This window comes from Flavobacterium sp. F52, from assembly GCF_000278705.1.
GTDB classification, from domain to species: Bacteria; Bacteroidota; Bacteroidia; order Flavobacteriales; family Flavobacteriaceae; genus Flavobacterium; species Flavobacterium anhuiense.
The window spans coordinates 115,343-173,013 of sequence record NZ_AKZQ01000034.1 but is presented as its reverse complement, the minus strand read 5'-3'; the positions used below and the strand labels follow the sequence as shown (position 1 = coordinate 173,013).

Annotated in this window: 43 protein-coding genes (1 of these 43 cut by a window edge); 24 read left to right on the top strand and 19 right to left on the bottom strand. The window is 35.7% G+C overall.

Annotation, left to right across the window (positions count from 1 at the left end):
• Both FF52_RS17405 and FF52_RS23200 read left to right on the top strand, forming a co-directional pair.
• A protein-coding gene (locus FF52_RS17405) for a beta-1,3-glucanase family protein (RefSeq protein WP_008467576.1) crosses the window boundary here: on the top strand, positions 1 to 2,536 show its 3' portion. Its footprint begins 113 nt before the window's first position; the window shows 2,536 of its 2,649 coding nt (coding positions 114–2,649); its start codon lies off the left edge, out of view; its stop codon occupies positions 2,534 to 2,536.
• 174 nt (positions 2,537 to 2,710) lie between these two features.
• A complete protein-coding gene (locus FF52_RS23200; protein ID WP_008467574.1) occupies positions 2,711 to 4,336 on the top strand; it encodes a glycosyl hydrolase family 18 protein in 1,626 nt (541 codons plus the stop codon).
• Positions 4,337 to 4,595: 259 nt separating this feature from the next.
• Here FF52_RS23200 and FF52_RS17395 read toward each other — a convergent pair whose 3' ends face one another.
• Entirely contained in the window at positions 4,596 to 6,527 is a 1,932-nt protein-coding gene (locus FF52_RS17395; RefSeq protein ID WP_008467571.1) for a metallophosphoesterase family protein, read from the bottom strand.
• A gap of 338 nt (positions 6,528 to 6,865) precedes the next feature.
• Entirely contained in the window at positions 6,866 to 7,930 is a 1,065-nt protein-coding gene (locus tag FF52_RS17390) for a phosphatidylinositol-specific phospholipase C1-like protein (RefSeq protein WP_008467568.1), read from the bottom strand.
• Between the two features lie 265 nt (positions 7,931 to 8,195).
• On the opposite strand from FF52_RS17390, the gene FF52_RS17385 reads away from it, so the two are divergent.
• The 5 genes from FF52_RS17385 (at position 8,196) to FF52_RS17365 (ending at position 15,713) form a co-directional block, all read left to right on the top strand.
• Positions 8,196 to 8,720, top strand: a complete 525-nt coding sequence (locus FF52_RS17385) for an RNA polymerase sigma-70 factor (RefSeq protein WP_008467566.1) — start codon at positions 8,196 to 8,198, stop codon at positions 8,718 to 8,720.
• An 83-nt stretch (positions 8,721 to 8,803) separates the two neighbouring features.
• The gene (locus FF52_RS17380; RefSeq protein ID WP_008467564.1) at positions 8,804 to 9,727 is read left to right on the top strand and encodes a FecR family protein; all 924 of its coding nucleotides are present in this window, start codon (positions 8,804 to 8,806) and stop codon (positions 9,725 to 9,727) included.
• Positions 9,728 to 9,796: 69 nt separating this feature from the next.
• A complete protein-coding gene (locus FF52_RS17375) occupies positions 9,797 to 13,081 on the top strand; it encodes a SusC/RagA family TonB-linked outer membrane protein (protein ID WP_008467562.1) in 3,285 nt (1,094 codons plus the stop codon).
• A gap of 5 nt (positions 13,082 to 13,086) precedes the next feature.
• A complete protein-coding gene (locus FF52_RS17370; protein WP_008467561.1) occupies positions 13,087 to 14,856 on the top strand; it encodes a RagB/SusD family nutrient uptake outer membrane protein in 1,770 nt (589 codons plus the stop codon).
• 488 nt (positions 14,857 to 15,344) lie between these two features.
• On the top strand, positions 15,345 to 15,713 hold the full coding sequence (locus FF52_RS17365) for an STAS/SEC14 domain-containing protein (RefSeq protein WP_008467560.1): 369 nt from the start codon (positions 15,345 to 15,347) through the stop codon (positions 15,711 to 15,713).
• Between the two features lie 73 nt (positions 15,714 to 15,786).
• On the opposite strand, the gene FF52_RS17360 is transcribed toward FF52_RS17365, so the two are convergent.
• From FF52_RS17360 to FF52_RS17350, 3 genes are read right to left on the bottom strand one after another with little or no spacing between them, the layout of a single operon-like run.
• Positions 15,787 to 16,059: a PrgI family protein gene (locus tag FF52_RS17360; protein ID WP_008467559.1), complete on the bottom strand. Its 273-nt coding sequence runs from the start codon at positions 16,057 to 16,059 to the stop codon at positions 15,787 to 15,789.
• A gap of 37 nt (positions 16,060 to 16,096) precedes the next feature.
• Positions 16,097 to 16,495 (bottom strand): hypothetical protein, encoded by a 399-nt coding sequence (locus FF52_RS17355; RefSeq protein WP_008467558.1) that lies wholly within the window; start codon positions 16,493 to 16,495, stop codon positions 16,097 to 16,099.
• A 33-nt stretch (positions 16,496 to 16,528) separates the two neighbouring features.
• A complete protein-coding gene (locus FF52_RS17350) occupies positions 16,529 to 17,017 on the bottom strand; it encodes a hypothetical protein (protein WP_008467557.1) in 489 nt (162 codons plus the stop codon).
• A gap of 330 nt (positions 17,018 to 17,347) precedes the next feature.
• On the opposite strand from FF52_RS17350, the gene FF52_RS17345 reads away from it, so the two are divergent.
• Entirely contained in the window at positions 17,348 to 17,821 is a 474-nt protein-coding gene (locus FF52_RS17345) for a CinA family protein (RefSeq protein ID WP_008467556.1), read from the top strand.
• Between the two features lie 433 nt (positions 17,822 to 18,254).
• A complete protein-coding gene (tnpA, locus tag FF52_RS17340) occupies positions 18,255 to 18,716 on the top strand; it encodes an IS200/IS605 family transposase (RefSeq protein ID WP_008467555.1) in 462 nt (153 codons plus the stop codon).
• A 68-nt stretch (positions 18,717 to 18,784) separates the two neighbouring features.
• Here the strand turns inward: tnpA and FF52_RS17335 are convergent, their stop codons facing one another.
• Positions 18,785 to 19,702 (bottom strand): DsbA family protein, encoded by a 918-nt coding sequence (locus FF52_RS17335; protein ID WP_008467554.1) that lies wholly within the window; start codon positions 19,700 to 19,702, stop codon positions 18,785 to 18,787.
• A 328-nt stretch (positions 19,703 to 20,030) separates the two neighbouring features.
• Here FF52_RS17335 and FF52_RS17330 point away from each other — a divergent pair, with 328 nt between their 5' ends.
• Complete coding sequence (locus FF52_RS17330; protein WP_035691815.1) at positions 20,031 to 20,507, top strand: TlpA disulfide reductase family protein; 477 nt, start codon at positions 20,031 to 20,033, stop codon at positions 20,505 to 20,507.
• A 6-nt stretch (positions 20,508 to 20,513) separates the two neighbouring features.
• The gene (locus FF52_RS17325) at positions 20,514 to 21,128 is read left to right on the top strand and encodes a thioredoxin family protein (protein ID WP_008467550.1); all 615 of its coding nucleotides are present in this window, start codon (positions 20,514 to 20,516) and stop codon (positions 21,126 to 21,128) included.
• A 175-nt stretch (positions 21,129 to 21,303) separates the two neighbouring features.
• On the opposite strand, the gene FF52_RS17320 is transcribed toward FF52_RS17325, so the two are convergent.
• The 4 genes from FF52_RS17320 to FF52_RS17305 form a co-directional block, all read right to left on the bottom strand.
• On the bottom strand, positions 21,304 to 22,533 hold the full coding sequence (locus FF52_RS17320; RefSeq protein ID WP_008467548.1) for a PQQ-dependent sugar dehydrogenase: 1,230 nt from the start codon (positions 22,531 to 22,533) through the stop codon (positions 21,304 to 21,306).
• A 346-nt stretch (positions 22,534 to 22,879) separates the two neighbouring features.
• A complete protein-coding gene (locus FF52_RS17315; protein WP_008467546.1) occupies positions 22,880 to 23,173 on the bottom strand; it encodes a DUF3861 domain-containing protein in 294 nt (97 codons plus the stop codon).
• Positions 23,174 to 23,191: 18 nt separating this feature from the next.
• Complete coding sequence (locus tag FF52_RS17310) at positions 23,192 to 23,923, bottom strand: LytR/AlgR family response regulator transcription factor (protein WP_008467544.1); 732 nt, start codon at positions 23,921 to 23,923, stop codon at positions 23,192 to 23,194.
• On the bottom strand, positions 23,920 to 24,966 hold the full coding sequence (locus FF52_RS17305; RefSeq protein ID WP_008467541.1) for a sensor histidine kinase: 1,047 nt from the start codon (positions 24,964 to 24,966) through the stop codon (positions 23,920 to 23,922). Before FF52_RS17305 ends, FF52_RS17310 begins: the two co-directional genes overlap by 4 nt.
• 266 nt (positions 24,967 to 25,232) lie before the next feature.
• On the opposite strand from FF52_RS17305, the gene FF52_RS17300 reads away from it, so the two are divergent.
• The 4 genes from FF52_RS17300 to FF52_RS17285 all read left to right on the top strand — a co-directional run bounded on the left by FF52_RS17300 (position 25,233) and on the right by FF52_RS17285 (position 31,853).
• On the top strand, positions 25,233 to 26,387 hold the full coding sequence (locus FF52_RS17300) for an efflux RND transporter periplasmic adaptor subunit (protein ID WP_008467540.1): 1,155 nt from the start codon (positions 25,233 to 25,235) through the stop codon (positions 26,385 to 26,387).
• 5 nt (positions 26,388 to 26,392) lie between these two features.
• Positions 26,393 to 29,563 carry an efflux RND transporter permease subunit gene (locus FF52_RS17295; protein WP_008467537.1) on the top strand — a complete coding sequence of 1,057 codons (3,171 nt, stop codon included), beginning with the start codon at positions 26,393 to 26,395 and terminating at the stop codon, positions 29,561 to 29,563.
• 18 nt (positions 29,564 to 29,581) lie between these two features.
• Positions 29,582 to 30,988, top strand: a complete 1,407-nt coding sequence (locus FF52_RS17290) for an efflux transporter outer membrane subunit (RefSeq protein ID WP_008467535.1) — start codon at positions 29,582 to 29,584, stop codon at positions 30,986 to 30,988.
• Positions 30,989 to 31,391: 403 nt separating this feature from the next.
• Positions 31,392 to 31,853, top strand: a complete 462-nt coding sequence (locus FF52_RS17285; protein ID WP_008467533.1) for a hypothetical protein — start codon at positions 31,392 to 31,394, stop codon at positions 31,851 to 31,853.
• A gap of 174 nt (positions 31,854 to 32,027) precedes the next feature.
• Here FF52_RS17285 and fucP read toward each other — a convergent pair whose 3' ends face one another.
• The 7 genes from fucP to FF52_RS17250 all read right to left on the bottom strand — a co-directional run bounded on the left by fucP (position 32,028) and on the right by FF52_RS17250 (position 39,898).
• The gene (gene fucP, locus FF52_RS17280) at positions 32,028 to 33,332 is read right to left on the bottom strand and encodes an L-fucose:H+ symporter permease (RefSeq protein ID WP_008467532.1); all 1,305 of its coding nucleotides are present in this window, start codon (positions 33,330 to 33,332) and stop codon (positions 32,028 to 32,030) included.
• 124 nt (positions 33,333 to 33,456) lie between these two features.
• Positions 33,457 to 33,900 (bottom strand): MaoC/PaaZ C-terminal domain-containing protein, encoded by a 444-nt coding sequence (locus FF52_RS17275; RefSeq protein ID WP_008467530.1) that lies wholly within the window; start codon positions 33,898 to 33,900, stop codon positions 33,457 to 33,459.
• A 97-nt stretch (positions 33,901 to 33,997) separates the two neighbouring features.
• Entirely contained in the window at positions 33,998 to 35,071 is a 1,074-nt protein-coding gene (locus FF52_RS17270) for a Gfo/Idh/MocA family protein (RefSeq protein WP_008467528.1), read from the bottom strand.
• 33 nt (positions 35,072 to 35,104) lie between these two features.
• Positions 35,105 to 36,361, bottom strand: a complete 1,257-nt coding sequence (locus tag FF52_RS17265) for an extracellular solute-binding protein (RefSeq protein WP_008467526.1) — start codon at positions 36,359 to 36,361, stop codon at positions 35,105 to 35,107.
• Entirely contained in the window at positions 36,361 to 37,500 is a 1,140-nt protein-coding gene (locus FF52_RS17260; protein ID WP_008467524.1) for a CaiB/BaiF CoA transferase family protein, read from the bottom strand. Before FF52_RS17260 ends, FF52_RS17265 begins: the two co-directional genes overlap by 1 nt.
• 110 nt (positions 37,501 to 37,610) lie before the next feature.
• Positions 37,611 to 38,753, bottom strand: coding sequence for a CaiB/BaiF CoA transferase family protein (locus FF52_RS17255; protein WP_008467523.1), 1,143 nt, complete (start codon positions 38,751 to 38,753; stop codon positions 37,611 to 37,613).
• Entirely contained in the window at positions 38,750 to 39,898 is a 1,149-nt protein-coding gene (locus tag FF52_RS17250; protein WP_008467520.1) for an ABC transporter substrate-binding protein, read from the bottom strand. Before FF52_RS17250 ends, FF52_RS17255 begins: the two co-directional genes overlap by 4 nt.
• Positions 39,899 to 40,290: 392 nt before the next feature.
• Between FF52_RS17250 and FF52_RS17245 the strand changes: the two genes are divergently transcribed.
• The 3 genes from FF52_RS17245 (at position 40,291) to FF52_RS17235 (ending at position 43,004) form a co-directional block, all read left to right on the top strand.
• The gene (locus FF52_RS17245; protein WP_008467519.1) at positions 40,291 to 41,304 is read left to right on the top strand and encodes a zinc-binding alcohol dehydrogenase family protein; all 1,014 of its coding nucleotides are present in this window, start codon (positions 40,291 to 40,293) and stop codon (positions 41,302 to 41,304) included.
• Positions 41,305 to 41,369: 65 nt separating this feature from the next.
• Complete coding sequence (locus tag FF52_RS17240) at positions 41,370 to 42,167, top strand: SDR family oxidoreductase (RefSeq protein ID WP_008467517.1); 798 nt, start codon at positions 41,370 to 41,372, stop codon at positions 42,165 to 42,167.
• Positions 42,168 to 42,173: 6 nt separating this feature from the next.
• Entirely contained in the window at positions 42,174 to 43,004 is an 831-nt protein-coding gene (locus FF52_RS17235; RefSeq protein WP_008467514.1) for an amidohydrolase family protein, read from the top strand.
• A gap of 271 nt (positions 43,005 to 43,275) precedes the next feature.
• On the opposite strand, the gene FF52_RS17230 is transcribed toward FF52_RS17235, so the two are convergent.
• The gene (locus tag FF52_RS17230; RefSeq protein WP_008467512.1) at positions 43,276 to 44,937 is read right to left on the bottom strand and encodes a glycoside hydrolase family 28 protein; all 1,662 of its coding nucleotides are present in this window, start codon (positions 44,935 to 44,937) and stop codon (positions 43,276 to 43,278) included.
• 424 nt (positions 44,938 to 45,361) lie between these two features.
• Between FF52_RS17230 and FF52_RS17225 the strand changes: the two genes are divergently transcribed.
• The 3 genes from FF52_RS17225 to FF52_RS17215 all read left to right on the top strand — a co-directional run bounded on the left by FF52_RS17225 (position 45,362) and on the right by FF52_RS17215 (position 50,678).
• Positions 45,362 to 47,878, top strand: coding sequence for an L-rhamnose mutarotase (locus FF52_RS17225; protein WP_008467511.1), 2,517 nt, complete (start codon positions 45,362 to 45,364; stop codon positions 47,876 to 47,878).
• A gap of 158 nt (positions 47,879 to 48,036) precedes the next feature.
• Complete coding sequence (locus tag FF52_RS17220; protein ID WP_008467509.1) at positions 48,037 to 49,101, top strand: Gfo/Idh/MocA family protein; 1,065 nt, start codon at positions 48,037 to 48,039, stop codon at positions 49,099 to 49,101.
• Entirely contained in the window at positions 49,098 to 50,678 is a 1,581-nt protein-coding gene (locus FF52_RS17215; protein WP_008467507.1) for a sodium:solute symporter, read from the top strand. Before FF52_RS17220 ends, FF52_RS17215 begins: the two co-directional genes overlap by 4 nt.
• Before the next feature lie 215 nt (positions 50,679 to 50,893).
• On the opposite strand, the gene FF52_RS17210 is transcribed toward FF52_RS17215, so the two are convergent.
• Entirely contained in the window at positions 50,894 to 52,105 is a 1,212-nt protein-coding gene (locus FF52_RS17210; protein ID WP_008467505.1) for an MFS transporter, read from the bottom strand.
• 127 nt (positions 52,106 to 52,232) lie between these two features.
• Between FF52_RS17210 and FF52_RS17205 the strand changes: the two genes are divergently transcribed.
• The 3 genes from FF52_RS17205 (at position 52,233) to FF52_RS17195 (ending at position 57,534) form a co-directional block, all read left to right on the top strand.
• Positions 52,233 to 53,018: an AraC family transcriptional regulator gene (locus FF52_RS17205; RefSeq protein ID WP_008467504.1), complete on the top strand. Its 786-nt coding sequence runs from the start codon at positions 52,233 to 52,235 to the stop codon at positions 53,016 to 53,018.
• 373 nt (positions 53,019 to 53,391) lie between these two features.
• A complete protein-coding gene (locus FF52_RS17200; protein ID WP_008467502.1) occupies positions 53,392 to 55,578 on the top strand; it encodes a family 78 glycoside hydrolase catalytic domain in 2,187 nt (728 codons plus the stop codon).
• Positions 55,579 to 55,854: 276 nt separating this feature from the next.
• Complete coding sequence (locus tag FF52_RS17195; protein WP_008467500.1) at positions 55,855 to 57,534, top strand: hypothetical protein; 1,680 nt, start codon at positions 55,855 to 55,857, stop codon at positions 57,532 to 57,534.
• Positions 57,535 to 57,671 lie beyond the last annotated feature (137 nt).

Below are 57,671 nucleotides of genomic sequence, written 5' to 3'. Positions count from 1 at the left end.
TTTTGCAGACAGCGATCTTTATGTTGCCATTGTCGGAATCGATTATACCACAGGAAACCATGTTTGGGTAAATGCCAAAACAAGTCAGGTTTTGCCAATGAGCGCGTCATACAACACGGTTACAGGGCCAACTTATGGAGGAAATACTGGGCCTGGGCAAAACTCAAAATATGCTGCATGTTTTACAAAACTGAGTGAAATTCCAAATAAAACTTTTACACTTCCTTTAATTGCTGGATGTCGAGTTTTTATTTCTAAAGGATCACAATTGTACTTTTACTTTTTTGGAGCTAGCGGAGCGCCTTCGGGATATGCTTCGCCAAATCCGCAGAATGCTACAGATCCAAATCAGGGTATTTTGTATGAAATGATTGAATTGACGAACAATCAATATGGTTTCTTCGGAAATCCAACCCGTGTAGATTCATACAAATATCCAATGGGATTGGAACTGTTTGGAGCAAACGGTTACCAAAAGAAAGTGGGAGATTTGAAAAAGCATGCAGATATCGTTGCCGCTTTTAAAGCGAATGTTCCAGCAGAATTTCAAGGATGTGTAAATGATGCGACAGGCGAAATTACAGCACCATCAAAAACTCCAGCTTATGCACAAGGAGGACCATACGAAAACTATTTAAAATCTTATATTGATGCCATTTGGAACAAATACAAAAATGAAGATTTAATTTTCTATGCAGGAGATGCAGGAGTTTTTAAAGGAAGAGTGATTGGAGAACAATTGGAAATGGTTGGGCAATCTGGCGCTTTTGTGGGAAGAACAGGACGTGTTCAAAACCGACCAACGACTCAAGAAGCGCTTGAAGGAAAAGGCGTCTTGGACAGAAGATTGGTCGACGGAGATCTGGATTTAGTAATTCAAGCTCAATTAACGGCTGCAATTAACCGTCATGTGGTAAACACTACAACGGCAAATCCAGGGCAACAGAATTGGTACGATGCATCAAAATATTATCAAGTAAACCCAACCAATCATTATTCTAAATTTTGGCATTTGCCAGGAATTAATATCGATAATTTAGCTTACGGTTTTGCTTATGATGATGTTGCCGATCAGTCGCCATCGCTTCATTCGCCACAACCAACAAAGGTTATTGCAACATTTGGCGGTTATTACGGACTTACAACGCCTTCGGTTCCAGCTACGACAGATGTAATCACAGTTTATAAAGATTGCAATTATACAGGATTCTCAGGCGGGTTAACAATTGGAGATTATAATCTGGCTCGTTTAAATTCGTTAGGAGTTTTAAATGATGATATTTCTTCACTTAAAATCACTCAAGGTTATCAAGCGATTTTATATCAAGACGATAATTTTGGAGGCGCTTCAACCGTAATCAATTCTGATAATTCTTGTTTGAATACCACTTGGAATGATAAAGTGAGTTCGATCAGAGTGATTGCAAACGGAACGGCAACTTTAGGAAATCAGACTTTCTTTCTTCAAAACAGAAACAGTGGTTTATACATGGATGTTTGGAATTCTAGCATGTCAAACGGAGCAGGAATCAATCAAGGCGCTTTGAATTCTGGAAACAATCAGAAATTTACTTTTACGCATTTAGGAGACGGAATGTATAAAATCATTGCGAACCATAGCGGTATGTCAATGGATATCAATAATTTTAATAAGGCCAATGGTGCAAGAGTAGAGCAGTATCCATATAACGCCACAACAAATCAGCAGTTTATTTTAGTTTCTACTGGAGATGGCTATTATAAAATTGTTGCCCGTCATAGCGGAAGAATTGTTGAGGTTGCAGGAGCAAGTACAGCTTCTGGCGCAATTGTTCAGCAGTGGGATAATAACAACCAAACTTGCGGACAATGGAAATTAGTTCCCGCAACAAGCTCACAAACTTCTGTTTTAATTCAAGCAGAAGATTATTCAGCAATGAGTGGCATTCAAGTCGAGGCCACTACAGATACAGGTGGCGGTTCAAATGTTGGTTATACGGAAACTGGAGACTGGTTAGCGTATAACAATATCAATTTTCCGACTACAGGCTCTTATTTAATTGAATACCGAGTGGCAAGCGCTGTGACTGGCGGAAGATTATCTTCTGATTTGAATGCTGGAGCGATCGTTTTAGGAAATGTTGATATTCCGAATACTGGAGGTTGGCAGAATTGGCAAACTGTTTCGCAGACTGTAAATGTAAATGCAGGAACGTATAATTTCGGAATCTACATTCAGAATACGGGAATGAATATTAACTGGATTAAAATCACAAAAGTGGCAGGAACAGCAAGAATGGCAGCAGCTGAAACAGTAGAAGAACCAGAAGAAACGGTTTTAAATGTTTACCCAAGTCCAGTAGAAAATACTCTTTTTGTTACCACAGATCTTTCTGGAGGAACTGCAAAAATTGTGGATTCTCAAACTGGAACTACTTTGGCTTCACAAAAAATAACCAACAATAGTTTTGATGTTTCGCATCTTAGAAAAGGAATCTATTTTATAGTTTTTGAAAAAGAGGGCAAACAAACCATCAAGCGATTCATAAAGAAATAGTTTTAAAGTGATTTCAGGCTTTAAATTTAGATTATAATTTACGTAGTGTTAGTTCTACGGTATTAGATTATAAATCAAATCAAAAAATCTAAAGTCTGAAATCTTAAATCAAAATATATAACTCAAATAACCGTCCCATGTTTACGAGTTTATTAATCTATTAAAACAATTATTATGAAAAACAATTACCGAAGAATGCTGCAGAAATGCATGATTATTTTAGTGTTGGGGGCTTTTAATTTAGTTTCGGCCCAAAAGAAAGTAATAGCTTATGTTCCGAACTGGATTGATTTGAATGCCTTTTCAAGTACGATTCAGTACAGTAAATTGACGCATATTAATATTGCGTTCGAAAATCCTGATGCTAATGGTTATTTAAGCTTTAATTCAGGAAGTAATGCCATTATCAATGCGGCGCATGCCCAAAACGTTAAAGTTTTTGTATCGCTAGGAGGAGGTTCTGTTTCAGAAGGCGGACCGATTCGCGATAATTATTTTAATTTAATAACGCCAGCCAACAGAACGGCTTTTATCCAGAAAATCTACGATTATGTAGTGGCTCACAATTTTGATGGAGTAGACGTTGATTTGGAAGGTCCAGCAATTAACGGAGATTACGGCGGATTTGTGATTGCTCTAGCCAATAAATTGCATGCCAATGGCAAATTGATTTCAGCAGCGCTTTCAGAAGGATATGGTGGTGCAAATGTACCTTCATCTACTTTTGCGGCTTATGACTGGATCAACATTATGGCTTATGATGCAACCGGGCCTTGGGCACCAAACAATCCGGGTCAGCATTCTCCTTACAGCATGGCGGTAAACCAATTTAATTATTGGACAGGAAGAGGATTGCCAGCAAGTAAAGCTATTATTGGACTTCCGTTTTATGGCTACGGTTTTGGAGCTTCTGCCAATCAGGGAATTTCTTATGCGAATATCGTGGCTCAATATCCAGGAGCTGAAAATCTGGATCAAGTGGGAAATACGATTTATTATAACGGAATTCCAACCATCAAACAAAAAACGACTTTTGCTATTCAGAATGCGGGAGGAGTTATGATTTGGGAATTATCTCAAGATGCAACAGGAACAAAATCTTTGTTGAATGCCATTAATCAGGTAATTACTGGAGGTACTTCTCCAGGAACAGGAACTTTAATTCAAGCTGAAAATTACAATACGATGAGTGGGGTTCAAACCGAAGCAACAACTGATACAGGTGGAGGTTTAAACGTTGGATATTGCGATACAGGAGACTGGATGGCGTATTACAATATTAATTTTCCAACTTCTGGTTCATATCAAATAGAATATCGCGTTTCAAGTGCGGTTACAGGGGGTAGATTATCATCAGATTTAAATGCAGGAACGATTCAGCTTGGCGCCATAAATGTTCCAAATACAGGAGGATGGCAAAATTGGCAGACGATTACGCAAACCGTAAACGTAAATGCAGGAACGTACAATTTTGGAATCTATGTTCAAAATACTGGCTTTAATATCAACTGGTTTAGAATAACAAAATCGGGTTCAACGGCAAGAACAGCTGCACCAACTACAGAACAGTCCATTGCAAGTTTGGAAGTTTATCCAAATCCAACAGAAAGTCAGCTTTTCTTTAGCACGGAGGTTTCTGGCGGAAATGTAAATGTCATCAATACAGAAGGCGGTGCAACTGTTTTCTCTCAAACTGTAAACAATAACAGTATTGATGTTTCTACTTTAAAAACAGGAATTTATCTAATTTCAGTTGAGAAAAACGGAATCAAAACGGTAAGACGTTTTATTAAAAAATAATACTAACCCATTTGCCATAATGGTTTTAGATACATTAAATTTTAGGTTTTAATGTGATAAAGGCTGTCAGAAATGATGGCTTTTTTTTTACCGCAAAGAGCGCTAAGATTTACGCAAAGCACGCTAAGTTTTTTTTGAGCTAAATTTTTATAAAATGAAAAGTTCGCAAAGTTTTATCCATATAGCTTTGCGAACTTTGCGTTTTTAAGCGTATTCAAATAATAAAAAACTTTGCGCTCTTTGCGGTTAAATTACAAAGTTATTTCAAACTTTTAATTTCCCCATTTTTCAAGTCAACTGTAAAATGATCTGCTGGAACTTCGTGCATAAATTTATTGAAGATAATAAGAAATAATTTCATCTGTTTTTGCAGAGGATTATCTTTTGAAAGATCAGCTTTAGAACCTTCTAAAAATAAATGAGACAAGACTTTATATTCTTTTGCTCTTTGAATTCCAACATCGGCTAAAGCTAATTCGTCGGCGCTTCTAAAACGGTAAAAATCTACTAGAAGATCATAACCCGTCCAATTAAAATTTTCTTTTTTGAGATTGTTCTGAGTTAAAACTTTTTCTGATTTTGCTTCAGCCTCATTCCATTGTTTTTGAAATAGATCTATATTTTTAAGAATAAAATCAAAATCTTTATCTGATTGCATATTGGCTAAAACCAGTAAATCTTTCGCAGAAACATTCATAATAAAATCTTTGAAGGCAGAAGGCCAATCGTCTTTTAAGAATCGAAGGCGAACCAATTCTTTTAAATGAAAATCGGTAAAATCGTGATAGTTTTTCGTTTTTAAAATATCAATATTCCAAATGTCTTGTGCGTTCTGACTTTCCAAAAACTGATACTCCATTTTATACAAATCAAAAAGTTCGTTGTATCTCGGAACATCATCGATAGTAATGGTTTGAATATCTACAAGATTATCTTTTTTGAAAGTCAATAATTTATAAGCTGGAATATAAGCCGCAAGCGATGGAGTTTGAATATTAACTAAAGTATTTCCTTTTGCAGAAGTTCGAACTCCTGTATCATTAATATGCATATGTCCGCCAAAATGAATTTTTAGTCCCGCATCAGCAAAAACTTGTGCCACTTCTTCAACAGGAACACGATTTAACTGCCATTTGTTTGGACCGAGCAATTCTTTTATTTCTGCGGAAGCGTCATCGTTAAAATCAATCATAGGAAAATGGCTGAAAGCAATTAAAGTTTTTCCTTGTTTTTGGGCTTCCGCCGAAATCGTTTCAACCCATTTTATAAGGTGTTTTTTGTTAGAAAGTACATTATTGTAACCTGTACTGGCTTCGCTGTAATTCTTAGAATCTTTTTCTGCAGAAGCATTTTTCTTCGGAATATAAACATTTCCATCAATCGCCATTAGCCAAAGTCCGTCGATAGGTTCTACGACATAACTAACATCTGGAACTTCATAACCTGGCGCTACTTCATACACACGATTTGTCAATTTAGCGCTTTCTAAAGCTTTTTCAAATGTATAGTTTTCGCTTGTATAAGAAGAAAATGGAGTAGACCAGAATTTGTATTTTTTATTCGGATGAAAACCAAAATCATGAAGCTGATCTGTAATTCCTAAATAACCCATTTTAGCAATATCGGCGCTAACAACTACTGGCTGTTCGATGTTTAAATTGGGCTTATAAAGGCCGTCTTTGCTAAAAATGGGCTGACTTTTACCATCATTTCCTAAGAAATCTTCTTTTCCAGATTCTTGAGCAAAAGGCCCAACTGGATCGTGATTTCCTGTGGTGATGAAGAATTCTATTCCGTATTTTTTGGTGTATTGGTCTAATATTGTGGCTAATCCGCGAACGTGAATTGGTTGTCCGTCATCAGTATAATCTCCGGGAAGCGCCACGTATTTGATTTTTCGCTTTGCGATATCTTCTAAAGCGGCTATAAATGCAAAATAGTTTTCATTGAAAATTCGAGTAGAATGTAGCTGAGATGACATGGTTCGCAATAAGGTATATTGCCCCGTTTTCGGATTCAAAACGCCTTTGTAATCAGAGTCTGAAAAACTGCCGAATAAATCCTGTAGATGTACATCTGAAAGAAATGCGATTTGCGTTCTGTTGAGGTTTTTTACTTTTTGTGCTGATGCATTATTATTGAAGAAAACTAGGAGCAATATTATGTATACTATTGTAAATTTTGAATTCATAGGTTTTTGTTTTTTTTACCGCAAAGAGCGCAAAGGTTTCTCGCAGAGACCGCAAAGATTTTAAGTATGATTTATAAAATAAATAAGTTCACAAAGCTTTGTGGATTTTACGATTTAAAAAAGATAATTATCGAATCTAATTTTGACATAGCCCGCGGTTTCAACCGCGGGTACACAATGTATATCGTCTCTATGTATGTCATCTCTCTGAGCGTTCCCGCGGTTGAAACCGCGGGCTATGTTTGAAAAAAAATCTGCATATAGCTTTGCGTACTTTACGTTTATAAACGTAATCTTAAATAAAGAAATCTTTGCGAACTTTGCGGTTAAGAAAAAAATTAAGGCACATTTACAGGATTATTTCTAACATAACTTCCATCATCATATTTAATCTGATAAGGAGAATTAAAGAAAGTGCTTGGCAGATAATAATCGGTTGTGATAATTTGCGCGCCTGATTTTTTAGCAGCTTCAAAATGGGAATAATCATTGGCGCGCGCTTCTTTGGTATCAGAATCGGCTCTAGTTCTTATTAAATAGCCTTTTTTAACTAATTCTTCGATTTGCGGATCTTCAGAATTGTTTCTGAACAAAGCAGCAGCTTCAGGTTTTCCTGGTTCGGCGTTAATAAAAACGGCGCGCCCCTTAAGGGACGGGTGATTCAATGCGTACAAATCTCTTTTTGCGCCGTTGTTATCTAATAAGAATAAAAATCTTCCTTTTGCTTCTTTTAGGGTTGGCCAATTGTTGTTCAATACTGCTTCTTCGAGTGTTTTATATTTTCCGCGAACCATGTCTGGCGTAATCAGTTTGTCTTTTCCCAATTCTTTACGGATTACTTTATCCATTTCGTCAAAAACTGCAGTCGTGAAATCTTCTGGTTTTGTTCCGAAGAAATTAGCATCGCCGTCTTTTGGTTCTAAAGTGATGAAAACAGGAACATGATTTGGATTGGCATCTGACCATTTTTTTAATTCCTGAAGACAGATTTCGAAAGTATAGCAAGAAGTTCTAAAATCGATATCTGGCATATGAAAAACCTTAAAACCTGGTTTTTTCATCAGTCCGTTTGGGTCGTAAGCTTCTTCAGATTTAGCAATATCCAAACCTTTCGGGTGTGCATATTTTCCGCCTTTCGCGTCAGCAAAAATATCAATTTCCAGATTTCGCAAACCTTTGTTTAATTGATCGGTAATGCTGATGTGAGTGTATTGCAAACCTTTAAGCGAACGAGAAGTATCTCTAGCTTGAATAAGATTGTACAAGTCAGTTTCAATCGCGTGACGATAGCTGTTATGTGATCCGATAACCTGAAGCTGGTTAATTTTCAGATTGTCGTTTTGCATTTGGGCACTTAAATTTAAAGCACTGGCAAATAATAAAGTGAACAAGAATGATTTCATAATTCTAAAATGTAATTAAAGCTGTTTGACTGGGACGCATCAAAAGAAAATTCCATTTTTTGAAAGTGACTAAATTAAGTGTCATGCTCGATTTTGATGTTAGTTTAATAAAAAGAAATCGCAAAGGCATTCCTATTTCTGCTTGAAAAAAGTAGTATTTCTACATCAAATGTGTTTATTTTTTAATTTAAACATAACATTGACACAAAAAAGATTGGAGTTTCATTTCCTTATTTTACGATAGTATAAAGCCTCTAATTGCCGTATGAATAATCCTGAAATTTTTGAACAGACGTATAACCAATATTGGAAAAAGCTCAACGCTTTTTCTTATACGATGACTCAGGATAAAGACTTGGCACAGAACATTGTTCAGGATGTTTTTGTGGATTTATGGGAGAGAAAAGAAGAACTGAATATTAATGCAATTGAACCGTTTTTGTTTCGTGCGGTTAAGAATCAGGTTTTCAAACATTACCAGAATAATCGTTTTGATAAGACTATTTTAGAAGAAAAATTTGAAGACTACATTATAGATAATTTTTCGACAATTGATCCAGAAATTATGGATCTGCTTTATTCTCTATTGGATAAACTTCCAGAAAAAAGGAAGGAAGTTTTGCTGATGTATAAATTTCAAGATATGACAATCGATCAGATTGCAGAAGAACTTGGGATTTCTAAACAAACCGTAAAAAATCAGATTTCATCTGCGGTGAAACAACTTCGCGAAGGCTTAAAAGACTTGGCTTGGCTGGCTCCATTCATTCTTTTCAATCAAAAATTTTAAAATAACTTTCGCTTGATGTTTTCATAATATTTGGCGATAGTACGATTTCGTGATTCTGGTACTTATTCATAACAATAAGTATCATGATAAAAAGAATAAAACATAGTTTAGAATATTTGCTGGATAAAAGTTCGCGAGGAAAAACTTCGTCGGCAGAAGAAAATTTATTACATGATTTTGCTTTTAGCGAATATCAGAATTCAAAATGGGATAATGATTTTATGGGAAACCCAGAAATCGAATCTCAAAACATATATGAAGAAATTCAGTTAAGAATTGGAAGAAAGAGATCTTTCCGTCCTTATTTAAAATATATAGCTGCTGCCAGCATTCTTTTTCTGCTTGGTTTAGGATTTTTCTTGAGACCAAATGTTTTAAACCAAAAACAAATCACATTTAAAACGTCATCGATTCCCAAATCTATCCAATTAAGTGACGGTTCGAAAATTTATCTGGCAGCAAACTCATCATTTCAGTATCCTGAAAAATTTGAAGGCAATCAAAGAACGGTTTCTTTACTAAAAGGAAATGCGTTTTTTGAGATTGCCAAAGACAAGCAGCATCCTTTTATTATTCATTCTGGCGAAATAAAAACCAGAGTTGTGGGAACTTCATTTCACATTCAATTATCAAAATTAAACTGTAAGGTAATCGTAGTAACCGGAAAAGTAAATGTTTCTGGAAAAGGGCAGAGTGTAGATTTAGTGCCGAATCAGGAAGCTTTATTTGAGTCTCAAAAGTTAACCAAACAAATGGCTGATAAAGCTTTTTTGGTGAATTGGTATAATGAAGATGTGACGTTGGAGCAAACTACTTTAAAACAAGTAATCACCATTTTACAATACAAATACGGAGTTTCATTTGAGTATGATGACAAACACGTATTAGCAACGCCGTTAACGGTATTCATCAAGAAGGACGCGACATTAGAAAATGTTTTGGAACAAATAAATTATATCACAAACCTAAAATTTAAAGTTTATGGCGAAATAGTAAAAGTGGATTAAAAACAAAAAAGCAGTTGCGGGAACAACTGCTATTAATAATTAAGCATCGTAAAAACAATTACTTAAATCATGTATTTTAAACCTTCTTATTTAAATCTAAAGAGTTTTGTCTTTTTAGTTCTGGCTTTACTTGCCTTTCAGAGCGGTTATAGTAAAACTAATTTGCTAAAAGAGCCAAAAGTAACAAATAAAATAGAAAAAGCTACCCTTGTTTCTATTTTTTCAAAATTAACACAACAAACCGATTACAAATTCAGCTATGGACAAGCTGTAATCGCAGATAATACAACTTATACAGTAAATTATAACAATGAGTCTATTACAGCGATTTTGAATGATCTTTCACAAAAAGCAAATTTCAATTATAACATTAATGGAAAACTAGTTTTAATTCAAAAAACAGCCGTGCCAAAAGCAGTTAATACTAAAGCGGTTGACAGAATTAAAGTAAAGGGAAAAGTGGTTGATGAAAATAAACTGCCGATTCCTGGAGCGACAATTACAGAAACAAGTTCGTCAAATTCAACGGTAACTAATTTCGATGGAGAATTTGAAATTACAGTTGGAGAAGGAAAAACGATTGACATTTCTTATATGGGTTATAAAACTAAAACAGTTGCCGCACAAACTGGTTTTATGACCATTCAATTAGAGCCAAATACAGCGGAATTAAACGAGGTTTTGGTTGTAGGTTACGGAAAACAATCTAAAAAAGACGTTACTGGTGCGGTTACACAATTGGAAGCAGCAAACTTCAAACAAGGTGTAAACGTTTCTGTAGACAATTTAATACAAGGAAAAGTGGCTGGTGTGCGTGTTGTAAATACAAGTGGTGAGCCAGGAGCGGGAGTAAATGTAACCATTCGTGGGGTTGGATCTATTAGAAGCGGAAGTACGCCTTTGTTTGTTGTAGACGGTGTGCCTTTGTCTAATGACGATGTGAGTCCGTCGGGAAGTAATGTTGGATTTGGAACTTCTTCGGCTAAAAATCCATTGAACTTTTTAAATACAAGTGATATCGAATCGATTACGGTTTTGAAAGATGCGTCGGCTTCTGCCATTTATGGAGCAAGAGGATCTAACGGAGTGGTTTTGGTAACCACTAAAAAAGGATCTAAAGGTGAAGGAACATTAACTTTTGATACTTATACTGGAGTTGCAACTGTGGCTAACAAACTTGATGTTTTAAGCGCTGGCGAATATAGAAATGCCATTAAAGATAAAGCGTTTGATCACGGTGGAAGTACAGATTGGCAAGATGTAATTTACAGAACAGCTATTACAACAAACAATTCGCTATCTTTTTCTAAACAGACAGATTCTGGAAACTATTACGCTTCGATTGCTCAAATGGATCAGGAAGGTGTGGTTCGCAACAGTAATTTCAAACGTCTTTCTGGAAGAATTAATGCAGCTGAATCATTTTTGGATAACAAACGTTTGAAAGTAAAAATGAATCTTACGGCGAGTGAAACTAAAGATGACGGTGTTCCAACAAGTGATGACGGTGGTTCAAACGGACAATTGATTGTGCATACTTTAATGGCAAACCCGACCCGTTCTGTTTTTGATGCGAATGGAAATTATACCAATTTCAATATGAATGCGCATTACAACCCAGCGTATTTGTTGAGCATTTATCAAGATCAAACTAGAACGTTGAGAGTTTTAGGAAACTTAGAAGCGTCTCTTAGAATTATTGACGGATTAGAATATAAATTGAACATAGGTGTGGATCGTTCGATGGCAGAGAGAAACACCACTATTTTTCCAAACTTAACCGATTTGAATCCGAAAGGGAAATATGTTCAGAATAATTTAGATTCTAAAAACTCTTTAGTTGAGCATTATCTAACGTACAATTTGAATTTGGATAAACATAAAATTGAAGCTTTGGGTGGTTTTTCATACCAAAAATTTGAAAGATCGGGTACAAGTTTCAGCATTGACGGAATCGCAAATCAAGGTGAGGGAGTTCCGCCTTCAATCAATCCTGGTTTTAAAGGCACGCAATCTGGAACAACAGGTTACGCGCAAGAAAACGAATTGCAGTCTTATTTTGGAAGATTGAATTACAGTTTTGATAACAGATATCTTTTAACAGCTTCTATGAGAGGTGATGGTTCTACTCGTTTTGGTAAAAACAACAAATACGGTTATTTCCCATCATTTGCCTTAGGATGGAATATTGCTAACGAAAGTTTCTTAAGAGATTCTTCTACTTTGAACAATTTAAAACTAAGAGCAAGCTGGGGACAGACAGGAAACCAAGAAGTTGAAAACAAAATTACGCAAGCAAGCTACTCTTTATCTGGAGCTGATGGATATTATTTATACGACGATTTGAATCTAGTGAATGGAGTTTCTGTAAACAGAACACCAAATCCTGATTTGAAATGGGAAGTTGTAACGCAATACAACGTAGGTTTAGATTTCAATTTATGGAATGATAAATTGTACGGAACATTAGATTATTTCAATAAAACGACTACCGATGCGATTTTAAATGTTCCATCTCAAGCTTTGAGCCCAACAACTACAATCTGGACGAATATTGATGGTAAAATCATCAATAAAGGAATCGAGTTTATGTTAGGTTCAAAAATAGTGGACACTAAAAACTTCTCTTGGAATATTGATATGAATGGAGCAACGCTTCATAATAAAATTGAAGATCTTCCGGTTTCAGAAATTTTGACAGGAACAATTTCTGGTCCTGGGCAATCGGGTGTAAATGCGAATATCTACAAAAGCGGATACGCAGCAGGATCATTCTATTTGTTGGAACATATTGGTTTTGATGCCAACGGAGCAAATATCTTTAAAGATCAAAATGGAGACGGTAAAATTGACAATAGCGACAGAATCATTATCGAAGGAGCTTTACCAACTTTCTATTACGGATTTAATAGTGATATGAGATACAAAAACTTTACATTCTCATTTTCTATCATCGGGCAAACGGGAGGCTATTTGTTGAACAACACAGGTTTAAATGCATTAAATATCAATAACCTTGCATCTGACCGTAACGTGGCTATAAATTATTATGAGTCTGGGGCAAATCCTGCAAACTCACCAATTTTGTCCACTTTATTCTTAGAAAAATCAGACTTTATCCGATTGAATACAGCTCGTATTGGTTACAATTTTGATTTAAAAGGATTGAACTGGATCAACGGATTAACACTTTATATTACAGGTCAAAACTTAATTACGATTACGAATTACACAGGTTACGATCCGTTAATCAACAGTCCGAAATCTAACGGAGGAAACCAATCTATCGGTATTGATTATGCGAGTTATCCAACTTCTAGAACATTCAGTTTTGGAGCAACTTTAAAACTATAATTATTATGAAGACAAATACAATTTTTAATATTAAAACATTAGCGATATTCTCTTTTATATGGCTTTTTGCAAGCTGTACCAATCTTGACGAAGTTGTTCTGGATGAGGTTTTGGGAGAAGATGCATCAAATCCTGCCGGAGCTCTTGCAGCAGCTTATGACCGTTTGGGAGATGGAACTTTTGTAGATCACGGCGGTGTTTTCTCTTTACAGGAATATACGACAGATGAGGCCATCCTGCCGACTCGTGGAAGTGACTGGGGAGACGGAGGAAAATGGAGAGACATGCATGAGTTTACTTGGAAATCGGATAATGCAATTGTGGTAGATAACTGGAATAAATTGACAAACGGAATTACACGTTCATTAACAGCTATTCAATCGGTTGAAGAAAGCTCAATTCCAGAGAAGAAATTGTTTTTAGCGGAAGCGAAAGGACTTTTAGCATATTATTTATACACAACTTTAGATTTGTACGGTCAAGCGCCTTATAGAGACCCGATGAATCCAAATGCGCCTTTACAGATTTTAAAAGCCGATACGCAAATCGATCAATTGATAAAAGATGTCGAAGCTTTATTGCCAGATTTGGCAGAAATGGGAACACAGCAGACGCATCATGGAAGATTTACAAAAGAAGCGGCGTATGGATTTTTAGCGCAGATGTATTTGAATCGTGCTGTTTTTAAAGATCGTTATAATGCATCTTCAAGCTTTAATTTTACTGAAGCGGCAGCAACGGGTACAGGAACAGATATGGATCGTGTAATTTATTATACTTCATTATTGATTGATTCTGGAAAATATTCTTTAGAAAGTGATTATTTCAAAAACTTTGCAAGAGACAATGACAAAGGAAAAGAATTGATTTTTGCGATTTCTCAGAAGATTGATTACATCAGAAATGGTTCTAACAGTTTTGCTTATGTGTGTATGGAGCGTAACCAGAGAACTTCTGCTGCAAATAGAGGAACCAACGCGGCTTGTACAACACCTGAGTTTTTTGCAACATGGGACGGCAATCATGACGATCCGAGATTTCAGCAAAAATACCAATATACTGACGGAACGTGGTTTATGAATGATGGAACAGATATTAGTGTTCCAGCAACAGACATTGTACCGAAAAGTGCTAATTTGCCTTGGTTCCATTTTAATAGAGGAATTCAGTATGGACCACAATATGGACCAATCTTATTGTCATCTGGTTCATTGGAAATGGTTAACGGACGTATAAAAGTCTCTCCATTATACATGGAAAAAAGCACAACAACGAGAATGGATTTTACGCCTTCTTTAACCTTTAAGAATCCAGCTCAGGCAGTTTTTGCTCAAAACGAAATCAATCAAGGAGCACGTGTGTTTAAATATGAATTTGATCCAGAAGGAGGAAACGGAAACAGTAATGTTGATATTCCATTATACCGTCTAGGTGGAATTTACACGATGAGAGCCGAAGCGTATTTCAGAAAAGGAAATACGGCTCAGGCAATGGAAGATTTGAACAAATTGCGCACCAGCAGAAAAAGAGAATCTTTATATGGAAGTACACCAGGAAAAGCTTTAACAGCAATCGACCAAAACGTTTTATATAACGAGATTGGTTTTGAATTATATTGGGAGTTATACAGAAGACCGCAAATGATCCGTTTCGGAAAATTTGATCTTCCTGGAACCGCAAAAGCTGCTTCACAACCTTACAGAAGAGTATTCCCAATTCCACAGTCAACAATTGATGTGACTAAGGAATTCAAACAAAACCAAGGATACAATTAAGTTTGTTTTTTAGAGTAACAAAGTAACAAAGTGACAAAGGTGCAAAGGCACAAAGTAAAGCACTAAATCTAACATTAATATTTACAATGAATTTTTTAGCAATTAAAAAACTTTGTCACTTAAAATCTTTAAAGTTTGTGTGTTAGTTTATTTTTTATTTTTTTCCAAAAAGCCTGTTTTCAAAAAAAGCAGGCTTTTTTTTGAGGTTAATAGTTGCAAAGTGACAAAGGTTAAAAGGTTTTTTGGAATGACATCCAGTATAGAATTGTAGAGATGCACTGCAGTGCATCTAACGCAAAGAATTTTCCGCAATCAAAGAAACCTTTGTCTCTTAGGGATTTTGTCACTTTCAGCCTTAAAAAAATATAATAAATGAATAGTTAAATATAATCCGTATCTGATTGATAATAAGTAAATTTGAGTTGAAATTTACATTTTCAAATGTCTCAAATAAAAACATCATTAATAACTCAAAAAGTATAAAAATCATGATACATCAAATTGATACTACAGATAATATTGTTGCCTTTAGAGCATTGGCAGAAGTGACAAAAGAAGATTTTGTGACAACAGTAACTCCAGCCGTTGAACATTTGGTAAAACAGACAAATGAGATTAATTTCTTATTGGTTCTGGATACCGATATTGAGAATTTTACAGCGGGAGCGTGGCTGCAAGATGCTCTTCTTGGTTTGAAAAATCTTGGAAAATGGAATAGGGCAGCAATTGTTACTGATACAGACGAAATCATTTCTTTCACCAATGGGTTCAGCTATATTGTTCCGGGAGAGTTTCGCGGATATAAAAAAGTTGATTTCAATAAAGCATTAAATTGGGTTGAAGGAAATATTTCTTAACTAATCTTCTCGAAAAAACAAAAAGAGCGCTTATTCTAAATAAGCGCTCTTTTTTATGATAGTTTATAAACGATTAGTGATTGTATTCGATACCGCTGCTTGATTTAGCATCAATTTTGTCTTTAGATACTTGACTATATTTTTTATAACATGCCGATGCCAAAATTGGTAATGCAAGACTTCCTACAACAGCACTTGCTTTTGGATGTCCGGTTTTCTTCAAAACTGCCGATGCTAAAAGAGCACCAACTCCAGCACATACCATTTGTTTTACTGACAGATTTAACGGTTTGCTTTCAGGTTTAATTCCGTGTAATAATGGGTCTATAAAATTTAAATTCTCCATAATGCCAATTAATTTTAATTATACTTTTTTGTTATTTTTAATTTTTACTGTTTTCAGTGTCAGTTTCACTCTCAATTTTCTCAATTTCGACCTTTTCCTTTTTTATGGCCTGGCGCAAAAGAGCAAAAAGACTCATGTAGACATTTGCCATAAAAACTAGAGAAAACCCTGCCAAAATATATCCTCTCCAGTCATTTAACAAAAGTTTATAACCGCAGATAATCAGAAATGCAATTGTAACGTAATGACTAAAGCAATATTCACACGTAAGGAGATAAAAAAACTTCCTTGACAGTATGTATTTGTCATTTTTAGAATGTCTGACACACCATTCATGCGGTTCTCTAAAAATCTCTTCGTGTGTGACAGTCCAGCTGATGCAAGCAATTGGAATTGCTAGTACAAAAAGCCAGACAATTTGAGTGGCTAAAGTCATATCGCCTAATGCTTTACAATTTACGAAATTTTGTTATTCTCTTGGGTGATTTTCAGGATAATGTTCTGCATCAAAATCATCCAATTCTTCATCCTTATCCAGATCGACGTCTTTTTCCAGATCATTTTCATAATCCAAATCAGGATCATATTCATCATTTAAATCATCTTGTGTACCATCGTTTGTAATGGCATCATCTTCATTAACAATTCTTTCCTGATTCGGAATATTTTCTGAACGGATATTTGTATTCGGCTCAAAATCTCCCTTAGGATGCGATGGATCTTCAATAAACTCTTCCTGATACTGATACGGATCTTCATCTCGTGCATAATTGTCATTGTCAATCAGCGTATTTTGTTCATAATAATCAGGATCGCTTTCGCCAAATTCTCGATTGTCATGTTTATGTAAAACTTGTTTAAACTCGTCTTCATTAGAGTAAGTACCGTCGAGAAGAGTATTTTGTTCGATATAATCAGGATCAAATTGACCATAATCATGGTTGTGTTGCTTTTCCATAATAGTGTTTTTTGATTATTAATTTTTCAAAGATTGAATCTTCATACGAAAACCTGCAAATCTTTACAGTTTACTGTAATTGTCTTGTCCTGCTTTTAAAAGTCATGGCATTTAGGCTTTTACATTTTTTTCGGATTATAAATGACTTTAAAAGCTGTTTTTACAAATTTAGTGCGTTAAGAGAAGGAAGTTCTTATAAAAAAATAAGCCATAGTTGCATAATTAACAGTTACTTATAATGTAAATATTGTAAGAAATTATGTAAGTTTACTATATCATAACAATCTACATTTGGGTTGAAATTAACGTGTAATTAAATTTAAAATCAATATGGCGTCAGATAAGGTAACCGCATGCTGTCAGACTTTAATAGAAAAGAACCTCACAATATCATTTGCGGAAAGCGCTTCGGCTGGAAAAATGTGTTACGAATTTTCGACAGTTCTTAATTCGGGAAAAATTCTCATAGGAGGAATAGTATGTTATCATTCTTCAATGAAAGAAGATTTGCTTCATATCCCGTGGGGAACCATTGAACAGTATAGTGCAGAATCTGCAGAGGTAACCAAGTTAATGGCTCAAAATTTTTACCGCTATGTGGGTTCGGATATCTGTGTCGGGTTAACAGGACTGACAACACCAGGAGGAAGTGAAAGCGAGTCAAAGCCTGTGGGGACTATTTTTATTCATATTATTTTTGGAGAAAAACAAATTGCCAAACGTTATGAGTTTAAAGGATCTCCAGAAAGTATTATCAATCAAGCAATAGATGTTGTAGCCGATTTGATTTTGATGGAAATTTAATAAACCAATCAAACGTCCCCTACGGGACGAAACTCGACAAAACTTTTTTTGTCTACCGATGAGATGTTCCTAGCGGAACATTTTTTTATTGGATTGATATTTTCTGGATGTTGTAGCGGATTTGATTTTGAAGGAAATTAATAAACCAATCAAACGTCCCCTACGGAACGAAACTCGACAAAACTTTTTTTTGTCTACCGATGAGATGTTCCTAGCGGAACATTTTTTATTTTTTTTCTATTCTAGAAAGAAATGTTCCTGTGGAACTTTTTTGTCTTAAAATAATATTCTAAAAACTTTTAGAAGGCATATTAAAAGTGATTATTTTTAAAATTTGCATTTGTTGAGAAAAGAAATGTTCCGCTAGGAACATCTTATCGGTAGAACTTTAATTAATCATGTTTTTTCGTTCCGTAGGAACGTTTGGTCGGTAATGGCAAATACATATACGCAATTGCACATACAATTTGTATTTGCGGTGAAATACAGAAAAGCATTAATTGCAAAGGAATGGAAAGACAAGTTGCATCAATATATTACGGGTATAATTCAAGCAAACAATCATAAAATGTTATGTATTAATAGTATGCCAGATCATATACATGTTTTTATAGGGATGCGTCCAACACAATCTATTTCTAATTTAGTGCAGAATGTAAAAACAGAAACCAGCAAATGGATTAAAGAGCAAAAATTGTCAGCTGGTTTCTCATGGCAAGAAGGTTACGGAGCATTTTCATATTCAAGAAGCCATGTGCCAAATGTCATTCGATATATTCAAAACCAAGAAGAACATCACAAGAAAGAAACTTTTTTAGAAGAATACCAGAAACAGCTGAGAGCTTTTGAGATTGAATATGATAAAGAGTATATTTTTAAAGAACCTCTTTTGTAATTCTAAAGATCACTTAAGGTGATATGTTTTGGCAATCAGATGTTTCGATAAGATATTCTCATTTTTACTTATTTTTTAATATAAAGCGAACCATTTTTAATCGTTTTTTTATCCAATTTTCCTTGGCTGAATAATTCCTCTAGAATTATTTTTGCCTCACTAACAGAAATATCGTGAATAGCAGCATATTCCTTTGGAGCAAGTGATGGATAAACTTCAAAAATGGACAATGAATTACTATTCATGAATTTTTTCTTCTTTGCTTCAGGAAATAAGGCTAATAAAGCATTTTCATAAGAGGCATAAGGTTTAGAGCCATAAACAGTCAGCTGGTTATTATCGGCATCGGCCAAAAATAAAGTTGGAAAACCTCGTACACCAAGAGTTTTTCCTAGATTTAAATCTTCTTGAAAAAACTTTTTAGCATCTCCATCATAATCCGTTTTTAATTTTTCCACATTCAATCCGGCAGTTTTTGCAGCTTCTGCTAGGTTTTCCCATTTTGCGATATTCTTTTTGTTTAGATATAATTCTTCGCGAAGAATACGCATAAATTTCACCGCTTTTTCTTTATTCTGCATTTGCGCTGCTTTCATAGCAATGCATGATGGATATGAAGAATCTAACGGATCTTCAAGCCAAACATTTCCATCAATTGGCATTTCGTAATACAAACTGGCTTCGTCCCAATGATGCGCAACATCAGAAGGTTTGCTTATTCCGCCACTATTATAGCTCCAATCAGGCAATAAGCCGCCCATTCGATAGTCAATTTCAAAATAGTCGCCATATTCTAGTTTTAATTTTCTAAGCTGAGGTTCAATTCCCCAACAAGAAGAGCAAATAGGATCGGTATAGTAAATGATCTTGACTGGTTTGTTTTCTGCTAGAATAACCGTTTTTGCATTCGATTTTTCGCCAGCAGGCATCTCGCACATTCCGCTTACAGGATCGCATAATAGCGGATTTGTTTTGTCTTCACTCATTTTAGAATTTGTTTGTGACTGACAGTTTACACTGAAAATCAGGATTAATAGTATCGACAGTATTTTCATAGTAATTTTTAAAAGGTACTCTCGGATTATGAACATGCTGCAAAGTTGAGCAGAATATCATAGCCAGTCAATTAGTCAAGAAAACATGACTAGAATCTAGGAGATTTCATTTCTGAATATATAGGTTTGGATCGGGATAATAAACTTTGCCTCTTTGCAACTTGGTACCTAAAAAAATCATTAAACTTTCATTAACAAAAAGTAAGATTTCATTAGTTTATATTTGTAAGACACAAATTAATTCTAAAGCATTCTTCTTATGAAAATTAAGTCTCTTTTCTATATGTTTTTATTCGGTATTATTTCGGTTTCTGCTTATAGTCAGAATGTGAAGCTAATTAATATCAATCAGCTTAATGAAAGAATTAAAAACGGAAAAGATAGCACTTACGTTGTTAACTTTTGGGCAACTTGGTGCGCGCCGTGCATAAAAGAATTACCGCATTTTGAGAAATTAGCAGCAGATCATAAAGCAGAAAAACTGGCTGTTTTGTTAGTAAGTCTAGATTTTAAATCGAAATTAGAATCCAACGTAGTTCCATTTGTGAAAAGAAAGAATCTAAAGAATGAAGTCTTTTTATTAAATGAAAGCAGCCCACAAGAATTTATTGATAGAATTGATCCGAGTTGGTCTGGAAGTATTCCTGCAACACTTTTTATTAAAAATGACAAACGAAAATTTGTCGAAAGCGAATTTACCTATGAACAATTATTAACTGAATATAAAAAACTGTAAACCATTATGAAAAAAATAATCTTATTATTGGCATTAGCATTTTCTGCATTTCTATCTCACGCACAAAATGCGGTAACACTTAAAGCGGGCGATGCAGCTCCAGATTTCAAACTGAAAAATGTGGACAACAAAGAAGTTTCTTTCGGAACTTTTAAAGATGCAAAAGGATATATTGTAGTTTTTACCTGTAACACTTGTCCATACGCAATTGGATATGAACAGAGAATTATCGATTTGGATAAAAAATTTAAACCGCAAGGATATCCAGTGATTGCAATCAATCCAAATGATCCTGAAGCTTCTACGGCAGACACTTTTGCTAAAATGCAAGATTTAGCAAAAGACAAAAAATATCCTTTCCCATATTTGTTTGATCCAGGACAGAAAATTACGGATGAGTATGGAGCAAAGCGTACACCTCATATTTTTATCGTTTCTAAAACAGCAAAAGGAAATGTTGTTGAATATGTTGGAGCAATCGATAATGATCCAGAAGGGAATAATCCTCAAAAAATAAAATATGCCGAAGATGTAATCGCGTCATTAAAAAGCGGACAGAAACCAGCAATTACGCAAACGAAAGAAATTGGCTGTACGGTAAAAAGAAAAGCAAAAGCTTAAGTTTTTTGTTTCAGGTTTCAGGTTTCAAGTTCCATGTTTCAGATTTTATTCCGTTGCGTTTAACTTGAAACCTGAAACCTGAAACTTGAAACCTGAAACTAAAAAAAACAAAATCTTAAAAACACGAAACGCCCCATATTTGGGGCGTTTTTTTGGCATGTATAGATGAACAAGTTTACTTTTTATCTATTTTGTAAAGTCTTCCTTGATCGGTAACGGCGTATAATGCTTCATCTTTTCCTTGTGTAATATCTCTAAATCTTTGTCCTTCTCCAGCCAATAATCTTTCTTCTCCAGCCACTTTATTGTCTTTAAAAGCTAAGCGTACAATATGCATACCGCTCAAAGAACCAATAAAAAGATTATTTTGCCATTCTGGAACGCGCTTTCCGGCGTAAAACGTCATACCGCTTGGTGAAACTACAGGATCCCAATAATAAACAGGCTGTTCCATTCCGGTTTGCTGCGTAATACCCTCTCCAATTTTCGTACCACTATATTCAATTCCGTAAGTAATTGTTGGCCAGCCGTAATTTGCTCCAGCTTTAATTTGGTTAATTTCGTCACCGCCTCTAGGCCCGTGTTCACTTTGCCATAATTCGCCCGTAGTTGGATGTATAGCTAATCCCTGTGGATTTCTATGCCCGATGGTATAAAGTTCTGGTAGAGCCCCAGCCTGAGTAAACGCTGGATTTCCTGGTGCTGCCTGTCCGCTTGTTGTGATACGAACAATTTTACCCAAACTGCTTGTTACAGATTGCGCCAACGGACGTGTTTCCAAAACTGATCTCTCGCCAATGCTTACAAATAAATTTCCAGTTTTATCAAATAAAACTCGCCCTCCGTAATGCAGTGTGCTAGCGTTTGGCGTGTTAGAACGATAAATTACGGTTGCATTTTCAATTGCTTTTTCGTCGTCTGAAATTCTTCCTTTCGCAACAGCGGTAATATTTCCGCCCCCAACAACTTCAGAGAACACCCAGTAAATCATTCGGTTTGTAGCAAATGCAGGATCTAGACAAATTCCAAGCAATCCGCCTTGGCTATCTGGATTAACAGCGGGAACGCCAGTTAAGGCATTACTGATAACACCTGCTTGAGTTACGATTTTAATTTTGCCTGCTTTTTCAGTTACAAGCAGACGTCCGTCAGGAAGATAAGCAACTCCCCAAGGAGCACTTAAGCCACTGGTAATAATTTTAGATTCAATTTCGGTGGTAGTTTGGATACTTCCTGCGCGTGTCTGCCCCGCAAAAGCGGGCTGATAAGTCGTATTTGCCGCTCCCGTTTCTACAGGAGGTCCCGTTGGTCCTGGATCTGTGCCTCCGTCAGTATTGTCGTTATTAGAGCAACTGCCTAAAACAAGAATTCCTGCAAGAAGAAAAATACTTTTTTGAATTATCATAATGCTTTTATTTTAATGGTTAACAATAAATTTTTGCATTATCGAACATTTCGAAAGAGAAGAATAGAGATTCATTAAGGTTGAAATGGTCAGTTTCGAATGAATTCTCTGTTTATTTTCAATTAAGAATGCCTAAATGCTGATGCCATTTTATATGGAGCAGTAGAATTTCAAAAGAGAAATTAAACTTCTTTTGGAAAAAGCATTTAGTGGGACATGCTTAATTGGAACGGAAAATTGTGATAAAATATTGCCAATACGAATTGGATTGTCTTCATCTTAGCAGAAATTTAACATTTATTATTTTACAAGAAATTGAGCTGAGTCCTTATTTTTAAAGAAGATTTTAAAGACTTTTTAATTTTTTCATGAAAATGGGAAAAACTTCGTTCAATTCGTCAAAAAGAGGGTTTTTGCGATTTTTTAATTTGATTTCGCTAAACAATTTTAATCCTAAAGCAAATTGAACTGCTTCTGAATCATTTGCAAAAATATTTTTTTGTTTGATTTTTTCTATGATTCCAAAAATTTCGTCGTGATTGTCAAATTCTATTCCGAGTTCTTTTGCTGGTTTCGTTTCACCGTTTGCATATTCCTTAAGACTTAAAGTAAGGTAATATTTGTTTGATCTTTTTTCCATGATTTTGTAATTCTAATTTTATTTCAGCCATTTATCGACCAATGTTTTAAAGGCTTCCTTATATTGTTCGCCAACTGCTATTTCAATTTTATCAATAAAAATGGAGTTTTTGCTGATGGCGCTTATTTTATCTAATGAAACAATGAAAGAACGATGCACTCGCATAAATTTTGACGAAGGCAGTTTTTCTTCTAAAGCTTTGAGGGAAATGAGCGATAACAAAGCTTTCTGAGAATCCTCAAGATGTACTTTTACATAATCTTTCAGGCTTTCAATGTACGTGATATCTTTTAGTGAAATTCTAACCCATTGGTATTCAACTTTCAAAAAGATAAACTCGTCATCAGCAGCAATGGGATTAAAATGATTATTAGCTTCTTCAGACAATTGTAAAACTTTGCTAGAGGCGCGCAGAAATTCTTCGTAGCTGAAAGGTTTTAAAAGATAATCTACAGCATTTACTTTATACCCTTCAATTGCATAATGATTGTAAGCAGTCGTAAAAATAATTTTTGGCAATGGTCCAGCTTGATCCTGTATTAATCTTGCCAGCTCCATTCCGCTTAAATTAGGCATATTGATATCCAAGAAAACTAAATCGGGTTTTGTTTCCCTGATAAGTCCCATGGCATCAACGGCATTGTCGCAAGTAGAAATTAATTCTAAAAACGGAGTTTGCTCTATAAAAGTTTGCACCAATCTTAAAGCCAATGGTTCGTCATCTACTGCTATACATTTTAATACTGTCATTGCTCTAAATTTATCTTCAACTTAATTTTATACGTTCCGTGATCGGTAACTCCAAAAGAAATAAAATGCTGATTTGGATAAATCAATTGTAATCTTCGCTTGGTGTTGGCTAAACCAATTCCACCCACATCAGAAACAGCTGTTTTTTCGAAATAAGTATTTTCTACTTCAAACTCCAATTCGCTTTCATTTTGTGTAAGCTTTATGTAAATCTCACTTTTATCTGTGGCATGAACGCCGTGTTTAAAAGCATTTTCTACTAAAGGTAATAATAACATCGGAACAATTGGGTAATCGTGTATTTTTTCAGGAATATCTGTTGTAATGGTCAGTTTGCTATTGGCACGAAGTTTCATTAAAGCAATGAAATCTTTCATAAATTCAGCTTCTTTCAGCAAAGTTGTTTTTTCTTCCGTGCTGTAAAGCAAATAGCGCATCATGCGGCTTAAAGTATGAAGCGCATTTCTAGAATCCTCAATGTTGGTATACGTTAATGAATAGATGCTATTAAGCGAATTAAAGAAAAAATGCGGATTGATTTGCGCTTTTAGCATTGCTAACTCAGCTACAGTTTTGTCTTGTTCGAGTTTCTGTTTATGCTGCGCTGCTTTTTGCCAATGCTGTAACATGGCCCAACTGGTGCTTATTCCTAAAACCAATAATGTCAAAGTAAAAACATAATTGTCAAAATAAGGATTTTTATATTTTTTAAAACCAATAGCTTTCATAATCTGATTATGAAGATCGGTTTGTGAGGTATAGAAATAAGCGATGAGCTGCATGGCAATAACAGCCGCAAATGCCCAAAGCAAGAAAGGAGAAGTGTTGTCTTTTATGATGGTTTTTGGAACTATGATTTTTGCTGTAGAATAAAATAGAACCATTAGTAAAATTAGTACTATGCTCTGCCAAAGCCAGAATGCTTGCGGAAGCACAACATTCCAAGTAAGCGGAATATAAAACAGCATCAGATATCCTAATAAAGACCAGCCAAGAATGTGTAATCCGGTAAATAAATAAGGTCTGAAAATATTCGGTGTCATTACAATTTATAGTTTATATCGACAATATTACATTTTATTTGAATACAAATTTTGAGCAATCGCTAAAACCGTATTTAGAGTCTCTAAAAAGCATTTTAGAGCCGATAAGATAAAAATTAAACAGTCGTTTAATATTTTGAAAAATTCCATCGGTTCTCATCTTATCTTTATCGATTGTCTCTTGCTGTTCGTCTATTTGAAAAATTTCGTGCGTAATATTTTATTTCTTTTGTTGGCATATAATCGATAATTACACATTTTTCACAATGAATAAGCCATCATTTTTAAGCATTCTCGCAGCATCACTTATTATCGCTTCTTGCGGTAAAAATGATAAATCGGCTCAGGCCGGAGGTGCACCGCAGATTAAAGAATATAAAACTGTGACATTACAGCCGGAATCAGCGACTTTGAACAGCGATTTTCCTGCTAGTATTCAAGGACAGCAAAACATAGAAATCCGCCCAAGAGTGGAAGGTTATATTGATAAAATTTTTGTTGATGAAGGAGCAGTCGTGAAAGCAGGACAACCATTATTTAAAATCAGTGCTCCAGAGTACGAACAGCAAGTTCGTACTGCAACGGCAAGCATTAAAAGCGCTCAGGCAGAGGTAAGCTCGGCAAAATTGGCTGTAAATAAAGTGAAACCATTGGTTGAAAAAGGGATTATCAGCAAATACGATCTAGAATCTGCTCAATACACTTATGAGTCGGCTATGGCATCTTTAGCTCAGGCCAATGCCGCTTTAGTAAATGCTAAAGTTAATTTAGGATATACCACTGTAACGAGCCCTGTAAATGGAGTTGTAGGTTCAATTCCGTTTCGTTTAGGAAGTTTGGTAAGTTCAAATACAGCAGAGCCTTTAACAACAGTTTCAAGTATTGGTAATGTCTATGCTTATTTTGCCATGAATGAAAAAGTACTGCTAAATTTCACAAAAGATGCAGGAGGTTCATTAAACCAAAAAATAAAAAGTATGCCCGAAGTTTCTTTAGTGCTTTCTGACGGGTCGACTTATGATCAAAAAGGAAAAATAGAAACTGTAAACGGATTAATCAATACAGAAACAGGTACCGTAAATTTTAGAGCACGTTTCCCAAACCCAAAAGGAGTTATCAGAAGCGGAAGCAGTACAACAGTGCAGATTCCGAATTTCGTAAAAGATGCGATTATAATACCGCAAAGCGCCACTTTTGAACTTCAGGATAAAATGTTCGCAGTAGTTGTTGGTAAAGACAAAAAGACAAGAAATGCGAATATCACTGTGCTTGATAATTCAGCAGGAAACTATTATGTGGTGACGAGTGGTTTGAAACCTGGTGATGAAATTGTATTGGAAGGAGTTGCTTCATTAAAAGAAGGAACTGAAATTAAACCTCAAAATCAAAGCCCAGAAACAGTTTACGCCGATTTAAAATAAAAGAAATGTTTAAAAAATTTATACAAAGACCCGTACTCTCGACGGTAATATCTGTTATTATCGTTATTTTAGGTGTTTTAGGCCTAATTGAGTTACCGATTTCCCAATATCCGGATATCGCACCGCCAACGGTGAACGTTGCGGCAAGTTATACCGGCGCCAATGCCGATGTGGTACTGAAAAGTATCGTGATTCCGCTTGAAGAGCAGATTAATGGTGTAGAAAACATGACGTACATGACTTCTACAGCAACAAATGATGGTAACGCATCGATAAAAGTTTTCTTTAAAGTTGGTACCAATCCTGACTTAGCAGCGGTAAACGTTCAGAACAGGGTTTCTCGCGCGACTAGTTTACTGCCTGTAGAGGTAACTCAGGCTGGGGTTACGGTAACCAAAAGCCAGAGTAGTAACTTATTGATCTTTTCTTTATACAGCGATGATAAAGCATACGATCAGACGTTTCTTCAAAATTATGCAAAGATTAACCTTGTGCCTCAAATCCAGCGTGTTGTTGGGGTAGGAGATGTAACTGTTTTTGGTGCGAAAGATTACTCCATGAGAATCTGGCTAAAACCAGATATAATGCAGCAATATAAACTGATTCCGAGTGATATTTCGGCTGCTTTGGCAGAACAAAATATTGAAGCAGCGCCAGGTAAATTTGGTGAAAACGGAAATCAGGCATTTCAATATGTAATTAAATACAAAGGACGTTTAACAAGCGCTCAGGAATTTGAGAATATCGTCATAAAATCGGTTGGAAATGGGCAGATGCTAAGACTTAAAGATGTAGCCAAAGTAGAGCTTGGGTCTTTAAGTTATTCGTCAACTATTAAAACAAACGGTGTGGAATCGGCAGCAATGGCAATTAGCCAGACTCCCGGATCAAATGCGCGTGATGTAATCATCAATTCTAAAAAACTGATTGAAGAAGCAGCGAAAAGTTTTCCAAAAGGAATGAAATACACCATCATGGTGGATGTTAACGAAAACTTGGATGCTTCTATAGAAAAAGTAATTCATACTTTAGTCGAAGCCTTTATATTGGTTTTCATTGTAGTATTTATTTTCCTTCAGGATTTTAGATCGACATTAATTCCGGCGATTGCGGTTCCAGTTGCAATTGTAGGAACGTTTTTCTTCCTGAATTTATTCGGATTCACGATTAACTTATTGACGCTTTTTGCGATGGTACTCGCCATTGGTATTGTGGTCGATGATGCAATTGTGGTCGTCGAGGCCGTTCACGCTAAGCTAGATCACGGATATAAATCGGCTAAAAAAGCGACTATTCACGCAATGGACGAAATTTCGGGAGCGATTATTTCGATTACATTGGTAATGGCTGCGGTATTTATTCCCGTTACCTTTATTACAGGATCTACAGGAGTTTTTTACAAACAGTTTGGTATTACATTGGCAGTTGCGATTATTCTTTCTGCAGTAAACGCCTTGACATTAAGTCCGGCTTTATGTGCGCTTTTATTGAAACCGCACGCTGATGACCATAAGCATAAAAGTTATTTGCAGCGTTTTTACACTTCATTTAACGTTGCATTCGATAATGTTACGGCAAGATACAAACGCTCGGTAAGTTTTCTTTCTGCTAAAAAATGGATTGCATTAGCATCGATTGTAATTGCTGGTTTGGCATTGGTTTATATGATGAAAACTACGCCTTCGGCTTTCGTTCCTTCAGAAGATCAGGGGACTGTTTTTGCTAACATCAGCTTACCGCCATCTGCTTCTATGGAACGTTCGGATGTCATTGCAAAGCGAGTAGATAGCATTGCGAAAACCATTCCAGGAGTTAAAAATACACTTCGCATTGTGGGGCAGAACTTTACCGCTGGAGCAGGTAGTGCTTACAGTATGGTTATCGTGAAATTGAAACCTTGGGACGAACGTGATTTGAGTGTCGATGATGTAATCGGACAGCTTTTTGCCAAAACAAGCGGTATTCGTGAAGCTAGTATATTTTTCATTTCGCCTCCAACCATTCAAGGTTTTGGACAAAGTGGAGGATTCGAATTCCAATTGCAAGATAAAGGTGGACATACAACAGCTGAATTCTATAAAGTAAATAACGAATTCTTAGCCAAATTATCTGAACGTCCAGAAATTCAATATGCGACAACGCCATTTAACCCTGGTTTTCCCCAGTATATGATGGATATTAATTTAGCGAAAGCGAAAGATGCAGGAGTTTCGGTAAATACCATTTTATCAACCATGCAAGGATATTATGGAGGATTGTATGCTTCGAATTTCAATAAATTCGGAAAACAATACCGTGTAATGGTTCAAGCAGCTCCAGAATTTAGAGCTAATACAGAAGGGTTGAATAAAATTTTCGTTCGAAATAGTGCTGGAAATATGGCGCCAATTACCGAGTTTGTAAAAATGACGAGAGTTTTTGGACCAGAATCTATTTCGAGATTTAATTTATTTACCTCAATTTCGATTACTGGAGCACCAAAACCAGGTTACAGTTCTGGAGATGCTATTAAAGCTATTCAGGAAGTGGCGGCAGAAAATCTTCCTGCGGGTTATGGTTATGAATTTTCTGGATTAACGCGTGAGGAATTAGCATCTGGCGGAGAAACGATTTTTATTTTCATTTTATGTTTGGTATTCGTTTACTTCCTTCTAAGTGCACAATATGAAAGTTACATTTTGCCATTTGCCGTATTATTCTCCATTCCGTTTGGATTGGCAGGAGCGTATTTGTTCTCCATTATTTTCAAACTGAATAGTAATATTTATCTGCAGATTTCTTTAATCATGTTGATCGGTCTTCTGGCTAAAAATGGTATTTTGATTGTCGAGTTTGCTTTGGATAGAAGAAGAAAAGGGCTTCCAATAGTGCAAGCTGCAATCGAAGGAGCTGTAGCACGTTTACGACCTATTTTGATGACTTCGTTTGCCTTTATTTTAGGATTGGTTCCCTTAATGTTTGCTTCTGGAGCAGGAGCTGTGGGGAATAGATCGATTGGTACAGGGGCCGTTGGAGGTATGTTAATTGGAACAATCTTAGGAGTTTTCGTAATTCCAGTATTGTTTATCATTTTCCAAACTTTACAGGAAAAAATAAGCGGGCCGGCAAAAGATGGCTATGATGATGACGATGATGATGAAGACGAAATTCATTTAATAGAAGCTCACAAAGAGTAAAATTTAATTACAAGAAAAATGACGAATAGTTCAAATAAATATATTTTACTGGTAATAACAGCTGCGCTTATCAGTGCGTGTTCTGTTACCAAGAAATACGAACGTCCCACGACATTAAAAACAGACCAATTGTACCGAGATCAGTCTTCAACCGATTCTACGACAATTGCAGATATGCCTTGGAATACTGTTTTTAAAGATGAAAAGCTGAATGCTCTAATTCAAAAAGGATTAGATCAGAATTTGAATCTAAAAAATGCCATTGAGAATATTGTTCAAGCCAGAGCATCTCTGCGTCAGAGCAAATTGGCATATTATCCAAGTTTGCAGTTAGACGCCAATGTAACGCATAACAAACAGTCTCAGGCAGGATTGAATTTTCCAGCGGGAATTAACATTAATACGCTGACAACAACTTATAAATTAGGCGTAAGCACTTCTTGGGAAATTGATGTTTGGGGTAAATTGAGCAGTTCTAAAAGAGCCGCACTGGCGACCTATTTAGCTTCTGATGCTGCAAAACAAGCCGTTCAGACACAATTGATTGCAGATATCGCGAATAATTATTTCCTGCTTTTGGCCTACGATAAACAATTGGAAATTACAGAGAAGACGCTAAAAAGCCGAATTGAAAATGTAGAAACGATTAAAGCTTTAAAAGAAGGCGCAATCGTAACTGGTGCGGCAGTTGTTCAGAGTGAGGCGAATCAGCATGCAGCCGAAGTTTTGATTCCAGATTTGAAGCAAAATATTCGCGAAACCGAAAATGCAATCAATATTTTGCTAGGACAAGCTCCTGGACCAATTGATAGAGGTGTTTTGGGGACACAAATTATTCCTGAAAAAATCGCAATCGGAATGCCTGCACAATTATTAAATAACCGCCCGGACGTTCGTCAAGCAGAATTTAATTTCAGAGTTGCTTTTGAGTCGACTAATTTAGCTAAAACGTATTTCTATCCGAGTTTGACACTTACAGCAAGTACAGGTTTTTCAAATTTAGAACTGAACGATTTTTTTAGCCATTCCATTTTTTATTCAATTATTGGAGGATTAACACAGCCTTTATTCAATAACGGACTTAATAAAATGAGATTGACAACAGCTCAGTCGCAACAATTGCAAGCCTACAATAATTTCCAGCAAAGTCTTTTAGTGGCAGGTCAGGAAGTTTCAAATGCATTGTATTCGTATGAAATGGCTGTTGAAAAAGAAGATTCGAGAGCAAAACAAATTGCAGCTTTAGAAAAAGCAGTAGATTTTACACAAGAGCTTTTAGAGTATAGTTCGTCAACGAATTATACGGATGTATTGACATCACAGCAAAATCTTTTAGCGGCACAATTAAGTGGAGTAGCCGATAATTTGCAAAAATTACAAGCTGTTATTAATCTGTATAGAGCTTTAGGTGGTGGCTGGAGATAGACTTATTTGTTAAAATTGTACGTTTATCGTTTTAATTAAGCCTTTGGTCTAAAATATATTTCAAATTGAAGCTATTATTTTACTTTTGAATCATTCAAATGAAGATATTGAGAGTTAGTAGCCGTTCCACATAGATTATACTAGTTCAGTATAATCACTACAAAACATGACAATAAAACGCCTCAGAAATGCGGCGTTTTTCTTTTATCAATATTTCTATCTTTTTTTTTGCTATTAATCTTTTTATATCGACCAGCAGAATAAGAAAGAGATAAAATACATCGTCTAAAAAACACTATTCGTCGATTTGTTTAGTACATTTATATAATTGAATGCTCGAATCTTAAATTTTGGCATTAATTTCGATTAATATCTACTAAATTAACATTTAAATTTTAAGAACATGAAAAAGTTAGTATTTGCCTCTGTGCTTTTTATGAGTGTTTTTTTCGCTCAGGCACAGGTATCAGTTAATGTAAATATTGGTACTCCTCCAAATTGGGGACCGCAAGGATATGACAACAGCAGATATTATTATTTGCCAGACATTGATGTGTATTATGATATAAATCAAAGCGTATTCATTTACGACAACAGCGGAAGATGGATTCGTGAAAGAAGTTTGCCATCACGATATAGAAACTATGATTTGTATTCTGGTTACAAAGTAGTTTTGACCGATTATAAAGGAGATGCACCTTATAAGTATCATGCTAAACATAGAGCCAACTATCCGAAAGGGTATCACGGAAAGCCTCAAAAAAATAGAGGAGAAAAACCTAAAGGCAACAACGGAAACCATTACGGAAATGAGAAAGGAAATAATAAAGGAGGAAATGGTCACGGTAATGGTAAAAAACATTAATTCTTAGACATAACACTAAAAAAGAAAACGCTTCCGATTGGAGGCGTTTTTTCTTTAATAGCTAATACTTAAGCGATGGTGAGCCAGACAAAGTATTCATGAATTTTATTTTTTCTGTCACAGATTAAGGATTATTACTGGTTAAATCTGTTGTGTAATTTACGGTTTAAAAAACTATTCTGAAACCGTCTTGACTTTGTGGCCAAACGCCCCAAAAGAAAGAATAATCAAGAAACAAACTAATGGGATAATATATCCTGACTGAATATCATCATGATTCATATCGATTAAAGTTCCCATTCCGTAAGGAATAATAGCACCTCCAACAATTGACATTACCAGCCACGAAGAACCTGTTTCTGTATTCGATTTTAGGCCTTTAATGCCTAAAGAAAAAATAGTAGGGAACATAATAGACATAAAGAACCCGATTCCTCCAAGAGCATAAATTACTACAATTCCAGAACCGTAAATCGCTACTAAGCAAAGTAAAACACTTATTACGCAGTAAATTGACAATAAAACATAATCTTTTACAAAACGCAAAAAGAAAGTCCCAATAAAACGTCCTGCCATAAAAAGAAAACCGTAAACACCTAAATAATACCCTGCTGTTTTTTCGTCCAATCCTGCTCCTTGCTGTGCAATACGGATAAAGAAACTAGTAATGCAAACTTGCGCACCAACATAAAAGAATTGAGCAATAACTCCCCAGCTTAAATGTCTAAATTTTAAAACAGAGAAAAATCCAGGTTTGATTTCGGCTTCGGAATGAGTAGCTTTCATTGAAGGCAATTGCACAAAATAGAATATAACCGCAACTAAAACTAAAATACTTCCTAATACGATATAGGGCATTTTTACAGAAGCCGCTTCACCCAATAAGTAAGCTGCTTTTTCTGCCTCTGGCATTGCATCCATTTGTTCTTTTGTATGATTGGTTCCTGAAAGAATAAATAAGGAGCCAACAATAGGAGCAACCATGGCAGCCAGTCCGTTGAAAGAAGCTGCTAAATTCAATCTTTTAGAAGATGACTCTGCTGGCCCTAAAATGGCAGCGTATGGATTCGCGCTTGTTTCTAAAATAGTTAAACCACAGCCAATTACAAATAGAGCAAATAAAAATAATTCATAAGTTCTGGTATTAGCAGCGGGAACAAATAAAAATGCTCCAATGGCAAATACTAATAATCCAGTTATAATACTGTTTTTGTATCCAAATCTCTTAATCAGCATTCCCGCCGGAATAGCCATAATAAAATAGGCAAAGAATACAGAAGTATCAATTAAAGTAGATTGACGGTTATTTAATTCGCACGCTTTCTTTAAGTGTGGAATTAATACAGAATCAAGATTATGGGCCATTCCCCAAAGAAAGAATAGGCATGTAACGAGAATAAAGGGAAGCAGATATTGTTTTTGATTTCCGCCTTCTGTTGGCACTTCATGTTGATCGCCGGCTTGGTTTGTAATTTGCATTGTTTAGATAGTTTTTAGTTTATTTTTTAAAGGCGCTAAGGTTCTGAGGTGCTAAGATGCTAAGTTTTCTTTGCCACAAAGGCGCAAATTTTTTAAACCCTTAGCACCTTAGAATCTAAGCATCTTAGGGCTTTTTTTTCACAAGCAGCAGATGATCACATGCCAAAACCACTTCACCGCGTTGGTTGATGATTTCTACATGTTCTGTGACAGCTCCCATTTCTGGATTTTTGGCTTCACCTTTTTCAGAAATAGTAACTTCTGAGTGAATCGTATCGCCAATATGAACTGGTTTTACAAAACGCATTTTGTCATATCCTCTAGAAAAAGCTTCAGGATTTATTTCAGAAGCCGTTAATCCAATACCGATAGCAAAAACCATGGTTCCGTGGGCGATTCTTTGTCCGAAAGGTTGTGTTTTGCACCATTCTTCGTCCATGTGGTGCGGGAAGAAATCTCCAGTGTGTCCGGCGTGAACTACAAAATCAGTTTCTGTAATGGTTCTGCCTAAAGTTACTCGTTTGTCGTCGATTTGATAATCTTCGAAAAAAGTCGATTTAAAATACATATTATGATATTTTTTGTCGGCCTTACTTTAAAAAATACGTTTGATTTGAAGAAGGCTTAAATTTGTTTTTTTTTGGTTTTGAAATATAGTGTTTTAATTACACTTCATCAAAAGAAATTCCACCGTTTTTACTGCTCGCATAACAAGCTTCTACCACTTTCATAGTCCCTAAAACATCTTGAACGCTAGCAGATAATATTTCGTCAGAACCCTCTTTGTAACGCATTAGGTTAGACATCGCACCTATAAAGGCTTCAGGAAACCACGAACCTTCCAGTTTTACTTCTGTCCATTCGTATTCATTTTCGTTATCTTTTTTGGGCAAAGCATACTCAAAAATATCCGGAAGACCATCAGGATAGTTCATCAACAAGCCCATTTTTGCTTTTACAGCACCTTTTGTTCCTTCCCATTTGATGTAGCTTTCTTCATGTTTTGGACCAAAGTGATGATCATGATTCGTATTGATGACAACATGTTTATCTTCGCCATAATCCAAAATGATTGTAGATCGGCTTGATGATAATTTTTTTAGTGGATGTTTGGCTGTTTTTGCCATAACGCTTTTCGGATTTCCTAAGAAAGAACGAATGCAGTCAATATAATGTACACTGTGGAAAAGAATCTCCAATCTTGGATGTTCTTTAATTAAAGGAAATAACTCCCAAGGCGTATTTACAGTTACTTTGAATTCTAAATCGTATAATTCGCCAATAATGCCCTGATCAATCAAGTATCTGGCTGCACTTACAAAAGAAGCAAAACGCAATTGAAAGTTAATCGCTGCTACGAGATTTTTTCTTTCGCAGACTTCCACGATTTCACGTGCCTGAGCTAAATCATTTCCCATGGGTTTCTGAATCAAAACAGCGGCTCCGTCAGGCAATTGTTCCAAAATTTCAATGTATTGATCTGGTAATACCGTAATATCATAAACAGCGTTTGATGGCGCATTTTTTACAGCGTCTGCAACAGTTTCAAAAACATGATCGATTTTGAATTCTTTTTGCAAATCATAAGCTTTTGAAATGGTCCTATTGGTGATGCCAAAAACTTTAAAACCAGCCATTTCATAAGCAGGAAGATGCGCGTCTTTTACAATACCACTAGCTCCGATAATCACAATCGGCTGTTCTGTTTGGGGAAGTAAAGGTTTATAGGGAATATTCATGTGTACTATATTTTGAAATTAAGCCTGCCAGATTTAATTTTTGACAGAGCTGTGTAATGTTGTTCCTTGACTTAATTTGCTAATTTTTTCCTGAGTTTCCTCTAAAATTATAGCTGATGAAATATCAGTTTCGATCGCTTTTAAAACTGCTCCGTCAATCAATTCGGCTACTTTTGGCCAGATTGGGGTTTGAGGCAGTGTCAATGCATTTTCATGTAGCATTTCCAGTTTATGATAAAACGGAATTAAAGTATTAATTTCTTCGTCTTTCCAAGTCGATTTTCGGCATCCGATTCCGCCTTCAGTTGTCAGTAATTTATCGCTTTCGGGAGTAGTGGCAAATCTTAGAAAATCGTAAGCTAACTTTTTGTGTTTGCTTCCAGAACCAATAGTGTACAGCCAATATACATTCAAAGAAGCTGTTTTATGCCCCGGATCAGATGGGAGAGAAGTAATATCGATTTTTCCTTTTACTTTCGATTCTTCGATAACTTCTGCCATAGACGCAAATCCGAACCAGTTGATTGCCATCGCAGCTTGCCCTTCGGCGAAAGCCAAACCAGCTTCAACCGAACCAAATTCTCTCGATTTTGGATGAACAGCAGTTGCATCATTGACCATTTTTCTATAAAAATCCAATGCTTTTATTGCTGCTTCATTATGAATGTCGATCTGATTTTTTTTGTTTAATAATGAACCGCCACGTGTCCATAATTGCAGACAAAAATCAAAAACCATATTATGTCCATCTGGATAATTGGCAAAAACAGCACCGTATAAATTTTGTTCGGGACGATTAAAAAATGTGGCTATTTCTGCGAATTCCTGCCAAGTTTTTGGCGTAGAAAGTTCGTAGCCAAATTGGTTTTTAAAATTCTCTTTTTCGGTTTCGTTTTCGAATAAATCTTTTCGGTAAATCAGACATTCCGGACCATCATGAAAAGGAAGTCCGTAAATGCCGTTGCTTAATTTTTGCAAATGCAAGAGCGATTTATGCCAGCCAAACGGATAATTTTCTGGCGGATTTTCTCCAATTAGTGAAAATAAATTTAGAACCGCATTTTCGTTTACAGCATCAAAAATCCAATCGGTATTAATATGGGCAATATCCCATTTTCCTTCTTTTAGACCTTTTTCTGAAATGGTAGTTTCATATAAATCATGAAGTTCCAGCGGAATCATTTCTGCTTCCATTTTGATATTATTTTGAAGGCAGAAAGCATCCCATAATTTTTGAAGAGTACTTTCGAAGGGATCGAATTTTCGAACGGCGATTCTAATTTTTTCCATCAGCAGTCTATAAATTCTTTAATAATTTTCTCATTGTCCTGACCTAGTTTTGGCGAACCTTTTCTAGAAGTCAAATATTCCCCGTCAATTTTTATCGGACAGCGAGTTGTTTCATACGTATAGCCATCAAGCATTTCGACTTGCTGCGTAAAATTCAAAACTTTAAATCCATCTTCAGCAAAAAGCTGTTGATAGTTTAAAACTCCTGCGCACCAAATGTCTGCGGGTTCTAAAATGTCCAGCCAGAACTGTGTTTCCTGAGTTAGCAAATGATCGGCAAGTATATTTTTGATTTCGTCTCTAAGCGTAAATTTATTTTCAGGAAAAGCCAGTAAAGCATCACATTTCAGCAAAGAAGCCAAAACAGGAATCGAGCCCATTGCTAATGCTAAATAGCCGTTTTTGGTTTTGTAAATTCCATAAGGTGCGCCCAAATAAGCGTGAGCGTTATTGGTTTTAGTTCGAACAGGCAATTCACCTCCGTCATTGAAATAAGTGGTAATCGTTTCAAACTGAAAATCAAACGCGGATTCTAGCATACTCACTTGAACTTGCGCTCCCATATTATGAGTTGCTTTTCTGTATAAAGCTGCTAAAATTCCCTGTGCTAAATGTGCTCCGGCAAGCATATCTACAATCGATAATCCCATTGGTACTGGACCATCTTCCTGATTGCCGCTTAGCCAAGTCAAAGCAGTTAACGATTGTAACAGTAAATCTTGTCCCGGTAAATCTTTCAAATCGGGATGTTCTCCATAACCCGAAATTGAACCGTAGATTACATTCGGGTTAATATTTTTAACTTCTTCATAACTTAATCCGATGCGCTCCATAACTCCGGGTCTGAAATTATGCATCACCACATCGGCTTTGGCTAATAATTTTTTTAGTTTTTGAAGTTCCTCAGGCTGTTTAAAATCAATCGCAAAAGATTCTTTGTTCCTGTTGATAGTATGAAAAACAGACGATTCGCCATTCATAATCAAATCAGAAGTATATAGAGTACGGCAGATGTCTCCCGTTCCCGGTTTTTCGATTTTTATCACGCGTGCTCCCAAATCAGCTAAACGCAAACTTGCTGAAGGCCCTGAAAGAAACTGACTGAAATCTATAATTAAATAATCTTCTAATGGTTTCATTTTTTATTCGTTTAACCGTTTTATGGTTTAATCGTTGTATTTGTTTAACCGTCAATTCGTCGATTTGTTTAATACGATTAAACGATTAAACAAATTAATGATTCAACAATTTACCGAATAAACTCTTTTTGTATGCTCAAATTATCCTGACCTACTTTTGGTGCTACTTTTTCGCTTAATAAAATTTCGCCGTCTAATTGAATCGGACTTCTCGTGGTAACTAAAGTTTCGCCATCCGAATTTTTCACGGTTTGTTTTAGCTGTAATTCATTTACAAAAGGCTGATTGTCTAATTCTTCGTAATTGAAAACTTTTCCGCACCAAATGCCTTCTTTTTGAAGGATTTCAATCCAATAATCAGAAGTTTGGGTTTGAATTTTTTCACTTAAAATGGTTCTGATTTCGTCTCGTTTTTCAAACCAAAGATGTTTATCCGCAAAAGCGTTTAAATCCAATCCTAACGTTTTTCCAATGAAAATTAAATCGCCCATTGCAAGAGATAAATAGCCGTCTTGCGTTTGGTAAACTCCGTAAGGCGCGCTTAAAAAAGCATGTGCGCTTCCTTTTATATCACCGCGTTCAGGCAATTGACCTCCATCATTTAAGAAGGAAGTAATCGCTTCAAATTGTACATCGAGAATAGATTCTAATAAACTGACTTCTACCAAAACTCCTTTTTTAGTTTTGGCTCTTTTTAAAAGTGCTGCCAGAATACCTTGCACAAAATGATTGCCGCACATTAAATCGGCTACAGCCAATCCGAACGGAACTGGACCTTGACTTTTGCGTCCGCTCAGCCAGCTTAACCCAGAAAGCGATTGCAATAATAAATCTTGTCCCGGTTTTTTGGCCCACGGACCTTCATTTCCGTAACCTGTAATGGTTCCGTAAATAATCTGCGGATTTATAGCTAAAGTATTTTCAAGATCTAAACCGATTTTCTCCATAACTCCGGGTCTGAAATTATGAGTCATAATATCAGCCTTTTCGATTAGTTTTTTAATCAAAACCAAATCGTCAGGATTTTTTAAATCGGCTGCAAAAGATTCTTTATTTCTATTAATCGTATGAAAAAGCAAACTGCTGTCGTCTACAAATAAATCTTTGATGCTCAATTGCCTGCATGCTTCGCCTTTTATTGGCCGCTCAATTTTGATAACGCGTGCGCCCAAATCAGCCAGTTTTAGTCCAGCCGAAGGTCCTGCCAAAAACTGGCAGAATTCCAGAACAATTAATCCTTCTAAAGGCCTCATACGGTTTGTATTTTTTGAGATTCCGCGTAAAGCGAATTCATTTCTTCCAATACTTTTAATTCGTCTCCGCCATTCATCAAATAATTGCGAACCACATCTCCTGCATGATCTTGGAAGTACATATGTCCGTAATATCTTGGACGAAGGAAAGCACGCTCTAACGCAGGAAGTGTATTTTTGAAATAATCATGCGTTACACCATTAATTCTCTCGCTTTTCCAAGCTTGCAAATGTCCCGGCTGACCGCCGTTATCCGTATAAATATTCTGCTGCACTTGTGACGAACAAGTAAATTCAGCATATTTTATGGCAGTTTCACTATGTTCGCTGAATGAAGAAACAGCCAAACCAGTTCCTCCTAGAGAAGAAATCATTGGATTATCATTCAAACGAACTAAATCATAAAAATGTAAAAGGTTTTTACTGTAGCCAATGCGGGAATAGTTAGAATACCCATAAGCAAATGGGCAATACGCAATTTCGTCTGAATTGACCATAGCTTCGTAAACTTGAATTGGGTTACGATTAAAGTTAGCAGGATCAATCAATTGAGTCAACTCTCTAAACATCTGAAGCGCTTTGATTCCAGTAGCTTCAGAAATCACTTTTTCTTCAGAAAGAAAAGGAGCTTCACCCAAACTACAGCAAAACATGTAAAAACTCATTAATACGTCAACTGGTATTCCAGCAAAAGCCACTAAACCTTTTTTAGCTAAAGCCAATAAATCGTCGTAAGTTTTTGGAACTTCTAAATTATTTTTTTTCAAAAGGTCTAATCGGGCAGAGGCAACAGGAGTCGCTGCATCAATTGGCAACGCCCATAATTTATCGTGAAAAACATAACTTTCGTATGATTTTCCAACGGTATTAATTTCTAGATCTTTAATATATGCTGGAGATAAATAATCAGATAACGGAAGAATCGCTTTGGTCTGCGCTCCAAAACCTGTCCAAGGATGATCAATTACCAATAAATCAAACCTTTTGGCTAGGTCTTCAATTGAAGCATCGGCAAATTCTTGTAGGCTTCTTTTTTCCCAAGAAATTTCAACTTCAGGATGTAGTTCAGTAAAACGCTGAGATGTCGCAACCATCGGAAGCAGACCTCTTGTATGGTTCCAAGTTATGCCTTTTAATTTTATCATTTTATCTAAAAGTTTTGGATAATGTAATCGATTGAATTAATAAATGTAAAAATTACAATTACAAAAGTAGGAATTAGATTTTAATGGGCAAGAAATCCTTTCTTTTTAAGAAATCTTTTTTGCATAAAGTGATAATTATTGATATAATTTTTACAAACCATTTAAAATATGTTATAAAAATTTAAAGTTTAGTTATATTAATAGGTTGAAAATAAAATATATCTCGGATATTAATTTTTAAAAGGTATTTTTGTAATTGTAATTTTTACATTTATTAGTTTTGCTTTGTTCTTTTTTGAAGAATTTTGAATTTCTAAATGAAATAATTGCCATTTAGGAACAAGTAGATGGAAAGCAATTGCTTATCAAAATAAAATTAAAGAAAGTATAAAATGAAATACATTGTTTGCGAAAAACCGCAGGAATTTCTATTAAAAGAAACCAGTATTCCAGAACCAAAAGAAGGTGAAGTTTTATTGAAAATTAAAAGAATTGGTATCTGTGGAACAGATATCCACGCTTTTGGTGGCACTCAGCCTTATTTTGAATATCCAAGAATTTTAGGCCACGAATTGGCTGCAGAATATGTAAAAGGAAATGCTCCAGGTTTTAAACCAGGTGATAAAGTGACTTTTATTCCATATTTTAACTGTGGAAAATGTGTTGCCTGCAGAAACGGATTAACAAACTGCTGTGTAAATATTAAAGTTTTCGGAGTGCATATTGATGGCGGAATGGCTGAATATGTTTCGATTCCTGAACAATATTTACTGCACGGTCAAGGTTTAGATTATGATGAATTGGCTTTGGTGGAGCCTTTGGCAATTGCAGCACACGGAGTAAGACGAGCGGCTGTAAAACCAACGGATACGGTTTTGGTTATGGGAGCAGGTCCAATCGGAATTGGTTTGATTCAGTTTGCTAAAATTGCTGGTGCAAAAGTAATCGTAATGGATATCAACGATTACAGATTAAACTTCTGCAAAACAGAACTAAATGCAGATGAAACAATTAATCCGTTAAACGATGACGTTGCTCAAAAATTAGCTGAATTAACTAACGGAGATATGGCAAATGTGGTAATTGATGCGACTGGAAATCAGAAAGTGATGAACAGTGCTTTCAATTATATTTCGCATGGCGGAAGATTTGTTTTGGTTGGACTTCAAAAAGGAGAATTAAGTTTCAGTCATCCTGATTTTCACAAAAGAGAATCGACTTTAATGAGCAGCAGAAATGCGACAATTGAAGATTTCGAATATGTGATGAAATGTTTGAAAGAAGGAAAAATAGATCCTAAAAAATACATCACACACAGAACTAGTTTTGATGAAATGATTACTGATTTTGGAAATTTGATTGATCCTAAAAATAATGTGATTAAAGCGTTGATTGAAATAGACTAAGAGAGAAACCTAACAGGTTTTAAAAACCTGTTAGGTTTGCTTGATAACTTTTAAATACCCACAAAATGGATTTAAACTTAAAAAATAAAATAGTTGTCGTTTCTGGTTCGGCTGGAAAAGAAGGCAGTATCGGAGAAACAATCGTTAACAGATTAGCAGATGAAGGTGCAATTCCGGTTTTGGTTGATAGAAACGCAAGAGGTTTCGAATACGTTGAAAGACTTCAAAAAAGAGGCGTTAATTCACTATTTGTGCAAACTGACGTAACGGATCCTGTTGCTATAGAAAATGCTGTAAAAGTAATTGGAGCTAAATACGGCAGAATTGATGCGATAATCAATAATGTTGGAGTAAATGACGGTGCAGGACTAGATTCAAGCTACGAGGATTTTATGAATTCTTTGAAACTGAATGTTGTCAGTTACTTTTTATTGGCTAAATATTCACTTCCATACTTAAAAGAATCAAAAGGAAATATTTTGAATATTGGCTCAAAAGTAGCTTTAACAGGGCAGGGAGGAACTTCGGGTTACGCTGCTGCGAAAGGGGGAGTTTTGGGCTTAACTAGAGAATGGGCAGTAGATTTGATTCAGTACGGAATTCGTTCGAATGCGATTATTATTGCCGAAAGTTATACACCTGCGTATGAAGATTGGATTAAAACATTGCCAGATGGAGAAGCAGTCTTGAAAAAAATTAGTAAAACGATTCCACTAGAAAGTCGTATGACCAAAACAGAAGAAATTGCAGATACAGCGCTTTTCATCATTTCTGAAAAATCATCACATACTACAGGACAATTTGTTTTTGTAGACGGAGGTTACGTACATTTAGACCGCGCTTTGATCAGCGATGTTAATTAAAAAGTTATGAGTAAAAGAATAGATTCCCATCAGCATTTTTGGGTGTTTGATCCTGTTCGAGACAGCTGGATCGACGAAACCATGCAAAATATTCAAAGAGATTTTCTTCCGAAAGATTTAGAGCCGTTATTAAAATCAAATCAGTTTGAAGGTTGTGTTGCGGTTCAAGCAAGCCAATCTGAAGAAGAAACCCATTTTTTATTGGATTTAGCTGCTAAAAATGATTTTATAAAAGGAGTTGTAGGATGGATCGATTTGCGAAATGAAAATATCGAGGGACGTTTGCAATTCTTTTCAGATCAAAAAAAACTGAAAGGTTTTAGACATGTTGTTCAGGGCGAAGCGGATGATTTTATGGATGGAGCAGAATTCAGGAGAGGAATCAAAGCTTTAAAACCATTTAATTATACTTACGATATATTAATTTTCCACAGACAGCTTCCGGCTGCAATACGTTTAGTAAAAGATTTTACAGAACAGCGTTTTGTAATTGATCATATTGCGAAACCAGATATTAAATCAGGAAGTATTGATTCTTGGAAAAAAGGAATCGAAGAAATCGCAAAATATGACAATGTTTGGTGCAAAATCTCCGGAATGGTCACAGAAGCCGACTGGAAAAACTGGAAATCAGAAGGTTTAAAACCGTATTTAGATGTGATTTTTGAAAATTTTTCAGTTGATAAATTAATGTACGGATCAGACTGGCCGGTTCTTAATGTAGCTTCTGATTATCATGAAGTGGTGAAAACTTTGGAAGATTATATTGCTGAATTTTCGATTGATGACCAGAATAAGATTTGGTTTGAAAATGCTAAAGCATTTTATAAACTATAGCTTTTTTGAACCATATAAGTGATATAAGTTCAAATTTAGATGGTTTAATTATTTCTCGCAAAGACGCCAAGTCGTTATGTAAGCTTCGGAGAAGCGAAATATTTATAGAAAGAAATATAGATTTACAATATAAAGCTCCAGCGGAGCGACATATGTATTATAAAAAACATGTCGCTCCGCTGGAGCTTTTCATTTATTTATTGATATTCTATAAATATTCTGCTCCGCTGGAGCTTTTGAGAAGTTTGGTTTATGTATTTCTCGGTACGATTTAGAATTTTACAGCTTTCTTTGGAACTTCTTTTCCAATTGTAGAGTTTTTAGATAATCCACTTAAATCGATATTCTTGCTTGCTTCACCGTTAATGATAATTGCATTTGATGAACTAGGATTAAACTCGATATTTTTCAACGAAAGGTTTTTAGTATTGTAAATTTCGAAAGCATTTTTGGCTTCGATATCCAATTGTGCGTTACTGATTTTAATTCCGTTAGCGTCAATAATTGAGAAACCTTTCTCCGCTTTAGCGATTAGATTTGTGATTTCGATATTCTCTAAATTCATTTCAGGAAGACCTTGTAGAAATACCGCTTGCTGGGCACCTTTAATAGTGATATTTTTGATTGAAATGTTTTTAAACTGAGGTGTTTCTTCGTTTACAGGAATAGCTTTTGTACTTACTGTATTTCCACCTTCAGCCAAAGTTTCAGCTATTGATTTTCCGCCATAATATAAATCAAATGAAATTGCCTGAGATGGAATATCAGTCATAAAAACATCTGAGATATAAATGTTTTCTACAACACCGCCACGCCCGCGAGTACTTTTAAAACGAAGACCGACATCTGTTCCCATAAAAGTACAGTTCGAAACATGCAGGTTTTTTACGCCGCCAGACATTTCACTTCCAACCGTAACACCGCCATGACCGTGATAAACAATATTGTTTTTAACGATGATATTTTCGCAAGGAACACCTCTGTCGCGTCCATCCTTATCTTTACCCGATTTAATACAGATCGCGTCGTCACCTACATCAAAACTTGAATTTTCAATAATTACATTTTTACAAGATTCTACATCAAGTCCGTCACCATTTTGAGAAAACCACGGATTTCTAACAGTTACATTTCGAACAATTAAATCCTCGATTAATAAAGGATGAAGATTCCACGCAGGAGAATTTTGGAAAACTGGCCCGTCAAACATCACTCTTTTACTATTTTGAATGCTGACCAAAACCGGACGTAGGAAATCATGAATAGCTTCAAAATCTTCTTTCGTTTTCAAATCATGGCGAATATTCTGATCTGCACCTTTTGCACCTTTTAAATATTGTTCAGATGGATACCAGCTATCTTTCTTTTCGTTTAAAACTCCTCCTGAAGCTACAAATTTCTTCCATTGTTCGTCTGTCAATTTGCTTTTTTTGACTTGTCGCCATGCTTCACCAGAACCATCCCAAACGCCGTTTCCTGTAAAAGCAATGTTTTCTAAGTTTTTACCATAAATAGGAGAGATACAGCGCCAAGTGTTTAAACCTTCAAAGCTAGTTTCGATTATTGGATATAAAGATTTATCGGTGCTGAATTTGATTAATGCGCCTCTTTCTGCATGAAGCTCAATGTTACTTTTGAGAATAATTGGACCCGTCAGCCAGATTCCTGGCGGAATAATTAGTTTTCCTCCTCCTTTTTTAGAAAGTGCATCAATCGCATCTGCAAAAGCTTTTGTGTTTAAAACATAACCGCCATTAACTGCTCCAAAGTCTTTTAAATTTACATTGTAATTCGGGATTACAGGCTCTTGGACTTCAGTCATTTTAAACTCAATATTTTTATAAGTATCATATTTTTGTGCAGAAACTGTATTGAAACTCAAAGAAAAAGAGGTGAGAGCAATGCATAAAAGGATTTTTCGGTTAGTTTTCATTCGTATCGTATTATAGTTAAAAGTCTTTTTTAAGAAACCGATTCGCTGTTAATTCAATTTTTTATCAATGAAATTTTTATTCAATAAATAAAATTACACTTTTTTAATTTTGAAATGTTTAATGTAATCGATTACACAAATCTATTAAAAAAATAATATGAAATGATAGTTTTAGTGCATTTATCACAGAATTTTTATGAATTTAACTTTTTTAGATTGTGAAATTAGAAGATACCGAAATGCTCATTTTTTAAAGTGAAGCTAATATTACAGGAGGGTACAGGATGCTAGTCATTTTATATTCTTTTAAATTGTCCCTGTTATTTGGTAAAAGTGTTAAAAATACAATTATTTGTAAAATTTATACCGCTTTAAATAAATGCCTCGTAATTTTAGATTAAGAAAAAAATCAATACTATAAATAATGCGTTTAATTCCTTTCAACAAATTACTAATTGTTTTTTTGATGGTATTCTCGCTTTCGGCAAGTGGAGCTGAAATTTGGGTTTCACCATCAGGAAAAGATTCGAACATTGGAACAAAATCAAGTCCGCTGGCAACAGTTCACATGGCAATGCGAAAAGCCAGAGAACTCCGTCGATTAAAAGATCCATCCATAAAAGATGGAATTCGAATCATAGTAATGAACGGGACGTATTATTTAAACGAACCTTTATTTGTGCGCCCTGAAGATTCTGGAACAGCAGAAAGTCCGACAACAATTGTAGCCGATGCAAATGCAAGACCTATTATAAGCGGCGGAATCGAAATTAAAAACTGGACAAAATCGACAACTGTTATCAACGGACTTAAAAAAGGATCAGTTTGGGTGGCTGATGCTCCTAAAAAAGCGGGATGCCTGATTGATTATAGACAATTGTGGGTAAACGGAAAAAAAGCCGTAAGAGCCAAAAATACAGCTGGAACGACTGTGGAACGTATTTTATCGTGGAATCACGAAGAACAAACCTGTTGGATTCCGTTTAAAGATAAATCGGTCAAGTTCGAACCAGGAATGGAAATGTTTATTGTGCAATGGTGGTCGAATGCTAATTTGCGTATCAAAAATATAGAAGTTCAAAAAGACAGTGCCAAACTTTCGTTTGAAGAACCAGAAAGCCGTATTCAAAGCGAGCATCCTTGGCCAGCACCGTGGATTTCTAAAAACAACGGAAATTCAGCCTATTTCTTAAACAATGCTTTTTCGCTTTTAAACGAGCCTGGAGAATGGTATTTGGATAAGAGAAATGCTAAAATCTATTATATTCCAAGAGCTGGCGAAGAAATGAATTCGGTTACCGTTACAGCTCCCGTTTTAGAAAATCTCGTAGAAGTAAAAGGAACAATTGATTCTCCTGTACATCATTTTCAATTTAAAGGAATTTCGTTTCAATACAGCAACTGGCTTCGTCCATCGCAACAAGGTCACGTGCCATTGCAGTCAGGTTTGTATTTGCTGGATGCTTACAAATTGAAACAGCCAGGAACTCCAAATCAGGCGAATTTAGAGAATCAGGCTTGGGTGGGAAGACCTCGCGCAGCGGTTGAAGTAAATTATGCTAATAATATTCAGTTTGAATCATGCCGTTTTGAACATTTGGCTTCGACTGGTTTAGATTTAAATAAAGGAACAAATCACAATACTGTAAAAGGAAATTTATTTAAAGATATCGGCGGAAGTGCCATCAATGTTGGGATTTTTTCTGAAGAAGCTTTTGAAGCGCATTTGCCTTTGATTATAAAAGATGAAAGAGAAATGTGTTCTGATGAAGTAATTGCTGATAATTTAATTACCAACGTAACCAATGAAGATTGGGGAACTTTAGGGATCAGCGCTGGTTTTGTTCGAAATATTACGATTGAACACAACGAAATTTCGGATGTATCGTATTCTGGAATCGCAATGGGTTGGGGTTGGACGCAAACACCTAATGTGATGCAAAACAATAAAATTATAGGAAATAAAATTCATCATTATGCCAAACATTTGCATGATGTTTCGGGAATTTACACGCTTTCTGCTCAGCCAAATAGCCGAATAGAAGAAAACTACATTGATAAAGTGTACAACAGTCCGTATGCACACGACCCGTTTTTATGGCTGTATTTGTATACTGATGAAGGAAGTGAAGGTTTTACAATTAAAAATAACTGGATTGCCGAAAAGAAAATCCTTAAAAATCATAACGGTCCAAAAGGAAATATCTGGGAACACAACGATCCGTATGTAAGTTCAAAAATTAAAGATGCTGCAGGAATCAGAGCGCCTTATAAAGATTTGGAAAAAGAAGTCGTAATAGACGAAAAATGGGGATTGCAGGAAATGCCGAAACCATACGCAATCGAATTGATAGGCTCTGATTTTGATATCGAAAAAATCAAATCGACTTTGGTTGGATTTAGAATTGTAGGTCAGGAATTGTACCAATGGAAAAATCATTTGGTGATTTACGGAAAAATGAATCAGCCGGAAAGGACAAAACGTAAACTGGCGGGTGCTTTTCCATCTTTACAAATTAAAATCTATGAAGATTTGGTTTACGATTTCCAGAACTTCGAAAGATGTAAAGATTCAAAACCAGCATCGGATTGGGAAAATGTGGTTTTAACAGCAAATCTTCCTGTTGATGAAAAGTTGCAAAAAGAATATGTAGAGTATCACAAAACACAATTCGAAAAATGGCCAGAAGTTGCCAAAGGTTTCTGTAATGCTGATTTCCAACAATTGCAGGTTTTCAAAAAAGACAGACAATTAATCTTGGTAATCAGTATTCCAAAAGGAGAAAGTTTAGATAAACTAAATCCGAAAACAACTGAAAATAATCCGAAAGTAGATCAATGGAATGCCTTAATGAAAAAATACCAATCGGGAATAGAAGGCGCAAAACCAGATGAAACCTGGATTTTCTTAAACAAAGTGAATGTCGAAGAGAAGAAATAAAAGAGGAAAGAAGCAAGAAGAAAGATCGTAGTAGAGAATCAAGAAAAAAGAAAATCTGCTAGATCTGCGTAATCTGCGTGAAAAATAAAACTAACCTCAAAGAAGATTTCGAAAACAATCTAAAATCTAAAATCAACAATCTAAAATAACCACAACCAATGTTAAAAATAGCCATTCTGGGACTTGGAGAAGGACGAAGCACAATGTCGGCTGCAATAGAAAGTTCAAAACTAGAACTCGTTAAAATATGTGACCGAAACGAAGAATTGTGTAAACAGCGCGCAAAAGAATTCGATTTTCACTCGTACACCACGAACTACGATGATTTATTAAATGATGCTTCAATTGATATTATAGCGATTTACACGCCAGATCATCTTCACGCACAGCACGTTAAACAAGCTTTACTTCACGGAAAACATGTCATTTGTACAAAACCGTTTATCGATGATCTTTCGGATGCTAGAGAGCTTTTAGAATTAAGCAAATCAACAGGAAAGAAAGTTTTTATCGGGCAAAGTTCTCGTTTTTTCGAACCAGCCAAAAGGCAAAGAGCCGATTATGAAGCAGGATTAATTGGAGATTTAATTACAATTGAAGCGCAATATCATGCCGATCACAGATGGTTTTTAAAGAAAGAATGGTCATTGTTACAATCATTTAAATGGCTATATGGAGGTTTGAGCCATCCTGTAGATTTTATCAGATGGTATTTGCCGAATATCCAAGAAGTGATGGGTTACGGAATGATCAGCAGTAACGGACAATCGGCAGGATTGAAGAATGAAGATACTATGCATTTTATCTTCAAAGCAACTGATGGTAGAATTGCCCGTGTAAGTGGTGTGTATACTTCCCCGACTCAGCCAGCGCAACGCGACAGCGGCATGAGCACAATTCTGCGCGCAACAGAAGGAGCTAGCCAAGCCGATTATCATGAATTGCGTTATGCCATCACAGATAGAACAGGAGAAGAAAAAGTAATCACTTGGGGAGATAGTATCATTAAATATTATTTCCGTTTTGAAGGGCAAAGTCATCATGGCGGAGAATATCAAAATTACTTAGAATATTTTGTAGACAGTATCGAACAAGGTTTCGAAGCGTATCCAAACATGGAAGAAGGAATTGGAACTGTGGCTTTGTTACAAGCAATGGATAAATCACTGCAAACTGGAATGCCGGTTAAAATTGCCGATATTCTTAACGAATACGGACTATGAACAGCATCTACGATAAATTAACCACGCTCGATTTTGTCATTGTTGCGGGTTATTTGGTGGCTTTATTAGTCATTGGATATGTGGTAAGTATGAAACAGAGAAAGAAAAACGAAACGCTTTTTCTGGCCGGAAATTCTTTAAACTGGTACAGCATTGGGTTTAATATGTGGGGAACCAACGTTGGGCCGTCGTCATTATTGGCTTTTGCGAGTATTGGTTACGCTACAGGAATTGTAGCCGGAAATTTCGAATGGTATGCTTTTGTGTTTTTACTGCTTTTGGCAATGGTTTTTGCACCACGTTATATTGCGAGTAAAGTAAGCACAATGCCCGAATATATGGGGAAACGCTACGGCGACAGTACGCAGAATATTTTGGCTTGGTATGCTTTGGTAAAAATCTTGGTAAGCTGGTTATCTTTAGGATTATTCAGCGGAGGCGTTTTAGTGCGTCAGATTTTAGGAATTCCGATGTGGCAGAGCGTTACGGTTTTAGTGATTTTCTCAGGAATTTTTACGTTTGCAGGAGGATTAAAAGCGATTGCAAAAGTGAATGTTTTTCAGATGATTTTGTTGATTGTAGTTTCCCTTACACTTTCCTTTTTAGGTTTGCAAAAATTAGGCGGAATTGATGTTTTAATTGCCAAAACGCCTTCTAATTTTTGGAATTTAGTTCGCCCTTCTGATGATGCACATTATCCATGGCCAGCAATTTTGTTGGGATATCCTGTAGCAGCAGTTGCTTTTTTCTGTACCGATCAATCGATGGTGCAGAGTGTTTTAGGAGCTAAAAACTTAGAACAGGGACAATTGGGCGTCAACTTTATTGGATGGTTAAAAGTTATGGCGCTTCCATTATTTATTTTACCAGGAATTTTGTGTTATGCCTTATATCCAGAATTAGGAAGTAATTCAGACTTAGCTTATATGACAATGGTTACCAATCTTTTTCCAAGCGGAATGAACGGTTTGGTAATCTGTGTGATGATTGCGGTTTTGGTGGGAACAATTGGTTCTTCGTTAAATGCCTTGAGCACCGTTTTTACGAATGATATTTATGTAAAGAAAATCAACCCGACAGCGACAATTAACGATCAGATTAAAATTGGTCGTTTAACAATTGCTACTGGATGCGTATTTGCGATTTTGATTGCCGTTGCGATTGACAATATTAAAGGACAGAATTTATTCAACATCTTTCAGGCGGTTTTAGGTTTTCTGGCGCCTTCGTTATCTGTTGTGTTCCTTTTGAGTGTTTTCTGGAAACGCACGACCAAAAAAGCTGTAAATGCAACGCTTTCTTGGGGTTCTGCTTTTAGTTTGTTTATTGGGGTTTTATATCTATGGATTTTCCCTGCCGATAAATATCCAGTTTGGCCTCACTTCTTATTGATTTCGTTTTACATTTTTGCGGTTTTAATGATTAGTTCGGTCATTATTTCTTTAACCGATAGAAATCCAGAAGTTAATGTTTCAGACGAAACGGATATTCCTAAAACTAGTAAGAAGGTGAAGCTTTTGTTTGGTTTGTTGGGATTGACGATTTTGATTTTGTACTTAGTTTTTAATGGGAATTAATAAATTCATATTTTAAACATAGCCCGTGGTTTCAACCACGGGAAACGTAATGTTATATGCTTTGCGTTCAAGTGGCTGAAACTACTGGCTATGTTTGCAACGATAATAAATAAAAAACACATAGCTTTCAATCCAGAAAAACTATGTGTTTTATTATAAAATGAAATGCCTCTAAAGACAATCCAAAATCTATGTTTCTATGTGTTTAAAAAAAATTACTCAGTTTTTTTTCTCCCTTCAATATTAGGCAAAAACCCCGTAATAACCCCAATCAAAGGCAGGAAAGCACAAATTTTAAATACATATTCTATACTCGTTGCATCGGCGATTTTTCCTAAAACAGCAGAACCCAATCCGCCCATTCCGAAAGCAAATCCGAAGAAAAGACCCGCTACAAGTCCCACTTTTCCAGGCATTAATTCAGTTGCATAAACCAAGATTGCAGAGAAAGCCGAAGAAAGAATCAATCCGATGATTACAGATAAAGTTCCAACCCAGAAAAGAGAAACGTAAGGTAACATCAAAGTAAACGGAGCAACACCTAAAATTGAAACCCAGATTACATATTTTCTGCCATATCGATCTCCAATTGGACCTCCAATTAAAGTTCCAGCAGCAACAGCTCCAGAGAATAAGAATAAATATACTTGCGACTGCTGAATCGAAATGTGGAATTTATCAATCAAAAAGAAAGTGTAATAACTCGTAATACTACTCATGTAGAAATATTTAGAGAAAATCAAAACCAATAAAATGATCAATGAAGCAATTACACGTTTTTTAGATAAATGATGTGTTTCAATTTTAAGAGCCGCTTTATTAGCATTTCTTTCAGATAAATGTGCTGTGTACCAAATCGCAATTCTGTACAGAGTAAAAACCCCAATCAATGCGATAATACAAAACCAAGCCACATAAGATTGTCCATTAGGAATAATAATGAAAGCAGCTAACAATGGTCCAATGGCACTTCCTGCATTTCCGCCTAACTGAAAAATTGACTGCGCCAATCCCTTTTTTCCGCCCGAAGCCAAATGTGCTACACGTGAAGATTCAGGATGAAAAATCGAAGATCCGATTCCGATTAAACTTACTGATAAGAGTAAGAAACCAAAATTAGTAGCAATTGAGACTAAAAATAATCCAGTCATTGTAAAACACATCCCGACAATTAGAGAATAGGGTTTAGAATTTTTATCGGTATACATTCCCACAAACGGCTGAAGGATCGAAGCTACGATTTGATAGGTAAAAGTGATGATTCCGATCTGCGTAAAACTCAATCCGAAATTATCTTTAATAAGCGGATATATAGACGGGACAACAGCTTGTAAAAGGTCATTAATTAAATGCGAAAAGCTGATTATAAAAAGTATCGAATACGTTGTTTTTTTTATTACTTCTGGTTGTACTTTAACGGTTTCCATGAGTGTTTTTTAGGTTAATGGTATTTTTAAAAATTACAGCTGTATTAATTTTTTACAAAATTGAAACAAATTAGAATGTCAAAATTGCTATATTTGGACAATGAATAATCAAATTCGGACATATCGAATGGCACAGGAACATGGATACAGAGTAGATCCATCAATTCCTGTTATTGGCTACACCGAAATGGTAACCAACGAAATGTGTGTTTCACACTCACATCCAAGAGGTCAGCTGATTTATGCAACCCGTGGCGTGATGAACGTTGTAGTGGGCAATCATATTTGGGTTGTGAATCCGTTGCAGGGCTTATGGCTTCCGGGTGGAGTAGAGCATCAGGTTACTTTTCAGAAAGACGTTAATTATTATAGCGTTTTTATCGATCCGTCTGCAATGGCAGGATTGCCTGAAAAAAGTTTTTCATTTGATATTCCGATGTTTTTAAAACAATTGGTTTTCAAAATCATTTCTTTTGGAGTAGATGGAAATTTAGCACCTCCGCAACACAGAGTCATATCGGTCTTTCTAGACGAACTGGCTTTAATAGAACCAAGCGCCACTTTCCTGCCCACAACCAATCACGAAAGACTTCAAAAAGTAGTCGAGCTGATAATGGAAGATATTGCCAGCAAAAACACGATTGATTATTATGCCGAACTTTCGTTTATGAGCAGCAGAACTTTGTCTCGCTTATTCATCAAAGAACTCGGAATGAACTTCAGCGAATGGCGCACTCGCTTAAAATTATTAGAAGCCATAAAACGACTTAGCGAAAAACAATCTATAAAAGAAATCGCTTTCAATTTGGGTTACGAAAACACTAGCGCTTTTATTTATATGTTTAAAAAGCATTTAGGAAAAACACCTTCTAATTATATTCTGGAAGATGAAAATGATAAACTATCAGCATAGATTTTATTTAAACACATAGAAACATAGATTTTTATTTAGCTGTTGAAAAAAGAGAATAGAAAATGACTAGTCATTAACACATAGCTATGTGTATGTATGCAAGTGAAACGCCTTTTGCAGACAAAGTAATTCTATGTTTCTATGTGTTTAAAAAATAAATCCGTCTTTATCCGCGTCTTCGCGATAGCGAATCCGTCTCCTCCGCGTCCCATAAAAATCTCAAGATCATTTTTTTTAATACTAAAAAAGTGATAACTCATAATTTTTCCCTTAAAAAATTATCAAAAAGTACTGTTTTTTATGAAATAGCAGGATAGTGCAGGTTGTCAAATGTAAAGATAACACTTATCTTTAGTCCCAAAATACACTAACTATGCTAAACCGCTTTTCCATTTTTAAGACTTTACTTCTTTTTGTTGCCCTTATTTTTTGTTCGCTATCATCGGCACAAGAGAAAACAAAAGAAGCGACATGGATCTGGTATCCAGGCGATTTTGAAGTTTGGTTAAGCAATAAAATGCAGGTAAGGCGTACAGAACGTGAGGCGGTATTTCCTCCGCTTTGGCAATATTACAGTCCTTATGCTTTGGTTACTTTTCAGACAGAAGTAGATATTCCAAAGCCAGACGAGGTAAAAATTTACTCAGAAGGACCATTTCAATTGCTTTTAGATGGCGTTCAAGTTTACGGACAACCTAAATCAATTGCAATTCCTGCAGGAAAACACAAAATTTCTTTTAAAGTGTATAATCAGGAAGTGTTGCCAGCTATTTATATTAATGGCAAATACGTTAAATCTGATGCTTCATGGAAAGTAACCAACGAAGATAAACTTTGGATCGATGAAACGGGAAAAGCACAGCAATCTGGTACGCCTTGGGTTTCTGTTGGTTCTTGGAATTTTAATTCGCCAGAAAATAAACCTTCTGAATTCAAATTAACAACGAAACCTTTAAGCGCTAAAAAAGCAGAAAAAATCGGAACTGGTCAATTAGTAGATTTTGGAAAAGAGACTTTTGGTTATATTAAAATTCACGGTTTAAAAGGAAAAGGAAAACTGGCATTGTATTATGGGGAATCTCGCGAAGAGGCTTTAGATTCTGCCAAATGTGAAACGTTAGATCATTTATCTTTTGACGGAAAACAATCAGAAACTTATACGCATGATGGATCGAAAGCATTCCGTTATGTTCAGGTACAAGCAGATGCAGGTATAAAATACGATTCAATTTCGATGCTTTATGAATATCTGCCATTAAATTATCGTGGTGCATTCAAATCATCTGACGAACAATTGAATAAAATTTGGGATGTGTCGGCTTATACGATGCATTTAACCTCTCGTGAATTTTTTATCGACGGAATCAAACGCGACCGCTGGGTTTGGTCTGGCGATGCTTATCAAAGTTATTTAATGAATTATTATTTGTTCTTTGATTCGGCTTCTGTAGAAAGAACACTTTTAGCACTTCGTGGAAAAGATCCTGTAACGGCTCACGTAAATATCATAATGGATTATTCCCTGTATTGGTTTGTTGGAGTGTACGATTACTACTTGCATACGGGCGATACGAAATTCATCAAAACTTTTTATCCAAGAATGAAATCATTAATGGATTTCTGCTTAGAAAGAAGAAATAAAAACGGATTCCTTGAACCATTAGATGGAGACTGGGTTTTTATTGATTGGGCAGACGGATTGCCAAAAACAGGAGAAGTTAGTTTTGAGCAGATGCTTTTAGCAAGAAGCCTTGAAGCCATGGCGGTAAGTGCTGAGATAGCTGGTAAAACTGAAGACCAAAAACAATATCAGAAATTAGGAACTGATTTAAAAACTAAATTATTTGATGTCTTTTGGGATAAAAAAGAAAACGTAATGAAACACCAGCGTATCGATGGAAAAATGCAAAACATCGTAACCAGATACGCTAATATGTTTGGTATTTTCTTCAATTATTTTAATGAAGAACAAAAACAAAGCGTAAAAAATAAAGTGTTGTTGAATAAAAATGTTCTTCAAATCACGACTCCGTACATGCGTTTTTATGAGTTGGAAGCCTTGTGCGCAATGGGCGAACAGGATTACGTTTTAAAAGAAATAAAAGATTATTGGGGCGGAATGCTGAATGAAGGTGCAACCTCTTTCTGGGAAGAATACAATCCGAACAAAAAAGGAAGAGAACATTTAACGATGTACGGTCGCCCTTACGGAAAAAGTCTTTGCCACGCTTGGGGTGCAAGTCCGATTTACTTGTTAGGCAAATATTATTTGGGTGTAAAACCAACTGCTCCGGGTTATTCGGAATATGAAATCAAACCAAATCTTGGCGGTTTAAAATGGATGGAAGGAAAAGTGCCAACACCAAACGGAGAAGTTTCTGTGTATTGCAGTACCAAAGAAATCAAAGTAAAAGCAGACGAAGGAGAAGGAAAATTGATTTTTGAAAGTGGAACAAAACCAAAAACAAATTCTGGAACCATTACAGAATTAGCAAAAAATAAATATCAATTGATTGTAAAACCGAATGTGGAGTATAAAGTGAGTTATAAGGCTTTGTGAATTATGAATTATGAATTATGAATTATGAATTATGAATTATGAATTATGAATTATGAATTATGAATGATTAGTAATGGACCAGTTGTTTATAATTTCCAGTTTGTCATTCCGACGAAGGAGACCCGAGCGATAGCAAATAGGCGAAGCAAATCATACTCGTAACCACAAAGATTATCACGCTAGTTTTGTCATTTCGACGAAGGAGAAATCTTCGCAAGAAACTCTACAAAGATTTGGGAAATACATTAAAGAATAAAAGCCAAAAAGTAAAAACCAATGTTTTCAAAAAATAAAAAATACAACATCAAATTAAAAACTGTTTTTCTAATGCTATTGGCTGTCTGCATTCAATCCATAGCGCAAACCACCGCATGGAAACCAGCATCATTTGAAATTGTAAAATCCAATTACAAAACTTTCAAAACCACACAACATGCGCATGTTTTTTCTGGAAGCAAACACAATATCGTTCGTTTAGCTCCGGAATTGCAAGGTCTGACTGGGGTTGAACTTCCTTTAGAAGCTTATAAAAACGGAACTAATGCTCCATTACAATTAAAATTCAAAGAGCCAGTAACGGTTTTGATTGGCATTTTTCAAGATAAAAACGCGGAATATCTTCAAGCGAATCAAATTGGAAATAATAATGAAATTCTTGAAAAGGGAGTTACCATTACAGGTTTACCACCTGTTGATGTTTATGCGATTCCTTATACAAAAGGAACACATACCATTTTACCCAATCAAAAGGGTTTATTTGCTGTTTTGGGAGTTTTGAAAATCGACCAAAAATTGAACGCCAGAGACGCAAAATTACCAGACGGAAAACTTTGGAATCCAACATTTATTGTAGAAGGATTTTCAGATGAAAAACCGCTTTTCGAAATTATTGGCGGAGAAAACAAACCCGTTATTGATGAAGGAATGTCTGGAACAGAAGGAATTCAGGGCGGTTTTGAAGGTGGACGTGTTGTAAAAGTAGGAGATACGTATCATATGTTTCCAACTGAAAGAGCTGGTGAAAAAGGCGTAGATTATTATTATGACCGTGTAAAAACCAAAATTGGACATTGGACGAGTAAAGATGCGATTCATTGGAAAAGAGAATCTACAATCTACCAAGCAAGCGGTGTTTATGCCATTACAGAAGATGATAACCCAATGAATGACCGTCGAGCAGCCATTTGGTCTTATATGCCGGTTTTTAATGAAAAAGCAAACAAATGGTATGGCTATTATTTGGCTTATACCGTAAGTAAAACAATAGAACCGAATCATTCCTTTGGTAGAATTTGGCGATGCGAGTCAATGGTAGAAGGAATCAACGGAATCGGCGGACCTTATAAAGATATGGGAATTATTATGGAACCAGGATTAGATTCTCAGCCTTGGGAAGGGCGTCAGGGCGTAGCTTCATTTTTCCCGTACCAAGTTGGAGATAAATATTTCGGATTTTACAGCGGTGCATATCCGTTCAATTCATGGGCAGATTATCCGAAGAAATCAGGAAAAGGCTGGTTTGTGGCTTTAGCCGAATCCAAAACTTTAGAAGGTCCGTGGTTAAGAATGAACAAAGGTTTGGAACCCATTAAAACCATGCATCCGCTTTTTGTTGAAAATCCAATAGTGAGTCAATTGCCAAACGGTCTGTACATCGCGATTTTCGACGGAGGTCCAGACGGTTGGGGACATCATTTACCAAATATGATTGCGTATTCGTTATCAGCAGACGGTATTAATTGGGCAGAAGCACATTATTTGCCAATCGAAACCAAAGTAGATAAATGGTGGGATATTATGAGAACGCCTTTGTGCTTAATCCCAGAAGGAAATGACGTTTACACCATAGTGTATAATGCAATCGATTTGAAAAGAAGATTTCACCCAACAGGAATGGTAAAAGTAAAATTAAACAAAGACGTTATGGAGTCTAAATTAAAGGAATTGAAAAAATAAATTAAAGTTTCCGCAGATTTTGCAGATCAGGCAGATAAAAAAAATCAGCTAAATCTGCGAGAGAAAAAAATAAAAAAATCAGTGACACTCCGTGTATTTACGAAGTAAATCCGCGTCATCCGCGTACAAAATATACA

What these genes read in the sequence shown, in the direction of transcription:
- FF52_RS17375 (WP_008467562.1), top strand. Translation starts at nt 9,797, where the DNA reads ATGTATTTTAAACCTTCTTATTTAAATCTAAAGAGTTTTGTCTTTTTA.
- FF52_RS17320 (WP_008467548.1), bottom strand. Translation starts at nt 22,533, where the DNA reads ATGATAATTCAAAAAAGTATTTTTCTTCTTGCAGGAATTCTTGTTTTA.
- FF52_RS17285 (WP_008467533.1), top strand. Translation starts at nt 31,392, where the DNA reads ATGAAAAAGTTAGTATTTGCCTCTGTGCTTTTTATGAGTGTTTTTTTC.
- FF52_RS17370 (WP_008467561.1), top strand. Translation starts at nt 13,087, where the DNA reads ATGAAGACAAATACAATTTTTAATATTAAAACATTAGCGATATTCTCT.
- FF52_RS17200 (WP_008467502.1), top strand. Translation starts at nt 53,392, where the DNA reads ATGCTAAACCGCTTTTCCATTTTTAAGACTTTACTTCTTTTTGTTGCC.
- FF52_RS17220 (WP_008467509.1), top strand. Translation starts at nt 48,037, where the DNA reads ATGTTAAAAATAGCCATTCTGGGACTTGGAGAAGGACGAAGCACAATG.
- FF52_RS17355 (WP_008467558.1), bottom strand. Translation starts at nt 16,495, where the DNA reads ATGACTTTAGCCACTCAAATTGTCTGGCTTTTTGTACTAGCAATTCCA.
- FF52_RS17195 (WP_008467500.1), top strand. Translation starts at nt 55,855, where the DNA reads ATGTTTTCAAAAAATAAAAAATACAACATCAAATTAAAAACTGTTTTT.
- FF52_RS17345 (WP_008467556.1), top strand. Translation starts at nt 17,348, where the DNA reads ATGGCGTCAGATAAGGTAACCGCATGCTGTCAGACTTTAATAGAAAAG.
- FF52_RS17270 (WP_008467528.1), bottom strand. Translation starts at nt 35,071, where the DNA reads ATGAATATTCCCTATAAACCTTTACTTCCCCAAACAGAACAGCCGATT.
- FF52_RS17215 (WP_008467507.1), top strand. Translation starts at nt 49,098, where the DNA reads ATGAACAGCATCTACGATAAATTAACCACGCTCGATTTTGTCATTGTT.
- FF52_RS23200 (WP_008467574.1), top strand. Translation starts at nt 2,711, where the DNA reads ATGAAAAACAATTACCGAAGAATGCTGCAGAAATGCATGATTATTTTA.
- FF52_RS17330 (WP_035691815.1), top strand. Translation starts at nt 20,031, where the DNA reads ATGAAAATTAAGTCTCTTTTCTATATGTTTTTATTCGGTATTATTTCG.
- FF52_RS17240 (WP_008467517.1), top strand. Translation starts at nt 41,370, where the DNA reads ATGGATTTAAACTTAAAAAATAAAATAGTTGTCGTTTCTGGTTCGGCT.
- FF52_RS17265 (WP_008467526.1), bottom strand. Translation starts at nt 36,361, where the DNA reads ATGGAAAAAATTAGAATCGCCGTTCGAAAATTCGATCCCTTCGAAAGT.
- FF52_RS17250 (WP_008467520.1), bottom strand. Translation starts at nt 39,898, where the DNA reads ATGATAAAATTAAAAGGCATAACTTGGAACCATACAAGAGGTCTGCTT.
- FF52_RS17300 (WP_008467540.1), top strand. Translation starts at nt 25,233, where the DNA reads ATGAATAAGCCATCATTTTTAAGCATTCTCGCAGCATCACTTATTATC.
- FF52_RS17310 (WP_008467544.1), bottom strand. Translation starts at nt 23,923, where the DNA reads ATGACAGTATTAAAATGTATAGCAGTAGATGACGAACCATTGGCTTTA.
- fucP (WP_008467532.1), bottom strand. Translation starts at nt 33,332, where the DNA reads ATGCAAATTACAAACCAAGCCGGCGATCAACATGAAGTGCCAACAGAA.
- FF52_RS17210 (WP_008467505.1), bottom strand. Translation starts at nt 52,105, where the DNA reads ATGGAAACCGTTAAAGTACAACCAGAAGTAATAAAAAAAACAACGTAT.
- FF52_RS17385 (WP_008467566.1), top strand. Translation starts at nt 8,196, where the DNA reads ATGAATAATCCTGAAATTTTTGAACAGACGTATAACCAATATTGGAAA.
- FF52_RS17205 (WP_008467504.1), top strand. Translation starts at nt 52,233, where the DNA reads ATGGCACAGGAACATGGATACAGAGTAGATCCATCAATTCCTGTTATT.
- FF52_RS17360 (WP_008467559.1), bottom strand. Translation starts at nt 16,059, where the DNA reads ATGGAGAATTTAAATTTTATAGACCCATTATTACACGGAATTAAACCT.
- FF52_RS17315 (WP_008467546.1), bottom strand. Translation starts at nt 23,173, where the DNA reads ATGGAAAAAAGATCAAACAAATATTACCTTACTTTAAGTCTTAAGGAA.
- FF52_RS17380 (WP_008467564.1), top strand. Translation starts at nt 8,804, where the DNA reads ATGATAAAAAGAATAAAACATAGTTTAGAATATTTGCTGGATAAAAGT.
- FF52_RS17255 (WP_008467523.1), bottom strand. Translation starts at nt 38,753, where the DNA reads ATGAGGCCTTTAGAAGGATTAATTGTTCTGGAATTCTGCCAGTTTTTG.
- FF52_RS17230 (WP_008467512.1), bottom strand. Translation starts at nt 44,937, where the DNA reads ATGAAAACTAACCGAAAAATCCTTTTATGCATTGCTCTCACCTCTTTT.
- FF52_RS17335 (WP_008467554.1), bottom strand. Translation starts at nt 19,702, where the DNA reads ATGAGTGAAGACAAAACAAATCCGCTATTATGCGATCCTGTAAGCGGA.
- FF52_RS17245 (WP_008467519.1), top strand. Translation starts at nt 40,291, where the DNA reads ATGAAATACATTGTTTGCGAAAAACCGCAGGAATTTCTATTAAAAGAA.
- FF52_RS17290 (WP_008467535.1), top strand. Translation starts at nt 29,582, where the DNA reads ATGACGAATAGTTCAAATAAATATATTTTACTGGTAATAACAGCTGCG.
- FF52_RS17395 (WP_008467571.1), bottom strand. Translation starts at nt 6,527, where the DNA reads ATGAATTCAAAATTTACAATAGTATACATAATATTGCTCCTAGTTTTC.
- FF52_RS17390 (WP_008467568.1), bottom strand. Translation starts at nt 7,930, where the DNA reads ATGAAATCATTCTTGTTCACTTTATTATTTGCCAGTGCTTTAAATTTA.
- FF52_RS17275 (WP_008467530.1), bottom strand. Translation starts at nt 33,900, where the DNA reads ATGTATTTTAAATCGACTTTTTTCGAAGATTATCAAATCGACGACAAA.
- FF52_RS17325 (WP_008467550.1), top strand. Translation starts at nt 20,514, where the DNA reads ATGAAAAAAATAATCTTATTATTGGCATTAGCATTTTCTGCATTTCTA.
- FF52_RS17235 (WP_008467514.1), top strand. Translation starts at nt 42,174, where the DNA reads ATGAGTAAAAGAATAGATTCCCATCAGCATTTTTGGGTGTTTGATCCT.
- FF52_RS17295 (WP_008467537.1), top strand. Translation starts at nt 26,393, where the DNA reads ATGTTTAAAAAATTTATACAAAGACCCGTACTCTCGACGGTAATATCT.
- FF52_RS17365 (WP_008467560.1), top strand. Translation starts at nt 15,345, where the DNA reads ATGATACATCAAATTGATACTACAGATAATATTGTTGCCTTTAGAGCA.
- FF52_RS17225 (WP_008467511.1), top strand. Translation starts at nt 45,362, where the DNA reads ATGCGTTTAATTCCTTTCAACAAATTACTAATTGTTTTTTTGATGGTA.
- tnpA (WP_008467555.1), top strand. Translation starts at nt 18,255, where the DNA reads ATGGCAAATACATATACGCAATTGCACATACAATTTGTATTTGCGGTG.
- FF52_RS17260 (WP_008467524.1), bottom strand. Translation starts at nt 37,500, where the DNA reads ATGAAACCATTAGAAGATTATTTAATTATAGATTTCAGTCAGTTTCTT.
- FF52_RS17305 (WP_008467541.1), bottom strand. Translation starts at nt 24,966, where the DNA reads ATGACACCGAATATTTTCAGACCTTATTTATTTACCGGATTACACATT.
- FF52_RS17350 (WP_008467557.1), bottom strand. Translation starts at nt 17,017, where the DNA reads ATGGAAAAGCAACACAACCATGATTATGGTCAATTTGATCCTGATTAT.